The following is a 57671-nucleotide window of genomic DNA, read 5'->3' on the forward strand; positions in this document are numbered from 1 at the left end:
CCTGCACTTCCTGCGCGACTGGGGCTATGTGCTCTACGCCGTGGCACTGATCGCAAGCTCGGCCTTCATGCACAAGGCCTACTGCCGCTACGTCTGCCCGCTGGGTGCGAGCCTGGCCATCGCCGGTCGCCTGCGCCTTTACGACTGGCTAAGGCGGCACCATGGCCAGTGCGGCACCCCCTGCCAGATCTGCGCCAACGACTGCGAGCTGGTGGCCATCCATCCCGACGGTCGCATCGAGGCCTCGGAGTGCCACTACTGCCTGGACTGCCAGATCACCTACGACGACGACCGTCGCTGTCCGCCCCGGGTCAAGCGCAGAAAGCGCCTGGAACGGAATGCGGCGAGGACGCACGGCGACGTGGGTGACGCAGAACCCCGCGGATCAAGCCAGGACGGCGACCCGCGGCGTATACCCTGCCTTGAGGAGAACTGAAGTGAGTGACGATTCCCGCAGTATCCAGAATCTGGCCCGACGCCACTTTCTACGCAACAGTGCGGTGACCGGCGTCGCCGGCGCCGGCCTTGCCAGCGGAGTGGTCGGCGGTGTTGGCACCAGCGCCCTGCTCGGCAGCCGCAGTGCCCGCGCCAGTGAAGGCGATGCCATGGTGGCCCCCGGTGAACTCGACGAATACTACGGCTTCTGGAGCGGCGGCCACTCCGGCGAAGTGAGGGTGCTGGGCATCCCCTCCATGCGCGAGTTGATGCGCATTCCGGTGTTCAACACCGAGAGCGCCACCGGCTGGGGCATCACCAACGAGTCCCGGCATATCCTCGGCGAGTCCGCGCGTTTCCACAACGGTGACGCCCACCACCCCCACGCCTCGCTCACCGACGGTCGTTATGACGGCAAGTACCTGTTCATCAACGACAAGGCCAATACCCGGGTGGCGCGGATCCGCCTCGACATCATGAAGACCGACAAGGTCACCACTATTCCCAACGTCCAGGCCATCCACGGCCTGCGTCTGCAGAAGGTGCCCTTCACCAAGTACGTCTTCGCCAACGCCGAGTTCCCGATCCCCCAGGTCAACGACGGTCGCGACCTGGAGCATCCCGAGAACTACTACACCATGTTCAACGCCATCGACGCCGAGACCATGGAAGTGGCCTGGCAGGTGATCGTCGATGGCAACCTGGACAACACCGACGCCGACTACACCGGCCGCTTCGTTGCCTCGACCTGCTACAACTCCGAGAAGGGCATGACCCTGGCCGACAGCATGCGTGCCGAGCGTGACTGGGTGGTGGTGTACGACGTCGAAGCCATCGAGGCCGCCGTCGAGAAAGGCCAGTTCGAGACCCTGGGCGACTCCCCGGTGCCGGTGCTGGACGGACGCAAGGGCTCACCGCTGACGCGCTACATTCCGGTGCCCAAGAATCCCCATGGCCTGAATACCTCACCCGACGGCAAGTACTTCATCGCCAACGGCAAGCTGTCGCCGACGGTGTCGATCATCGCCATCGACAAGCTGCCGGCGCTGTTCGCCGACGAGATCGAGCCCCGCGACAGCGTGGTCGCCGAGCCGGAGCTGGGCCTGGGGCCGCTGCACACCACCTTCGACGGTCGCGGCTTCGCCTACACCACCCTGTTCATCGACAGCCAGGTGGCCAAGTGGAACATCGAGGAGGCGATCCGCGCCTACAACGGCGAGGACGTCAACTACATCCACCAGAAGCTCGACGTGCACTATCAGCCGGGCCACAACCACGCCAGCCTGTGCGAGACCCGCGATGCCGACGGCAAGTGGCTGGTGGTGCTGTGCAAGTTCTCCAAGGACCGCTTCCTGCCGGTGGGACCGCTGCACCCGGAAAACGATCAGCTGATCGACATCTCCGGCGACACCATGAAGCTGGTCCACGACGGCCCGACCTACGCCGAGCCCCATGACGCCATCATGATGCGCGCCGACCAGCTCAACCCGATCCAGGTGTGGGATCGCCAGGATCCGTTCTTCGCACCCACCCGCGCCATGGCCGCGGCCGACGGCATCACCCTGGAGAGCGACAACAAGGTCATCCGCGACGGCAACAAGGTGCGCGTCTACATGACCTCTGTCGCGCCCCAGTACGGCATCACCGAATTCAGGGTGAAGCAGGGTGACGAGGTCACGGTGGTGATCACCAACCTGGATACCGTCGAAGACCTGACCCACGGCTTCTGCATGGTCAACCATGGCGTGTCCATGGAGATCGGTCCGCAACAGACGTCCAGCGTCACCTTCACCGCCGAACGCGCCGGTGTGCACTGGTACTACTGCAACTGGTTCTGCCACGCGATGCACATGGAAATGTTCGGTCGCATGCTGGTGGAGAAGGCCTGAGGAGCGGCCGTGCCGAGCGCCGGTGGCGCTCGGCACGGCCCCAGGCGACATCACCATGTTCCAAGTTCCCTCCTTTCTCGCAGGCCGTTCGGCACCTGGCCGAGTGACACCGATGGCGCTGGCCCTGACCGCAGGGCTGGCGCTACTGGCGATACTGAGTTCCAGCGAGGTGCTGGCCGCTGAGCTGAAGGTGACCGCGGGCACACCGCTCAAGCGCTGGGTCGAGCAGGCCGAGCCCAACGATACCTTGCGGCTCGCACCGGGCCACTACGCGACAGGCCCGGTGATCATCGACAAGCCACTCAGCTTGGTCGCCGACGGTGCCGGTGTGGTGATCGATGGCGGCGGCAGCGGGACCCTGCTGACCTTGCGCTCACCTGGCATTTCCCTGTCCGGGCTGACCCTTCAGCACTGGGGCGGCGACCTGACCGCCATGGATGCGGGGGTTCACGTGGAAAGGACCGCCCATGGCGCCAGCATCGAGCGCTGCCGGCTGTCCGGCCCTGGCTTCGGCATCTGGCTCGATGGCGTCGATGACGCCCGGGTCCTCGACAATCAGATTCGCGGCGATACCCGGGTACGCTCCCAGGATCGCGGCAACGGCGTGCAGCTGTTCAACGCGCGTCGGGCGCTGGTCTCCGGCAACGATATCCGCCAGGTGCGCGACGGCGTCTATATCGACACCAGCAGCGACAGCGTGATCGACAGCAACCTGCTCGAAGACCTTCGCTACGGCGTCCACTACATGTACGCCCACGACAACAGCGTGACCAACAACCTGACCCGCCACACCCGCACCGGCTACGCCCTGATGCAGTCCCGTGGGCTGACGGTGAGGGCCAATCGCTCCATCGAGGATCGCAACTACGGCATCCTGATGAACAACATCACCGATAGCCGGATCATCGACAACGACATCATCGGCGTGCGTCAGGCACGCGACGCCCATGACCGGGGCCTGGTCAGCGGTGGCGATGGCAAGGCCATCTTCGTCTACAACGCCCAGTTCAACGTGATTCGCGGCAACCGCCTCGAGGACAGCGACATCGGGCTTCACCTGACCGCAGGCTCCGAGGACAACCGCATCAGCGGCAACGCCCTCATCCACAATCGCCGCCAGGTGAAGTACGTGGCCACTCGACAGCAGGAATGGTCCGAGCACGGTCGCGGCAACTACTGGAGCGACTACCTGGGCTGGGACCTTGACGAGGACGGCATCGGCGACACCCGCTACCAGCCCAATGACGCCATGGACCAGCTGCTGTGGCGACACCCGGAGGCCAAGGTGCTGATGGCCAGCCCGGCGGTGCTGGCGCTGCGTTGGGTACAGCGCGTCTTCCCGGTATTTCGCCCCGCCGGCGTCAGCGACAGCGCCCCCCTGATGACGCCTTCGAGACCTCGTTCCGCCACACGGACATCCTATCCATGACCCGCGCCACGACCTGCGCCACGACCCGCGCCACGACCTGCGCCATCGTCTTTGACGACGTCAGCCTGGAACACGGCGGCGTGACCCGCCTGTCCCATCTCAGCCTCGAGGTGAACAGGGGCGAGGTGCTCGGCCTGCTCGGCCACAACGGCGCCGGCAAGACCACCAGCATGAAACTGATGCTGGGACTGCTGTCGCCCACCCAGGGAAGTCTCAGCGTGCTTGGGCAACGGCCGGACCGAGCCGGCGACCGTGCCTTTCGCCAGCACCTGGGCTACCTGCCCGAAAATGTCCGCTTCTACCCCAACCTGAGCGGGCGAGAGACCCTCACCTATCTGGCCCGACTCAAGGGTCGGCCCACGACAGAGGTGGACGAGCTGCTGGTGCAGGTGGGGCTGGGTGAGGCCGCCGACCGACGCCTGGCGACCTGGTCCAAGGGCATGCGCCAGCGCCTGGGGCTGGCCCAGGCGCTGCTTGGCGAGCCTCGGCTGCTGCTGCTCGACGAGCCCACCAGCGGGCTCGACCCCGCCGCCACCGAGGCGGTCTACGCCACCATCGGAATGCTGAAGGCGCGTGGCGTGACGGTGGTGCTGTCTTCCCACCTGTTGCCGGGGGTCGAGCCGGTGATCGATCGTGCGCTGATCCTCGGCGAGGGCAAGTGCCTGGCGCTGGGCGACCTGGCGAGCCTGCGCGAACGCTTTGCGCTGCCCTACGTGATCGAGATGCGTGGTGCTCCCCAGGATCTGGCACTAAGGCTGATTCGCGAGGGCATCCCCGCCCGCTCTTCGTTGGCGGACGGTGGTCGACTGCGATTGGAAGTGGCCCCGGAGCACCGCATGAACGCCTTGAGGCTGTGCACTGCCTTTCAGGGGCTCAAGGACCTGGAAATTCGCCCCCCCAGCCTCGAGGCACTGTACCGACGTGTCCAGGACCCCAGCGGCCGCGATCCAGGCAATGGCAGTGACGGGAGCAGCGAGAGCGACGCCAGCGACCGCTACCAGGTGATCGACGAGTCCGACCACACCACCGTCTCACCATCCGCCGAGGACACGCCCTGATGCGCCTTCTACTGACCATCGCCCACAAGGAATTCCGTGACGGCCTGCGCCACCGCTGGGTGCTCGGGATCGCCGTGCTGCTGGGGGTACTGGCGCTGGGTATCGCCGCCTTCGGTGCTGCCGCCAGTGGTGGTACCGGCTTTACCGGCCTGTCCACCACCCTGATCAGCCTGTCGACGCTGTCCATGCTGCTGATTCCGCTGATCGCATTGATGCTGGCCTACGACGCCATCGTCGGCGAGGACGAGGGCGGCACCCTGCTGCTGCTCGCCACCTACCCCATGTCACGCCGGACCTGGCTGCTCGGCAAGTTCATGGGCCACGCCTGGGTGCTGGGCCTGGCCACCCTGTGCGGCTTTGCAGTCGCTGGCGTGGTCATCGCTTTCGCCACACCGGAAACCGCGCTGGCCGAGGTAGCCGCAGGGCTCACTACTCTGATCGTCTCCAGCGTGCTGCTGGGCTGGTCGTTTCTGGCCCTGGCGTACTGGATCAGCGCCCGTGCCGGCAGCAAGCAGGCTGCTGCCAGCCAGGCTCTGATCACCTGGTTCGTGTTCGTGCTGGTACTGGACCTGGCGCTGCTCGCCCTGCTGGTAGGCGTGCACCAGGGAGGGGCCTGGCTGCCCTGGCTGATGCTGGCCAACCCGGCCGAGTGCTTCCGACTGCTGGTGCTCTCGGCGGTCGAGCCTCATCAGGCCTCCGCGATCACCGCCCTGGCCAGCGCCACCCCCAGGTCGCCCTTGCTGCTGGCGCTGCTGCAGGTCGTCTGGGTGCTGCTACCCCTGGGTCTGGCGATCAGGCGATTCGAGCATCGAGCGCTGTAACCCGCACGCCCAGTTCAGCCGAATGCCGACGCTGCCTGCCGGCTATTGCTGCTGGCTTTTGCTGCCAGCTATCCCCCCACTCCGTCCGCCAGGACGCTCGCCTGGAGAACTCCCATGTTCCTTCCTTCTATGCTGCAACGCTTTGCCATCGGTGGCCTGATGCTGTTGTTGATCGGCTGCAACGACGGCACCTCTGACACGACTATCGGCCCCGCCCCCATCGGTGATGACGACATCTGCCATGTATGCGGGATGTTGATCGAGGCCATGCCAGGCCCCAAGGGAGAACTCGCACTCGATGGTGACAGCGAGGTCACCAAGTTCTGCTCGGCGGCGGAAATGCTGGTATTTCTTCTTCAACCCGAAAACGTCGAACGCCTTGCCCATGCCTGGGTTCATGACATGGCTCGCACCGACTGGGATCACCCCGGAAATGGTGCCTTTATCAGTGCACAGGAGGCCTGGTACGTGTCTGGCCATTCGCGGCCCGGCGGCATGGGACATCCGCTGGCGACCTTTTCCACAAGAAACGATGCGGAGGCTTTTCAGAGCGACCACGGCGGCATCATCGAGCGCTTTGATGAGCTTGAAATCGACCAGTTAACCCATATGAGCCGAGCAAACCACCCTTGAATAGGTATAGAAAATCCCGCAAATATGCAGCGACAAAAGCCGACCAAAAAAATTGCTAAATTTATGGATTTACCATGCTACATTCAAGAGACAATAAGATGGATGGAACATCCATGACAAGGAGCTAAACCGCGCATGTTATCTCATTGATATAGGTCATCTGGCGTAGGAATAATCGCACATCGCTACGCTTTAATGCGCCAAGCCTGCGTGAGATTTCTCGTCCCTTGCTAGAGTCGAAAGCATGAGCGAAAGCCTCCCTTCTCTTTACCAAGTCGCCCAAGGGGCGCCGGGGCACGACCAATGCATCTGACAAGATTTACCGACTACTCATTGCGCGTTCTGATGTACCTTGCCGAATCCGGCAGCGAACGCACCACGATCGCCGAGATCGCCTCACGCTTCGAGGTCTCACGCAACCATCTGATGAAGGTGGTTCAGGAGCTCAGTCGCCTTGGCTATGTCTCCGCCGTCCGTGGCAAGCACGGGGGACTGTCGCTCAAGCAGGCGCCGGGCAGTATCCACCTCGGCGCCCTGGTCAGGGATACCGAACATAGCCTCGCCCTGGTGGAGTGCGAAGGGGACGACAGCGCCTGCTACATCGCGCCCATCTGCCGCTTCAAGCAGATCGCCAACGAAGGGTTGACCGCATTTCTGGAGGTCCTGGATCGCTACACCCTGGATGACCTGATGACCCCTCAGTGCCGCCAGCGCCTGCACACCCTCAAGCTGATCGAGCTCGAGCCGGAGCCTGAAGCCGAGCCCGCCTGACGCGCCGAGGCAAGACAGGGTAACGCCACGACAGCGTACTCCGAGAATGCTAGCCTCCTGACCTCTGAGTTCTCTCGGTCGTCAGGAGCCAGCATGCCGATTCCGCCATTGTTTTCACCTCGCCGCGCCCGCCTTCTTCGCCTGAGTGTCGCCGCCGCACTGGTCTCCGTACTCGGGCTGACAGGCGTCAGCAGCCAAGCCATGGCGGTGGATTTCGACACCTCGGCCCACCAGACCCACCAGGACTGGCAGACCTTGATCGCGACCCTCGGCGACGAGTCCCATGTGCGAGCGGTCCAAAGGACCAGCTACAGCGACGCCATGCTCAGCGTCAACGCCACGCCAGGGCATTGCCGCACGCCCTGGATCGAGGTCAGAAGCGACCTTGGCCAGCGCCAGGCCGTGAGCGAAGTGGTCAATCGCGTTCCCATCGACCTGCTGGTAGACGAGCAACGTGCCCAGACCGGCACGGCGGTGCTGTCCACCCAACGCGGTGACGACGGCCTCTACGTGCGCGTGAATGGCATCGACATGGACCTGCTGGCCTCGCGTCTCGCCACCGGTGAGCAGCTGCATCTGCGCCTGCGCATGACGCCCGATACCAGCGACTACTGGTTCATGAGCTTTTCACTGAATGGCGCCTTTACGGCATGGCAACGGATGCAGACCCTGTGCAGGGCTTCCTGATCCGGCAGCAAGTCCAGAGGCAATATAAAGGTGCGGGCGTCATGATGCCTGAGAGGGCTAGCGGCGCGCCTGCTTCGGGGACCTTCTTCGGGGACCTTCCCCGAATGCCTGAACCGGGTCCCCTGAAGCCGCTCAGGCGGGCCGCTCCATCGCCTGCAAGGTATCTCCCAGACCATCTTGCCGCTGCCCATCGCGACTCAACCAGCGCCGCGCGAAGTCATCACCGCTCAAGGGCCGTGACAGCAGATACCCCTGGCCAAGATCGCAACCTAGGGCACGCAGTGCCTCGAACTGCGCCGGCGTCTCGATGCCCTCCGCCACTACCGTCAGTCCCAGACGATCGGCCATGGCGATGATGGTGGCGACGATGGCGTGATCGTTGCTGTCGGTGAGCATGTCGCTGACGAAGGACATATCGATCTTGACCGCCTGTACGGAAAAGCGCTTGAGGTAGGCCAGCGAGGAATAGCCGGTCCCGAAATCGTCGATGGCCAGGGCGAATCCCTGCTGGCGCAGGGTGTCGGTGATGCGTATCGCCTGTTCTGGGTCTTTCATGAAGCCGCTTTCGGTGATTTCCAGCCCCAGCAGCGAGGGGGAAACGCCAGCCCGGGCGGCGATCTCGCAAAGCTTGATTGCCAGCTCGGGATCCTCGAACTGGGCCGCCGCCAGATTGACGTAGAGTCGCTCGGGAAGCCGGTCCAGCGATGCCTGCTGCCACTGCTTCAGCTGTCGGCAGGTCTGCTCCATGACCCAGCTGCCGAGGGCCTCGATCATCCCTTGTTCCTCGGCCACGGCGACAAATTCCATCGGGCTTATCCATCCCAGTTCGGCGTCGTGCCAGCGACACAGTACCTCGGCGCCGATCAGGTCCCCGCTCTTGAGGTCGACACAAGGTTGAAAGCGGAGCTCGAGACGTTTCGTGTCCAGCGCCTCACCCAGTCGAGAAGCAAGCACCAGTCGGCGCCGCAGATCACGACCCATCTCTGGTGCGTAGAAGCGGTAGCCGCTGCGGCTTTCCTTGGCATGGTACATGGCGATGTCGGTGTGCTTGAGCAGCTCCCTGGAGCTATCTCCGTCGTCGGGGAAGAAGGCGACGCCGATGCTGACGTCGACGTTGAATCGATGCCCCTCATGCACCACCGGGTCATTCAAGGCGCTGAGCAGACGCCCCACGACCTGGGCGGCTCCGATCTCGTCGGTCTGCTCCACCATGACGACGAACTCATCGCCCCCCATCCGCGCCAGGCTTTCCAGCCTGCCAAGGCAACCGCTGAAGCGAGCGGCCACCTCCCTGAGCACTTGATCACCGACGTCGTGGCCCTGACCGTCGTTGATCTCCTTGAAGCGGTTGAGGTCGAGGAACATCAGTGCCACCCGATATTGCTCGGTGCGAGCCCGGACAATGGCCGCCTGCAGACGCTCCATGAAGTGGACCCGGTTGGGTAGACCGGTCCCGGGATCGAAGAAGGCCAGATGCCGTATATGGGCGTCGCTGCGGCGCCGTTCGAGCTCCGCCGAGGCGCCTGCGGCAAAGATCCGCAACAGATGACAGATGGGTTCAGGATCATGCAGCGGCTGGCGATACAGCGCAAACAGGATACCGACGGCGTCGCCGTTGGCGTCTTCCAGGCGTCGGCCGACGTAGGCTTCCACAGCGAAGCCGACCATCTCCTCGGCGCGGGGATAGCGTTGGCTCATGCCTCGAGCAATCACATGCTCGCTGTCGCGAAAGGACCTCTCGCAGGGCAGCCCTTCGAAACTGTAGTGAAAGGGCTCCACCGGCTGGCCCGATACCAGGCCGGCGATCAGCGTCGCCTGCAACGGGACGCTTTCCTCGACGCGTGACACGAACACGGCGTCCGCGCCGAGGGCGTCGGTCAGACGTCGCACCAGCAGGGTAAAGAAGGCGTCGTCGCTGCGTGCCGTCACCAGTTCGGCCATGTCCAGCACCGCCTGCTGGGTGTTCTGCTGATGCTGGTGGGCACGCATGGCCTGCAAGCCAAACGACAGGTTGTCCGCAAGCTCCCTCAGCAGCGCCAGTTCGTCGGCGCCAGCGTGGTAGGGCTGATCCATCAACAGCACCAGCACGCCCCGTCGCTCGCTTCCCAGACTCAGCGGTAAGGCTACCTCCGCCACGACCCCGAATCGCTCGGCCCAGGACGGAGGCGCTACCGTACCTGTCGTATAGTCGGCTACCCGTTGCTCCTTGCCTTCATGCACCGCTTGCCCGCTGGGACCCAGGCCCTCAGGCGTGGTCACATCCCAGCTGAAACGCGCGTGACGCAACAAATCATCGGCGCCACCGGCGCTGACCAGCGGCAGGATGCTGCGCTCGGGGTCGTCCTGGGCCAGCCCCGCCCAGGCGTAGCGGTAGCCGCCCTGCTCCACCGCCAGCCGACAGGCCTCCTGGAAGATTGCCATCTCGTCGGAGAGCCGAATCACCGCACGGTTGACCAGTCGCAGCAGGGTCAAGGCGCGGTGGGCGCGCTTGAGCTGTCGGTTGGTCGTGTCCAGTTGGGTGGCGGTCTTTTCCAGCGCCTGCTCGGTGCGCCGATTGGACAGTTCGGCCCCGCAGCGCGCCGCGGCAATTCTCAGCACCTCCTCGACCAGGCGACGCTGGTGCAGTCGATGGCGGTGCAAGGCAACCAGAACACCATGCAACTCACCTTCGGGCCCTCGCATCGCCACTCCGGCATAGGCTTCTGCACCAAAATCTCGCAGCAGGACGTCGTCCGGAAAGGCACTGCAGACGTTCTCCGGATAGATGCAGGCTCCGCCGTCCAGGGCATCGCGACAGGGGGTGCCGGCAGTCTCGTACTCGACGTCTGGCTGATGCTTGCCGTCTGCCATCAGCACCATGGACCGCAGGCGTGAGCCGTCCGCGACAGGGGTCGCTATCATCATGGCGTCAGCGTTGAGGATTACCGCCAGCCGATCGACCAGATGCATGAAGAAGTCATCACCGATATCCCGAGACAGGCTGTCGGCTAGGCTTTGAAAGGCTCTGCGGGCATCCATCTTCATAGGCCGGGCGACGATCCACTGAATAAGGTAATCAATGGTATCGAGGATAGCTTAACTTCGGGGCACCCCGCCGCCTCGCCCTGGCATTCTGTGCCGTTTCCCCCAGGACCAGACATCATCCGGCACCAGAAAACGGCGACATCTCCAAGACAACTGTCCCAGAAAACAGAACGTTAGTACTAAGTCGCAAGCATCAACGGTTCATGCCGGTAATCGCACAGATTCGTACATCCTTCCGTCGTACGAGCCTAGGCGCTGTCCGAAAAGTCGACGAGCGAAGGTTAGACAAGGCAAAAATCGGTGAGAAAGCGCAGTTTACGGGGTGTAAATGAGCATTTTGACCGGGCTGGCGCACCAGCCGATTTTTAACGCCGTATTACCGAGCGCAGGCACTTTTCAGACAAGCCCTAAAGCACCCGGCTTCTCAACCATCCGGTCAACACCTCTCCCAGCAACACCAGAATGACGATGCCACAGAGAATGGTGGCCACCGTCGGCCAGGCAAAGGTGTCGATGGCCCCCTGGAGGATAACGCCGATACCGCCGGCCCCGACCAGCCCCAGCACGGTGGACTCGCGAATATTGATGTCCCAGCGCAGGATGATCACGGCAAAGAAGGCCGGAACGACCTGAGGCACCACCGCGTAGAGGATGACCTTGGGCCGACTGGCGCCCACCGCTTCCATCGCTTCGACCGGCCGTCGGTCGATTTCCTCGATGGCCTCGCCCATCAGCTTGCCGACGAAACCGATGGAGCGACACATGATCGCGAGGATGCCCGCCAGCACGCCGGGGCCGAAGATCGCCACGAACAGCAGCGCCCAGATGATGGTATTGACCGAACGACTGGCCACCAGCACGAAACGGGCAAACCACAGGCAGGCACGATTGGGCGTGGTGTTCTGGGCCGCCAGGTAGGCGACGGGCAGGGCCACAAAGATCGTCGAGAACGTGGCCAGGGTGGCGATATGGACGGTCTCGACCAATGCCTCGACAATCTCGCCGAGGCGCCGCGGGTCGGGTGGCCACATGCGGTCGGCCAGGCTGTAGATCTGGGCAGGCGCATCCCACACCCAGGGCCAGAAGATATCGACATCCCTGGCCGCCCAGCTCAACACCGCCACGACCAGCAACAGCAGCACGAAGCGCGTCCAGCGCTCCCGTCGGCTGTAGCGCTGCCATACCCGTTGTTCTGTCGGCGTCGCTACCATAGTCGTCTCCTGACCCAGCCACTGATGCCCTCACTGACCAGAATCACCGCGATGATCACCAGCAGGATGGCGAAGGCAAAGTCATAGTCGTAGCGCCCGAAGGCGTTCATCAGGGTGCCACCGATACCACCGGCGCCGACGATACCGACCACCGCCGAGGCGCGCAGATTGCTGTCCAGCTGATACATGGAAAGCCCCAGCTGGCGTGGCAGGATCTGGGGGAAGACGGCGTACAGCAACGTGGACATGAACCCTGCACCGACCGACCGCATGGCCTCCACCTGCCCCCAGTCGATCTCCTCGATCTCTTCGGCCAGCAGTTTTCCGACAAAGCCGATGGAATAAAGCGTCAGGGTCAGGATCCCGGCCAGGGGTCCGAACCCCACCGCCTTGACGAACAGAATCGCCACGATGACCGGGTGAAAACTGCGCGACACGATGATCACCGCTCGCCCCACCAGATAGACCGGACGCGGGGCGATATTGCGCGCCGCCATCACCGCAAAGGGGATCGACAGTGCCACCCCCAGCAGAGTCGCCAGCAGGGCAATCTGGAAGCTTTCCTTGAAGCCGGTCAGCAGCAGTTCGAAGCGCTCGAAACTGGGCGGAAAGCCGCCGCCGAAGATGCGCGCGGCCCGCGGCAGCCCATCGCTGATCCGCTCCCAGTCGAACGGCAGGGTGGCCAGCGCCCAGCCCAGGTAACCCAACACGCCCAGCGCCAGCAGCAGGCGCACCACAGGACTGGCGATAAAGGGCGGCTTGCGCCAGGTCCGAGCCTTGTCGTTGACCATCAGCGTTCCCCTTCCGCGACGGTCGATGCGGAGGTCTCGTCCGGGGCCTCGATGCCACCGTAGATCTCCTCCAGCGCTGCGGCATCAAAGCGCTCCGGCGTGCCATCGAAGATCATGCGACCGTGGCGCAAGCCGACGATACGCTCGGTGTAGGCCCTGGCCTGGGCCACATTGTGAATGTTGATCAGCACCGGCAATGACAGCTCGCTGGCCAGGGCTCTCATCAGCTTCATGATCTGCTCGCTGGTGACGGGGTCCAGCGAGGCGGTCGGCTCGTCGGCCAGCAGAATGTCCGGCTCCTGCATCAAGGCTCGGACGACCCCGACGCGCTGGCGTTCGCCGCCGGACAGTTCGTCCGCGCGCTTGTTGGCGTACTGGGCGATGCCCACTCGCTCCATCAGGTGGAAGGCGCGTTCGATATCCTCCGGCGGGAAGCGCCGCCGCCATGCCTGAAAGAAGCCGACGTAGCCAAGCCGACCGGCCAGCACATTCTCCATCACCGTCAAGCGGTCGATCAGGTTGAAGCCCTGGAAGACCATGCCGATGCGCCGCCTGGCCTGGCGCAGTGGTGCGCCCTTGAGGCTGGACAGCTCCTGGCCGTTGAGCCTGATCGACCCCGAGGTGGGTTCGATCAGCCGATTGATGCAGCGGAGCAAGGTGCTCTTGCCCGCCCCGGACGCCCCCACGATGGACACCACGGAGTTGCCTTCCACGCGCAGATCCAGCCCCTTGAGCACGGGGTCATCGTGGCCATAGCGCTTGACCAGCTGGCTAATCTCGAGCATTGCACGTCCTCGTTCCCCGGGAAGGCCGAGCGCCATGCGCCGGCCCTCCTGTCCCTGGGATACCCTGTCGTCACTCCAGATTGTCGGCGGTGTAGCTGACGCCGTTCGAGGCCTGGATGGTGCGAATGACCTCCCACTGGTCCTGGTAGGTGATCGGGATGAACTTCTCGACGCCTTCGAATTCCTCACCCAGCGCGGTACCGGCGAAATCGAAGCTGAAGAAGGCTTCCTCGATGCGCTCGACCAGATCCGGCGCCAGGTCATGGGCGTAGGTATAGGAGGTGGTGGGGAAGGGCTGGGACTCGAAGATCATGCGCACGCTGTCTTCGTCATACAGCCCCCGTGCGGCCATGCGCTCCACCACCTCGGACGCCACCGGTGCAGCGTCGTAGTCACCCGCTACCACGCCCAGCATCGACTGGTCGTGACTGCCGGAATACACCACCTCGTAGTCCTCGTCCGGCACCACGCCTTCCTCGGGGAACAGCGCACGCGGCGCCTGATTGCCCGAGTTCGAGGTGGGTGAGGTGTGGGCGACCCGCTTGCCGGCCAGGTCGGACAGCGACTGGATATCCGAATCGGCCTGGGTGTAGACCTGCAGGGTATAGCCGAAGCGTCCGTCGTCGGAGCCCATCAAGGCAAAGGGAACGGCGCCGGCCAGGTTGACGGCGAAGGGCGTGGGGCCGGTGGAAAAACCTGCAATATGCAAACGCCCGCTGCGCATGGCCTCGACCTGGGCCGAGTTCGACTGGACCGCGAAGAAACGAACGTCCTTGCCCGTCACCTCCCGGAGGTGATCGATGAAGGGCTCCCAGATATCGGCATAGATGGCGGGGTCTTCCACCGGGGTGTAGGCGAAGATGAGGGTGTCGGGGTCGACCAGTTCGTCCTGATTGGCGGGCGGGTCGGCCACCAGATCGCCATTGCGGTCGCAGTACAGCGCATCCAGATCACCTCGGGGGCAATCCTCGGCGACAGCGACGGATGCAACAGCGCCGAAAGTGAGCAGGAGACCTGCGTTGAGGACCTGGCGTCCCCGGCTTGAGCGTTGTGTCATGGCGTGGCTCACCTATGCTGAGTCTTGTTATAGGGTGGGAATCGACCCCGGCCTGTCGAGCCGACATCGCGGGTCCCGGCGGCAGCGGACAGCCTGGCGGTCGACGACTGGCGACTTGGGGAAGGCTCTGTCAGATGGGCTGAAGGCTTCACTCGTTACGCTGAAGGCTCTACCACATGGGCTGAAGGCTCTGCCACATGGGCTGAAGGCTTCCCGCGTTACGCTGAAGGCTCTACCACATGGGCTGAAGGCTTCCCGCGTTACGCTGAAGGCTCTGCCAAGTGCGAAGACGAGCGCCAGCGACGCAGCGATGTTCGAAAACAAACATCGTTGAGTTCAATCTAGGAGGTGACACTTTTATGTCAAACGTTGAGGCCAACGACTTTCCACGCTGCCGCAATCACTACCTGCTGATGCGCCACGGCCATAGCCAGGCCAACGCCATGGGCCTGATCGTTTCCTCCCCCGAGCAGGGGCTCGAAGGCTACGGTCTTTCGCCCAAGGGGCAGGAACAGCTGCACGAACGGCTGACCGGCTGGCACCTGGCCGCGCCTGACCAGGTCTTCCATTCGGACTTTCTGCGCACCACCGAAACCGCAGCGCTGGTCGGGCAACACTTCAACGTCACCCCACACCCTGAACCGCGCCTGCGAGAGCGCTTCTTCGGTGACTACGACCAGGGGCCGGACCCGGCCTACGCGGACGTCTGGGCAATGGATAGCGAGAATGCCGAACACCGCACCCACGGCGTCGAAAGCGTCAGCGACGTCGCCCGCCGACTCATCGACCTGATCATCTCGCTGGAACAGCGCTTCGACGATGCCACCATCCTGCTGGTCGGCCATGGTGACCCCCTGCAGATCCTGCTGACGGCAGCCTGCGGTGAACCCTTGAGCGAGCATCGAAGCCAACCACCGCTGGCACCGGCAGATGTCCGGCCGCTGATCTTCGCTCGCTGATTACCGCTCGCAGCCCCTTTCTTGCAGCCGCCCCTGTCAGGGCTGTGAACAACTCGGTGGAAAAGTTCTCCACCCGCTATGGATAGGCTATTGACAAGCCGCCGCTCCCCCCATGAACCGTGGCGCTGTGCCGCTACATGCCACCGGTAATGACTGTGGGCAAGTTTTCCATTTTCCCGGCTCGACGCTGCGAAGTTCGTCAGCCGGACTCGGCGGGGCACGTGCTATGTTCCTCGTAACCCCTGAAAGACCCATTCAACTAATGCTTGGCAAATGATCTTGAGCGGTGCTTGAGAACGATCATTCCCCATGCTCCTCATTGCCACAGGAGCCCACCCGTCCGCATGATGGCATCTTCATTTCTTTTCCTGAGTCGACGCCCGGCGTCTCTTGTGCATGAGCGCGAGGTCTGAACATGGGCCCGTTCAAGGCGCGTCAGTTTCTGCTGCTTCAGGGGCCATGCTCTCCCTTCTTCACGCAACTGGCTCGCACCCTTGCTGACCAGGGACACGGTGTTCATGTGCTCGACCTGTGTGGTGGAGACCTGCTCTATCGTTGGCGCCTCGGGGGCCAACGCTACCGTGGCGACGCCGCAGGCTTTGGCGAACTGATCGATGACTTTCTCGGTCAACGGGGAATCTCCGACCTGGTGGTCTTCGGCGACCAGCGCCCTCTGCATCGGCTCGCTGTTCAGGCCGCAGAGCGTCAATGGCTGCGGGTCCATGTATTCGAGGAAGGCTACCTGCGTCCCCACTGGATCACCCTGGAGCCCCAGGGTGTCAACGGATGTTCCCGTTTTCCCAGGGACCCGGCCTGGGTCTTCGAGGCCGCCCATTGTCTCGGGCCGGCAGAGCCTCCCGTTCCTTGCATCAGTCCCTTCTTGACCCGTGCCACCCACGACGTGATCTACCATCTGGCAGGCGTCCTTAACCCTCTGCTGTTCCCGGGCTATCGCGGCCACGCCCCGGTCAGCGCTCCCCGAGAGTACGCCGCCTATACGCAGCAACTGACGCGCAAACGCCTGCTGGCTGGCTTTGAAGCTAACCGCATCAAGGCATTTCTTTCGGCGCCAGCGCCCTACTTCGTGTTGTTGCTGCAACTGGACAGCGACGCCCAGATCCGCTGCCACTCGCCCTTTCCCGACATGGCCCGGGTACTCGAAGAAACCATGACGTCCTTTGCTCGTGACGCGCCGGCCCGGACACGTCTGTTGATCAAGAACCACCCTCTCGACCCCGGCCTCAGCGCACACCATCGTCGCGCTCGCCGACTGGCTCGGGAGTTGGGTATCGACCGGCGGGTACTGTTCATCGAGGGCGGTGACCTCAATCACCTCCTGCCGAGCGCCACTGGCGCCATCACCGTCAACAGTACTTCCGGTTTCGTGGCCCTGGAGCACGGCTGTCCGTTGCTGACCCTGGGCGAAGCCATTTACACCATGCCCGGACTGGCGACAGGCCGGCAACGGGTCCCCGCGGGCTTCTGGCACGATCCACCGGCACCGAACGCCGCCCTGTATCAGGCGCTCAGGACCACCCTGCTGCGAACCGTTCAGCTCAACGGCAGCTTCTACTGCCGCCTCGGTATTCGCCTCGGTGTGCACCACAGCGCCAGGCGGCTCGTCGCCGAACGCTCTCCCCTGGAGGAGTTACTGTCATGCCTGCCCGCCGCCGCCTGACCCTTGTTTTTCCCGTGCCAGATACGGCTTTGGCGGCTTCAGGGGCCGACTCGCGGCACGTCGTAGCTGCTCGGCTCGCTGGCCCGCTTCTTTCTGACCGCCGATGCTGACGTGGATCGCGTCCCGAGACCTGGCGTTCATCCTGTGCGTACTGGGACTCCCCCTCGGCACGGGACTCAGCTTCGCCATAGACGCCATAGGCTGTCGAGGCCTGGGCAACTGGCGCGACCGCCCCCTGGCCCCCTGGCTGGTCCATGCGGGCACCTGGGGGCTGTGCTACGTACTAGCCGTAGCGGTGCTGCAACGAGGTGCGCTGGCCCTGGCCACGGTGCTTACCCTGCAATGGGTGGTGCAGCGCAGCCATCAGGCGAAGTGGCAGAGCCTGAAGGAGCCCTTCCTGGTGCAGGACTTCGAGTACTTTCTCGATGCCATCCGACATCCAAGGCTCTACCTGCCGTTCTTCGGTATCGGCCTGGCCCTGGGTGCCAGCCTCGCCGCCCTGATGGCGGTGTCGGTCTTCGTCTTCCTCGAACCCTGGCTGCTGGATCAGCTCTCCCTATCCTCCATGGCGCTGCTGCTGGGCGGCCTGGCACTGGGTCCAGCCATTACTCTGGGGCTTGGCTTGCGGCGCCTCCCGGCTGCCACCCTGGTTCCGTGCCGAGATCACCAGCACCTGGGACTGTGGAGCTGCTTCTGGGCCTACGCTCGCTTCCCCGGTACCCCCATCGACACCACCCAGGCTCCAGCGCTCCTGCGCCAACCGCCATCACCAGTCGCCCAGGAGTCACTGCCACACCTGGTGATTGTCCAGGGCGAGTCGTTCTTCGATCCACGCCCCTGGTACGACCAGATACCCCGGGATGTGCTCGCCCACTGGGATCGCCTGAACGAGCAGTCCATCACCCACGGCTACCTCAAGGTGCCAGCCTGGGGCGCCAACACCATACGCAGCGAAACGGCCTTTCTGTGCGGGCTGGACGAGGATGCTCTGGGCATGCATCGCTTCAATCCCTATCGTCAGCTGTCCCGCCAGCCGGTTCCCAGTCTGGCCAGTGCCTGCGCCCACCTGGGTTACCGCACACTGGTGCTGCACCCCTACCCCGGTGACTTCTACCAGCGCGACCAGGTCATGCCTCGGCTGGGATTTCAGGCATTCGAAGACATCGAAAGCTTCAGGCATTGCCGTCGAGATGGCCCCTTCATCGCCGACGTCGAGCTCGCCAGGCGCGTCACACAAGCCCTGGATGATCCAGACCCGCGCCCACTGATGGTGTTCGTGATCACCATGGAAAGCCATGGCCCCTTTCTGCTGGAGCCAGCGCCCGATCCACTGCGCTGGCTCGCTGCCGACGCCTCGCGCCCCATGGCCGTGACCCACGAACTCGATATCTATCTCCATCACCTGGCCAATACCGACGCCATGCTCGGCGCCCTGGCGGCGACCCTCACCAGGCAATCGCGCCCGGGCCTGTTGTGCGCCTATGGCGACCACGTCCCTATCCTGTCTCCCAGCTATCGCTGGCACGGAGAGCCCAATGGAACAACGCCGTTCATGATCTGGAGCAACCGCCCCCAGACCACACGACGGCCGGAGCCACCGTCCGACCTGTCGCAACTGGCCGAAGCACTGCTCCACTCCATCGGGTGCCAGACCACGACCGTCGCCACAGGCTCCCTCGGGCGCTCCCTCCACCGCCATTGCAAGGAACCGCTATGACCAGGCGCGTCGCCATCATCGGAAACGCTACCCGCTTTCCTGGAGTCCCCGGAGAAACCCTGTGGCAGAGCCTGCTGGCGGGGCGGGATCTGGTCACAGAGGTGCATGCATCGCGCTGGGACTGGCGCCGGTTCTATCATCCCGACCGTCGTTCGCCCGGTACCAGCGTGACCTTCGCCGCCGGATCACTCGGCGACATCGGCGGCTTCGACGCCGACTTGTTCGGAATTTCTCCCAGGGAAGCGGCGACCATGGATCCCCAGCAGCGCCTGCTGCTGGAGCTGACCTGGGAAGCGCTCGAGCACGCGGGCGTCCCCCCCTCGCGCCTGCGCGGCAGCCGCTGCGGGGTCTATATCGGCATCTCCAGTCCTGACTTCGCCTATCGGCATACCGCCGACCTGGCCTCTCTGGGCAATCTGTTCGCCACCGGCAACACCTTCAGCATCGCCGCCAATCGGTTGTCTTACGTGTTCGATCTCAAGGGACCCAGCATGGCCATCGACACGGCCTGCTCGTCTTCCCTGGTAGCCTTTCATCAGGCCTGTCAGGCCATTCGCGCCGGTGAATGCGACACCGCCCTGACCGGCGGCGTCAGCCTGCACCTGCATCCCTTCGGCTTCGTCGCCTTCTCCAAGGCCGGCATGCTGTCGCCGCGAGGCCGTTGTCGCGTGTTCAGCGAAGACGCGGACGGCTACGTGCGCTCGGAAGGGGCCGGCATCTTCGTGCTCAAGGCGCTCGATCAGGCGCTCGCGGACGGCGACCCCATCCTCGCCGAAGTCGCCGCCAGCGGCACCAATACCGACGGACACAAGTCAGGACTCACGGTACCCAGCGCTCAGGCTCAGGCCCAACTGTTGACCGAGGTCTACGCCCGGGCGGGGATCGATCCCGACGGACTGGACTACCTGGAAGCCCATGGGACCGGCACCGCCGTCGGAGATCCCATCGAAGTCACCGCCATCGGCCAGGCCCTTGGGCGACATCGTCACCACCCATTGCCGATCGGCTCGGTCAAGAGCAACATCGGCCACCTGGAGACAGCGGCCGGCATCGCCGGACTCTACAAGGCGCTGGGTTGCCTGACCCAGCGCTTCGTCCCCGCCACCATCGGTGTCGATCGCCTCAATCCTGAGCTGCACCTCGACGAGGCCAATGTGGACGTGGTGCTGACACCGCGGACGCTCCCCGAAAGCGGCCCCTTGACCGTCGGTATCAACAGCTTCGGTTTCGGGGGGGCCAACGCCCACGTAGTGCTGACCACGCCGCCGCCACCGTCACTGGTGCGATCGCGACCGACGCCACGAGTCTCTTTCGAGCAGCCGCTACCGCTGCTTGTCTCGGCCCACGACGAGGAAGCGCTGGCTGCACTGGCAAGTCGGCTAAGCGACCACCTCGAGACGCACCAGCCAGCCCTCGATGCCCTGACCTGGACCCTGGTTCACCACCGCGAGCGCCTTGACGAACAGGCGCTGACCCTGGTGCGGGACCATGACGAGGCCAAGGCGGCCCTGGACTCGCTGAAGGACACGACGACCGCTCCCCACAGCAGCGCCCCCAGGGTGTGGCGCCAGCGACGCCTGGATGCGCCCCAGGGGCCGGTATTCGTCTACACCGGCAATGGGTGCCAATGGTTTGGCATGGGGCGTGACCTGCTCTCGACCAGTCCCACCTTCGCCGATACCGTCGCGCGGGTGGATGAGCACTTCCTGCCCATCGCCGGCTTCTCGTTGCTCGAGGTACTGGCCAGCAGCGATGATCCGGCCCTGCTCGAAGACACCGTGGTGGCCCAACCGGCGCTATTTGCGATTCAGGTCGGGATCACCGCCTGGCTTGACGAGGCGGGGATCACGCCCACCGCGGTGGTCGGTCACAGCGTCGGTGAGGTCGCGGCGGGCTGGGCCTGCGGCGCACTATCACTGGCTGAAGCGGTGACCGTGATTGCCCACCGCAGCCGCCTGCAGGGCAAGATCCGTCATCAGGGAGGCATGACCGCGGTGTCCTGCTCCGCTGACACCATCGCCACCTGGCTCGCACAGCCACGCTTCGCCGAGATTTCCCTGGCCGGGGACAACAGCGAAGGGAATGTCACGCTGGCGGGACCGTTGCCGGCGCTGGCCGAACTGGAAGACGCCTTGCGGGCCGCGGGCCATCGATACCTTCGCCTGGCGTTGGACTACCCATTCCACAGCCCACTGCTGGATGGCTTGAAGACCCCGCTGCTCGAGGCGCTTGCCGATCTGGACGGATCAATTCCACGCTTGCCGATGATCTCCACCGTCGAGGGTGGCGAGACCCACCGCCCCCTCGGCGCTGACTACTGGTGGCAAAACCTGCGGGCGCCTGTGCGCTTTCGCCAGGCCATCGAGTCGCTGATCGATCGCGGTGACTTGGTGCTGGTGGAAATCGGCGCCCATCCATTGTTGAAGCGATACATCGAGGAGCAGTGTCGCCTGCGGGGGCATCAGGTCCTGCATATCGCTACCCTGACACGCCAGGGCCGGGCCCTGGACGAACTCACCGAAGCACGGGCGCGTCTGTGGCTCAGTGGAGCCCTGGATGGCTTTTCCCCCTGGTTCGAACGGCCCCTTGCCCCCATCGAACTCCCCGCCTACCCCTGGCAACGTCGCCACCACTGGACCCGCCCGAGTGGCCTGGGTCACAACCCGCTGGAGCAGCGTGACGAACATCCCCTGCTGGGGGCTCGCCAGGCCCCGGACGAGTCGACGTGGATCCAGCGTCTGAGTGTTGCCACGCAGCCCGCTCTCGCGGACCACCGGGTCGGGGAGACACCGGTGCTGGCCGCAGCGGCGCACGTCGAGATGGTACTGGCTGCCGCCATCACTTCGTCGCCAGACACCACCTTCGAAATCAACGATCTGGAGATCCTGGCGCCACTGGTACTGGACGCCTCTGTGGGCAAGCTGGCGCGGCTCACCCTGGCCGATCAGGGGCGTGTTCAGTTGACGGTACGCGACCTCGACCCGGCAGCCGCCTGGCAGTTACACCTCAGCGCCCGCCTGGCCCCTGCCTGCCAGGGCAGTCTGCTGCGTTCGGCCCCTCCGCTTGTGCCGGCCAGTGAGGAGCACCTGGATGGCGAGACCTGGCTGGATAAAAAGGCCTGCATAAACAGCGACGCCCACCTGGCGCTCGCCAGGTCGATGGGGCTCGACTACCGCGGCGAGTACCGTAGCCTGGGCCGGATCTGGTGCCAGGACGATGAAGCCATCGGCGAGTTCACCGTCAGTGAAGACACTCCTTGCTGGTGGTTGCCACCCGGTCTGCTGGATGGCGCCCTGCAACTGTGCCTGCCACTGATGAACAACGCTCAGACGCCGCCGACGCAGGGCTACCTGCCCGTGCGCCTGTCGCGCATGCAGTTCGACAAGGACGCCGGTCGACCGACCCACGCCCGCGCCGTCATTACGCGACGCTCACCACACTCCTTCACCGCCGACCTTTGGCTGTACCGCAAGCATCGTTGCGTTGCTGCCCTCGAGGAGGTCCGCTTCGCGACAACGCCACTGGCCCTGCCAACCTCCTCGTCCACCGAGTGGCTGACCACCCGCCTGACCCCGGCGCCACTGGTACCTACCCCCTTGGGCGAAGAAGGCAGGCGACTGGCCAATGCCCTTGCCGGCATCATGTCAGGCCCAGTGGGGCGTGACCTCGAGGAGCTCAGCCTGCTGTTCGAGCGTCTCAACGTTGCCTGGCTCGAGGAGGCCTTCGTCGCCGCTCGGCCCGATATCGAAGGCGACGGCCTGGGCAATAGTGAACTCTACCGTCGACTTCTGGCTCAGTACCCGACAGGCGCGACAGTGACCTCCTCGGAGGTGCAAGCGTCTTCTGCGGCGGTCGATATCTGGCGGCTGCTGCTGGCGGAGTACCCTCGGCAGTTCCCTCTGCTTGGCTCACTCGGGCGTTTTGGCCTGCATCTTCCCGGCCTGCTGGAGGGCTCGATCGAGCACATCGAAGGGATGCCCCTCGACGCCGCTTCGCTGATCCCGGAAGCGTTGTGGCAGGCCCTGCACGACGAGGTTCTCGCCAGCGTTTCCCGGATCCTGTCGACGCTACCCTCGGCACAACGGCTGCATCTGGTCGAGGCAGGATGCGCGGCGCCTCGGTTGGGCGAGGCGTTGAGCCAGAAACTGGACCCCGATCGTCTCATGGTGGACGTCCTGCCCCCAGATGATGGCTGCCGCCAACGCACCCAACCGCTGATCGAAGCGTCCAACGGTGCCGCATCGCTGCCCCCCTTCCTTACCGCCCCCGGCGCCCAGCTGGCCTGGGTGGTGAGCACACCGACGGATCTCGAAGTCAGCATCGAGGCAATCGACAAGGCCACGACGCGCCTGGCTCCGCACGGGCAACTGCTGATACTGGTCCTGCCCCCTACAGGTTGGTGGCGAGCGCTGGGCTCCCTGCGTCCTGACGCCAGACCGGCCACTGTCGAGGCGATCTGCCGCCACCTGAGCGAGGCCGGGTTCAGCGTCGAGGCGCGCACCCCGACAGAGGCCTCCCATCTTCCGACTCTGCTGAGTGCCGTGCCCTCGGCAAGCGCTCGCCCCACCACCGAGACCGGTTCGGCCGAGCCTCTTGCACAGCGCGACGCAGCCACCTTGCTGGTGGTGGATGCTGCCAGTCGTGCTCTGGGTGAGCGGCTTGTGCAACACATGCCCTCGGGTGCTGCCCACTGCGTAACATACGATGATCTCGAGTTGACGCTTGCCGCCCCGTCCTCGTTTGCGGAGGTCACCTCAGCGCGCGCCTCGAACGCGCAGCAAGCGCCGAGTGCCCGGAAAGTCATCGCCCCGCAAGTTGTCGACCTGAGAGCCGCCGTACCCTCTCGGCAGACAGGCGGTGACCTCGAGACCCACCAGGCGGGCCTGGACGCCCTTGAGCGACTGGGTGACTGGGCAAGGACATTGGCGGATCGCCACGGGACGCTGGTCGTGGTGACTCGCGATGTCGCCGCGCTGTTCGGCGCTGATACCCCCGATATCGACCTGTACCAGGCTGGCTTGTGGGGGGGCTGTCGCGCCCTCGACAACGAACTTCCGAATACCCGTGTGCGGCTGGTCGACCTGGCCTCGGGAGAAGCGGCGTTGGTGGCCTTGGCGCAGGATCTGCATCACGACGATGGCGAGGATGAGGTGGTCATCGACCACCACGGACATCGCCGGGCACTGCGCGTGCGTCCTGTCGCCGACACACCGCCAGCGCTCACACCACCCCCCACGCCAGACCGAATAGCGTCCAGGGTGACCCTGGAAATCGCTCATCCCGGTCAGCTCTCGCGCCTGCAGTGGCGAGCCCACCCGGCACGGTCGACGCTCGCCAAGGACCAGATCCGAGTAAGGGTCCTGGCCACGGGTCTGAACTTTCGTGACGTCATGTATGCTCTCGGCGTGCTCACCGATGAGGCGCTCGAGCAGGGCTTTTCCGGCGCCACCCTGGGGCTCGAGTTCTCCGGTATCGTCGAGGCGCTGGGCGAAGGGGTCACCCAGTTCGATATTGGTGACCCGGTGGTCGGGCTGGGGTCGGCCTGTTTCTCTAACCACCTGGTGGTCGACGCAGACTCGCTGGCCAGGGTGCCGTCAGGTCTCGACCCTGTGGCCGCTGCCGGGTTGCCCACGGCGTTTCTCACCGCCTGGTACAGCCTCGAGCATCTGGCTCGGCTATCGCCCGGGGAACGGGTGCTGATACACGGCGCTGCCGGCGGTGTCGGTCTGGCTGCCGTACAGTTGGCCCGGTGGCGAGGGGCTGAAGTGCTGGCGACCGCCGGCAGCCCGCACAAGCGTGATCTGCTGACCCTGCTGGGTGCCGAGCGCTGCTACGACTCACGCAGCCTGGCCTTCGCCGAACAGATCCTCGCAGACACCGATGGCCAGGGTGTCGATGTGGTGCTCAACTCCCTGTCCGGCGACGCCATCCACCAGAACCTGCGTGTGCTGGCGCCTTTCGGGCGCTTTCTCGAGCTTGGCAAGCGAGACTTCTACCAGGATACCCCGATGGGGCTGCGCCCCTTCCGTCACAACCTGAGCTACTTCGGCATCGACTCCGATCAACTGCTGTCACATCGTCCCGCGCTCGCCCGACAACTGTTCCGACAGGTCATGGACCGCTTTGCCGAGGGCGCCTTCAGCGCCCTGCCCTATACCACCTTCACGACCACCAGAGTGGTCGAGGCCTTCCGCCATATGCAGCAGGCGCGGCATATCGGCAAGATCATCGTGACGCACCCTTCAGCCGCTGCCAGTCCTTCTCCTGGCACACTCCGCACAGGCTCGGCCTCCAGGTCCACCATGCACCCGCATGGCGGTCCGAGAAACACCACCAATAGCTCTACCAATCCGGCTTGTCTGGCGCTGGATACCGAAGGCTGTTACCTGGTGAGCGGTGGGTTGTCCGGCCTGGGCCTGGCCAGCGCAGAGCGACTGGTGAGGCGCGGCGCTCGCCATCTGCTGCTGCTGAGTCGCTCGGGCGTCAGCAGCCCGGAGGCCAGTGCCGCTATCGCCGCCATGCAAAGACAGGGCGCGACGGTAGAAGCGCCAGCGCTGGACGTCACCGATGAGCAGGCGCTGGCTGGACTGATCGAGGAGTGCGGTTCCCGGCGCCCACCGCTGCGTGGCGTCATTCACGCCGCCGCCGTCATCGAAGACGGCCTCGCGCGACAGCTGACTCGCGAGCAGCTAGACGCGGTACTGGGCCCCAAGCTGTTGGGCGCCATCCTGCTGGACCGCCTGACCCGCCATCACGACCTGCAGCACTTTGTGCTCTACTCCTCGGCCACCACCCTGTTCGGAAGCCCCGGGCAGTCCGCCTATGTGGCGGCCAACCTGGGCCTGGAAGCGCTGGCCGTGCGGCGCCGTCAGGCGGGGAAACCCGCCACCTGCCTGAGCCTTGGCATCATCGAGGACACCGGCTTTCTGGCTCGTCACCAGACCAAGCGTCAGGCCCTGTCCCAGCGTATGGGAGGTGGGCAGCTGAGCGCAGGGCAGGCGCTGGACGCGCTGGAGCAGGCACTCGCGACAGGCGTCAGCAACGCCACCGTCATCGGTGCCATCGACCATGACTTCATCCAGCGGCGCTTTATCGAGTTGCGCCAGAACTCCGGTGAAGCGGACCGCCAGGCAAGTAGCAACGACGACCTCGATCTATCGGCGCTCGATGAATCGTCCCGCCGCAAGGCCGTCGAAGCCATCCTGCGTCGACAGTTGGCGAGCATCCTGATGCTGGACCCGGAACGCATCGACAGTGGGCGCCGGCTCTCCGAGTTCGGCTTCGATTCGCTGATGGCCGTCGAGCTGGTATCGGCCATCGAGACCCGGCTTGGCGTGAAGGTGTCCGCATTGGCCCTCGCCGACGCCGCGACCCTGCATCGCACCACCCTGTTGATCTGCGACCTGCTGGAAAGCCCCGAGCTCGATGCAACCGACGAACACGCTGCGCTGGCCTACCGCCACGCAGTCTCCCCTCCTGCTCCTGCACGGGAGGTGACATGAATCCTGATGACCGGAAGGCATTGAAAGACCGCCTGCTCAACCAGGCCAGGGCGATCGACAGCGCTCGTCATGCCCAGGCAACGCCCATCGACCGCGCTGTTTCAACCTCAGAGCACTACCCGCTGACCGAAACACTCGTCGCAACCACCGACTTCCGCAGCCTCGAAGGCTATCGCCGCATCGCCATGATGAGGACGCTAGGGGACTCCCTCGGTATCACCAGCCCCTTCTTTCGCTGTCATCAGCGTAGGGCGGGGGCTACCAGCCGACTCGGCGATCAGGACGTCATCAACTTTGCAAACTACGACTATCTCGGCCTGGCCGGCGATCGACGTGTCCTGGACGCCACCCATCAGGCGATCGAGTACTACGGCACCTCGGTATCGGCCAGTCGCATTGTCGCCGGCGAACGCCCCTTCCACGGGGCCCTGGAGCGTGAGCTGGCGCACTGCTACCAAAGTGATGATGCGCTCGCCTTCGTCAGCGGCCACGCTACCAATGTCTCCACCATCGCCATGCTGGTGGGCACCAGGGACCTGATCATCCACGACAGCCTGATCCACAACAGTGTGGTGGTGGGCGCCAGCGTATCCGGCGCCACTCGCATGAGTTTCCCCCACAACGATGCCCAAGCCCTGGATCGTCTGCTGTTCGACCATCGCGATCGCTTCGAGCGCGTACTGGTGGTAATCGAAGGCCACTACAGCATGGACGGTGACACCCCGGACCTGGCACGTTTCGTCGAGGTGAAGCGCAGGCACCACTGCTGGCTGATGGTGGATGAAGCCCACTCGCTTGGCGTGCTGGGGACAACCGGGTTAGGTCTTCACCAGCATTGCCGAGTGGCTCCGGGAGATGTGGACATCTGGATGGGCACCCTGAGCAAATCCCTTGCCTCCTGCGGAGGCTATATCGCCGGGTGCCAAGCACTGGTGGATACGCTGCGCTACCTTGCGCCAGGGTTTCTCTACAGCGTCGGGCTGGCACCGCAACTGGCCGCACCAGCACGCCGCGCTCTGCAAGTGCTGCAGGAAGAACCCTGGCGAACCGCCAGGCTGACGCAGAACGCTCGACGTCTGCTGGACGGTATCCAGTCCCTGGGGCTGAATACCGGCAGCAGCGAGGGACATGCCATCGTGCCACTTATTCTCGGCAGCTCCGCCAGGGCAGCCAAGCTGTCCCATGCGTTGCTGGCGGCGGGTATCAATGTGCAACCCATCCTGCACCCTGCAGTGCCAGAACGTAGCGCTCGGCTGCGCTTCTTTGTCAGCTGCGAGCACCAGCCGGACCAGATCGATCAGACCCTGTCGGCCCTGGAAAGGCTGATCAACTCAGATTAACGCTACGGCTCGTCTGAAAAGTGCCTGCGCTCGGTAATACAGCGTTAAAAATCGGATCAAAATGCTCATTTACACCCCGTAAACTGTGCTTTCTCACCGATTTTTGCCTTGTCTAACCTTCGCTCGTCGACTTTTCGGACAGAGCCTAGACTCCCTTGCAGGCAGTCCAACCTCCAAGGCGGATAGCGAGCGGCGGCCAAGGATGGGGAGAGGGAATAGGGATAGGGATAGGTACCAAACTTCAATGAAAGAACAGGAAGCAGGGCTAGATAAGGAAGAGAGAGAAAGAGAGAGTAAGAAAGGAAGGAAGTTAGGAAGGAAGGAGGTTAGAAAGGAAGGGGGGAGGAAGGAGAGAAGGAAGCACCAATCACTGTTGTCTATACAGCATCTGCTCCCTTGGAAACTGTTGTCTGTTTCAGCACTGACGCTCACCCCAGAAGGCATGGTGGTGGGCCGCACTGCCGATATCCCGGGCCTTTTCCAACGCCCGTTGGGCCATGCGATGGGTTTCCCGCGGAGACTCCAGCAACCGGACGAGGCAGCGCTGCCAATCCGCGGGATCATCATCGACCAGCAGTCCATCTTCTCCGTCGCTCACGATATTGCTGTAGGGGGCACGTCTGCTGAAGAGACCCACACCACCCATGGCGGCAATCTCCAGAAACTTGATATGGGACTTGGCAGTGTTGAACGTTGTCGGCCACAAGGGAGCCAGCCCCAGATGCAACCGCGAACCTTTCAAGTGCCTCAGATAGGTATGCCAGGCCATGGGGGCGAGCGCGCCCACACGATCATGCTGACGCAAGGATTGCGGAGTGTAGCGCCCCATTGCCACTTCCAGCATCAAACCGGAGTGGGCCTCGAGAACGCTGACCAGTGCCGAGCTGATTTGCTCCAGATCCCGCCGGTGGGCCCGCGTACCGTGGTAACCCAATCGCCATCCCGTCGATGTTGCCTCGGGGGTGGCCATCTCCGGGGAAAAAAGCAGCGCAGGTGCCAGCGTCACCACCCGGGAGTGGCGCGGCCTGATTCGTGCCGCCAGCTCCTCGTTTGGTACGACGACTTCGTCGGCCAGGGCCAGCAGCCTGGGCATAATCCGGCGCGACACCCACCCCATACGCTCACGATAGCCCGTCGGTAAGCCAGGATCCCTGGCGGCAGCATCAAGATCATCATCCAGCAGGTAATGTACGCTGGCGACCTGGGCTCGGCGCGTCTCCAGCAGATCGATCCAGGCTTCGGACAGGCTTCGACAAACGATGATCTGTGCCCCGGCCAAGGTGCGATCCAGCCAGGGCCAGCACAGCAGAGGAGACGCCCACCGACGGGTATCAAGGCGAGTCACTGTCGCACCTGCATAGCGAAGCCAGGGCGCAGCCGTCGCCATGAAGTAGATGTCCTCGGTGGGCAGAGCCCCATCACTCAGCAACAGCCAGCGAGAACCACAAATGCCAGAACCCCGGGCCATGGTGAACGCCTCTCAACGCAGAGAAAAATCCTCGTGAACCAGCGTCAGATTGGGGTTGTAGGCCGGATCCCGATCAAGCTGCTCACCCCAGGTGTGGCGCATGTAGAGTACCTCTCCGATGGCCCTGGCACGCTTGCTGGCATTGTCATCGGCACCACGCGACTCGGATTCGTGGTGATAGAGTTCGGCGTCGGGCGTCCATACGTTTCGATAACCCGCCTCCCGAACCTTTAGACACAGGTCCACATCATTGAAAGCGATCGGCAAATCTCGCGCGTTGAGGCCGCCCACCTGCCGATAGAGCGCCTTGCGTATCAACAAGCAGGCACCGGTCACCGCAGAGTAATTCTGCGCTAGCGCCAGGCGAGAAAAATACCCGTTGGCATGGCGGCTGAAATACTTGTGAGCGTGGCCCGCAACGCCCCCGATACCCAACACGACACCGGCGTGCTGGATGGTATCGTTGGGATAATAGAGCTTGGCGCCGACACAACCGATGTCCGGCCGCACGACGTGCCGCACCATTTCCTCGAGCCACTCTTCGTTGATGGGTTCAATATCGTTATTGATAAGTCCGAGCACATCACCACGTGCGTGATAGGCTCCGAAATTGTTGATGCCGGAATAGTTGAAGCGATGGTTCCAGGCCAGAATCCTGACCCGGGGGTCTCCCTTGCCGATCTCGGCCAGATAAGCCAGTGTCTCCTCGCATCGCGTCCCGTTGTCGAGGATCAGCACCTCAAGCCTGGAATAGCGGGTACGAGACAGGATCGCATCGACGCATGGTGCCAACAGATCGACACGATCACGCGTAGGGATCATCAGGCTGACCAGCGGGAGCGGATCCGGCAGAGGCCAGCGGACACGATAGGTATTGGGCAGGCGCCCAAGCTCGACGGTGGCGCCGGGGCTGCTTCGTGCCAGATGGTCGGCGACCGCTCGCAGCCCTGCACGGGACGTATAATCCTTGGCGTTGCTGGTCATCGCCGTGGAGCCGGGACTGGCACGCCAATGATAGAGAATCCTGGGAATATGGACGATGCGATCAGGCTCTGTGTGGGCACAGACTCTCAGGGCCAGATCATGGTCCTGGCTGCCCTCCAGCCCCTTGCGGAAGCCTCCCAGTTGCCGTACCAGCGCGGTGTCGAAGACACTCAAGTGCGCCATGTAGTTCTGGGCCAGCAGCAGATCAGGATTGAAGCAGGGCTTGAAGTGAGGTTCGCAGCGTACACCACGCTGATCCACCTTGTCTTCGTCGCTGTACACCAGCACCGGTCGTGGTGAGCGACTCAGCGCCTCGGCGACATAGCTCAAGGCACACGGAGTCAGCAGGTCATCATGGTCCAGTAGCGCCACGTAGGGTCCAGCGGCCATGCTCAAGGCCGCGTTGGAGGCCTCACAGACATGGCCATTAGTTTTCTGGCGACGCAGAACTATTCGAGAATCGCGAGCCTCAAATTGCTCCAGCAACGCTATGACTTCGCGGTTTCTGGAGGCGTCATCAACGATACAGAGTTGCCAATGATCATAGTCCTGGCGAAGCACAGACTCGAGACAGTCTTTCAGATGTTCCGGCGCAGGATCATGTACCGGCAGCAAGATCGACACAATCGGCCTGAACGTATCCGTCCTGGCTTCAACTGCGGTGTCCACACATGACTGCGCAGCTCGCTCGGCAGCAGCACAACGACGCTCGAGCGCCAGGCTACGGCGGCGTTCATCCTTGCCTCGCCACCCGTCAAGCCCACCACGAATCTCGTCCAGCTCAGCTCTTCTATTCCTGGAACGCCACCCACCTTCGAGCGCCGAGACCATAGAGGTCTTGTCGCAATCATCCGAATTACTATCCGAACTGCTATCCGAACTGCTATCCGAACTGCTATCTGAACTGCTATCCGAATTCTTATCCCATCCGCGCTCACGCAGCCATTGCGTATAGCTTCGTCCCGAGCAGAATCGTTCGAACGTTTCCTCGTAGTCCGACAGGGCAAGGTCACGCCAACAGGTGCCGTCCTGGAGGGCGCGGTGGCGAAGCACTCCCAGCACTTCCTGCTTCGACACATCACGCCAGCGATGGTGCATATTGACCAGACGCTGGCTGAGGCGATCATGCGCGAACCAGGGGGAGAGCCAGACGACGCGAAAGTGGCGAATCGCAAAGTATCCCGGCGACTCCATCGGGTCGAATCTCAACCGGCGCAGTCGCCGCTTCACGTAGATCAACCGCTTGGTAATACGTCCACCCTTGAGCGGAAGGGTCAACGACTCGTCTTCACTGAAGCCTTCCCCCGTATCGAAGTAAAGCCTGACAGCAACGCTATGCTGGTCGTGGTCCAGGTCCAGCTCCACCATATGCCAGCCAGGCAACGGTAGGTGCCGACACAGCAGGAACTGGGGGTCTTCATCCAGCGACTCCCACTCCCAGTCCCCTCCACTCGCCTGCTGTCTCAGGCCATGATGAGGCTGCCAGTGTCGCTGAGGCTGAACGACCAGGTGGCACAGATCGAGAAGACCTTTCAGCCACGACCGTGTTCCGCCACCTCGATTGGCACCTTCCATACCCGCCGCTCAGTTGCTGGCCACAGCGACTCGACGCGGCCCCGGCGGGAACCATTGTCCGGTCTCGGCAACACGACACTGGACCCTGTCACCCGCAGACAGATTCACCTTCAGCTGGAAGCCGACATAGCCGCCACGGGGAAGCTTCAAGCGAGCCATGGACGGACGGAGCTGGGTGGCCGACACAGTGTCGCGATGTTCGTCATTGACCCAGACTTCGACGTCCACCGGGGTATCAGCACCACCTTCCCACCAGGCCCACCCCCCCACCCGCTCGGCATCGAACTGCGTCAGTCGAGCGTGAGCAAAGGGGAGATTGTCGCGATAGAGCTGGATGCGCGATTCGAATAGCTTGCGACAACGCTCGTAGAGCGCCAGATCCAGCGGGTTGAGTTTGCGGAACTCCTGTTCATCCTCCGGCGCGATGTCATGCAATTCGCCCACCTGCGGCTTCCCCCGGTTGTCCTCACGCTGGGCGATATCGATGCCAAAGCGAGCATTGATCAACTCCAGGCTCTCCGAGTAACGTTCGGTCAAGCCGACCATCCCGATCGCTTCGACATCGACCCCCTTGAAGATGCTCGACTGGCGATCAAGCATCAGAGGAATCTTCATGAAGTCGCGGAAGCTGCCCTTGTACTGATGAATCCGCTGAAAGTGCGAATACTCGGAAGCCGCCCGCTGCAACGGTTCGCGAACAAAGGTCACCGCGCGATCGACGCCACACAGCGGGACATACTTGGCCGCGGTGACGTGTCCTGCCAGCATCATCGCCTGGTTGTCCAGGCTCCTGCGATACAGGCGCCAAGGATCGGGGGACTCGCCATACATGCACTCGCGTGTCAGGACGCTGGTCTGAGATGCATCCTGGCCGTAGTCATAGACGATCTTGTCGAAGCCAAAGGCGCGCTCAGCACCGTGACGAAAACTGGTTCCCGCCGTCTTGGGTATATGTACGAAAAACAAGGGTTTCATGGTGGAGTCTCCTGACAAAAGCGCCGCAGGAATCAGTCCTGCGGCGCGGCGTGGCAAAAGGGATAGGGGAAGACGACACGGGATCCGGTGGCGGAGCCACCTCCACACTCCAGACGCGTCACGATGTGCCGACAACAAGATCACTCCCCCCCACCAGCACTGAAGCATTGGCATGGAGAGAAACGGTCACATGATCGCCTTCTTTCAAAGGCGCCGGATGCAGCCAGCGAAACCCGCAATAACCATCCACGGATTTGCCGGAACGTCGTAGATCGGGTCGATAGAACCCCACCCTTGCACGCCCCGCGTGAACACCATTGACGAAGATGTTCACTGCCAGACCACTGGCCTTGCCGTTGCGGTCCGTCACCCAACCACAGACTGCGTTGGCGTCAAAATGATCGATGGCTCCCACCAAAGGGCGATCTAGCACGGTGTGCTCTGCCAGACGCTGTTTCAGCGCCGACATCTCCCGAGCCAGGCGGGCAAGCTTGCCGGCCTGGAACTCATGAGCAACGTCGTTGATGTCGTAACGTCCGAAATATGCCTCGCCCTTGTCGAAGTTGGCGCCTCGCGTAGCACTCCCCCTCAATCGCTTGCGCGAGAACTCCTCACGCGACTTCACCGCGTAATGGTGAACCCGAAGCGGTCCCTGATGGATCGACCGCGTACGCCCACCACGTGGGTCCGACTCACCACTGCCGTCCGGCGAGCCAACGAAGTCCTCGATCACGTCCCCTGTGGCATCGACATATTTCCAGGCCGATACCAGGGTAGAGGAATGACAATAGGGCGCCTTGACATGGTCGACGCGTACCAGGCTCTTGGTGTGACAATCTGCGCTCGCGCCTGGTGCAGTGCCACAACGGGTGAAACGTTGCAGTACCGGTTCAGATCCCGCCTCTTCAAGCCCCGAGGAGCCGAAGCATTTCCAGTTCACACTGACGCTTCCCACATCACCCGACGCCACCAGCCTTTCCAACTCGCGACATTCCTCACCGTGACGCTGGCTTTCGTGCACAAGAAACTCATCGGCATCGAGAAACATGACGTAGTCATGCTTTCCCAGAGCCAGCCCAAGGATGCGACGATAGGCCAACTGCTGCGACCTGCGCTCAAGCACCGGCTGGTACAGCAGGCTGACCTCTCCCAGATCTGCCAGCGCTTCGAGCAAAGAGCGGGTGCCGTCGTCGGAACCGTTGTCGGCCAGAATGACATGCCCAAACCCTGCCAGCCGATGCCAAGCTACCCACTCGACAAGGTAATCCACCTCATTGCGGACGATACCGGCAACACAGAACTTCGCCATCTCTAGCCCACCCTGACCGGAGAGTTGCCAAGATCGACAACGTCGTTCACCACTCTGGCTCTGACACTGGCGTCCTCGCTCAAGCTTTCACCGGCAGGAAGGGTGAAGGTGAAGCCACATGGCTCGTTCGCGGGAGCACCGCCACCGGGGCTCGGTTCGTTCGCCACCACCACACCCACGGACCGATCATCAACAAAAACTTCTACCTCAGCATGCTGTTTCTTGTGTACATAGCGCGCCCAACCGCTGACACGTCGTGAATCACATGAAAGAAGCTTTCCCTGTGACTTGGTGATCCGGGTTGCCTCTATATAGTCTTCTGGTTCAGGATCGATAAAGGCCAGTGCCGTCTGGTGCTCCTCCTGCGAGGGAGAAATTCCGCAAAAGGACTCGAGAGTGGAAAGAAAGGCTTCAGGATAAGCACTGGCCTTTTCGTAGGAGACGAGCATGGCACGCGGAGACTTCTGCCTGACAAAGCGAAGCGTCTTTCTATATTGTGACAGCGCTCTGTCCATGCCCTCGGTAATTTCGGCCAACATGGAAATAGAATTCCGCTGCGCTATTGAAAGAATATCCTTGTAGATAAACACATACCTGGCATTCGGCAATAGAGCGTCGACTTCATCCAGATGGTCGATGATGGAAGGTCGCTTCCAGCCCCAGCGGGTGTAGCTGGTCTGGTACTCCTTCACAATCAAAGCGGTCTGAGCCATGTCCTGCTTTTCGAAAGCCTCGGAAAGTCTGACGTCTTCGTACACAGGGTGTGAGGCACGGTCGCCCATGAAGACGCCAAGCTTGGCCAACACGCCAGCGACCATCGAGGTCCCGCCTCGCGCGGTTCCAATGACGATGATAGGAGATGGTATCTTGTCATCCTGGTCCCCTATGACCACGACTCCCTTGTTGATCAAGGCATCATTCTTGGGCATGTCCCCTCCTGGGATACGTAGTTTCTCCGAATACGACGACCCATCAAGAAAGCCATCAACGACCTCCGATGGAGAAGTCTTCTCGGCTTCTTGTGAGGCAAGGGCTGTAGCTGGGGTCGTGTTCGATTATTTTTCCCCAGGCCTTCTGCATGTAATCTATCTCGGTGTTGAATCTGGCAACTTTTTCTGGGTTATCTTCTGCTCCACGACTGATGGATTCGTGGTGATACAATTCAGCGTATGGGGTCCAGATATTACGATACCCGGCATCGAGCACCTTCAGGCAGAAATCAACGTCATTGAAAGCGACCTTGAGGTCCTGTTCGTTCAGGCCTCCGACTTCCTCATACACCGACTTTCTCACGAGCAGACACGCCGCTGTCACGGCAGATACAGACTGGACCACCTTCAAACGGTTGAAATAACCGCCAGACGCTCGAGGAAAGTGCTTGTGAGAGTGCCCTGCAACTCCGCCAAGCCCCACGATGACGCCTGCGTGCTGAATGGTGTCATTCCCATAGTATAGTTTTGCGCCGACACAGCCGACATCCTCGCGACAGGCATGAGAAACCATCTCCCCGAGCCAGTCTCCATTGATCACTTCAACATCATTATTTACCAAACCAATGATGCTTCCCTTGGCATGCTCTGCACCAAAATTATTGATAGCTGAGTAGTTGAAGGGGTGGTCGTACCTGAGAACGCTTACCCTGGAATCTTGAGCCTGAATTTTCTCAAAAAATTCATGCGTCTCGGGCTCGACACTGCCATTATCAAGGAGAATAATCTCGTAATCTGTATAACTTGACTTCTCCAGGATACTGCGCACTGCCAGCTCTGTGACGTCCTTCTTGTCTCTCGTAGGAATCAACATGCTCACCAACGGTGCCGGCTCAGGAATAGGCCAACGCACACGATAGGTATTTCCCACAATCCCCTGCTCTACGATCGCACGCCCATCTGCTATTCCTTCAATATGGTCTTTCAGCGCCTTTACACCAGCAGAGGTCGTGTAATCCTTGCCCTCTTCAGCCAGTGCTGTCGAACCCTCGATAGCACGCCAGTGATAGAGAACTCTGGGAACGTGGGCGATTGCATCAGCGGTCAGGTGTGGTATGCAACGTAACACCAGATCATAGTCTTGCGATCCCTCTACCCCGACTCGAAACCCCCCAATTTTCTCGATCAACGAGCGTCGATATACGCCCAGATGAGAAACATAGTTTTGCGAATAGAGAAGGTCGATGTTCCAGTCTGGCTTGAAGTGAGGCTCGCAGCGCATGCCCTGAATATCGATCTTGTCTTCATCACTGTAGATCAACTGGGCATCGGGATTCTTTTCCAGCTCTTTTGCAATAAAGTACAACGCATCTTTGGCCAATTCATCATCGTGATCGAGCAATGCCAGATAGTCACCAGTGGCCATCGACAGGGCATCATTAGTTGTCTTGGAAATATGCCCATTATCCGGACGAAAATGTATTTTTACGCGTTTATCCTTGCTGGCATAGTGCCTGAGGACTTTTTCGACATGTGGTGATGGAGAGGCATCATCCACAAGGCAAAGCTCCCAGTGGGGATAAGACTGTGCGATGACCGAGTCGATGCAAGCTTTCAGAAGCGTTTCATCGGTATTGTAAACCGGCACCAGCACCGAAATTAACGCAGGACTCTCAAGGCCCTCAAGATAGCTGCGGATGGTTTCAGAGCTCGGCAGGCCATTGACTTCTACCTCATCTATCCATTTCTGGTAGGAGAGTTCGGCCTCGTTGACGATAAAGGTTTCCGCGTACTCTTCGAGAAGACGGGTCTCGCGTGCGGCGTCGTCCTCGGCATCCGCAAACTCGGCTTTCTTTGCCGTCCCGTCGCCTTCATTCGTTTCCGAAACAGACCTACCCACTCCCGCAAGAACCTCGGCCTTTTTCAAGTCCATGTACTCAGGAGCAGTCTCGACAAGACGCCCGGCAATCGCATCCCAGGCCTCTTCGGCATCGACATTGTCGATGCATAGTCGCTCCAGCCGGAAGCTTCCTTCCCGCTCCCATGGGTCAAAGCGTATGTTGACAATACTTCGCTCAAGCTGAATCACCCTTGTCGCCAGTTTCCCTGACTGGAAGGGTATGGGATAGGCGTGGGTTTCACTGAAGCCCTCTCCATGATCGATATATAGCTTGGCGACCTGGTGCTGATATTCGCCACTGAGAACGAATTCGATACGACACCAACCAGGCTCGATGACTCGACCTCGGCGATGACGAACGACGAAGGCCGGATCGGTACCGTGGGAACGCCAATGGAACTCCCCTTCCAGGCGGCGCTCGAGCTGCTGGGCAGCGGCAAGCGTAAATTCACAGCCTTCGCAGCACTTCAGATATCCATCCAGCCCCGACCAGGGGTGCGGGATCTGTGGCGTCTCGATCTTTTTCAGCACCGGATCCTCCAACCGGAACTCTCCAGGTCGAGTCATCGGGTCCAGCCGCAATGCCTGGGTTCCCATCGGCAAGTAAATGACCAGGCTCTGGTGGCCGCTCTTTTCCACATGACGGGCCCACACGATATCTGCCTGGAAACCATCGCCATAATCAATATAGAGACACTGATCCACTGCCTGAGTCGCCGAAAAGTCGTATTCGAGACTGAACCATCCACCTTGGCGAAGCACAGCGGGATTGATCGGGGTGAGCAGGAACTGTGGATCTCCACCGCGAGATACCCAGACCACCTTGTTATTGCGGGTCATCAGCTCCAGTTCATGGATCGGCAGCAAGTCCATGCGGGAGCATTTTTTGATGTACTTGTGATACAACCCACCGAGATCTCGCAGCGGTTTGGTCGCTCGCCAACTGAAGGAAGTCTGCATTCGCCTCAGGCGTGCCGACAACGCCAGTGTAGCCAAGTGTGGTGATTGCGAAGAGGGAGGGCCACTTCTTGGTTCATGTTCTACCACGTCTACTTCCTCAGGCAATTACTAGTAGCCAGGAGCCTCGACAAAAGACATCCCTCGAGCATCCTTATCGGAAACTCGTGGCTCAATGTTATCCAATGGCCAGTCGATTGACAGGATAGTATCTGCCCAGTGCACCGACATTTCGTCTGAAGGCGCGTAATAGTCAGTACACTTGTATACAAACTCGGCATCATCACTGGTAACGTAGAAACCATGTGCAAAACCAGGTGGTACCCAGAGCATCTGCCGGTTGTCTTCGTTCAAGAAAACGCCTACCCACTTACCATAGGTGGCACTGGACGTTCGCATATCAACGGCTACGTCGAATACCTCTCCCCTGACTACTCTCACCAGCTTTCCCTGGGGATGCTTCAGCTGATAATGCAGTCCCCTGAGTATCGATCGACTCGACCTACTATGGTTGTCCTGAACAAACTTGCGTTCACCACAGACTTCATCAAATGTTTCCTGGCGAAAGGTTTCCATAAAGAAACCTCTTTCGTCACCGAACACTTTTGGCGTAAATAGCACGACATCAGGAATAGCCAGCCTTTCAACTTTCATGCACGTCACCTCCACCATCAGGTAGCCTTGTCACTGACCAACAGCCTTCGCGGCCAGAAGCTGTAGCAGGTATTCCCCGTACCCTGTTTTGGAAAGGCTGTTTGCCTGTGAAAGCAGGAACTCGTCACTGATCCAGCCTTGAGTCCAGGCAATCTCTTCCAGACAGGCTATCTTCAGCCCCTGTCGATGTTCGACTGTCTGCACGTACTGCGCTGCCTCAAGTAAACTGTCATGAGTACCTGTATCCAACCAGGCAAAGCCTCTCCCCAAACGCTCTACGTGAAGTTCACCACGGTGTAGATATTCATTGTTGATCGAGGTTATCTCCAACTCTCCCCGATCCGATGGCTTGACGCTCCGCGCGATGTCCACCACGGAGTTGTCATAAAAGTACAAGCCCGTCACCGCATAGGATGACTTTGGTTTTTTGGGCTTTTCCTCAATAGAGACCGCACGCCCTTTCTCATCAAACTCGACAACACCAAAGCGTTCCGGATCTTTGACAAAATAGCCGAACACTGTGGCACCTCGAGCCTGGTCGGAGGCTCTCAGAAGTTGCTCGGAAAAGTGTTGTCCGTGGAAGATATTATCGCCAAGGACGAGACAGACAGGAGAATCACCAATAAACTTCTCGCCGATAATAAAAGCCTGGGCCAGTCCCTCTGGCTTTGGCTGCTCTGCGTAGGACAAGGAAACACCAAATTGGTCACCGGTACCGAGCAACTGACGGTAGACTGGTAGATCATCCGGTGTAGATATCACCAGTATTTCTCTTATTCCTGCCAACATTAGCACCGAGAGAGGATAGTAGATCATCGGCTTGTCGTAGACAGGAAGAAGCTGTTTTGAGACCCCATGGGTAATGGGGTGAAGTCTCGTACCGGAGCCTCCGGCAAGGATGATTCCCTTCCGATTCATGGCGGTAACCTCTAGTTTTCGGACAACGCCTTGCGGCGGCAGGCCTACCTTAGGTAGTCCTTCATGGTGAGAGACAACTGTCCCCTCCAGTCAGGGAGCGAGATGTCGAAGGCGTTCTCAAGACGAGAGACCGACAGCCGGGAGTTGGGTGGACGCTTTGCTGGTGTGGGATAGTCCTTCGTCGCCAGACGAGACAGCTGGTCGTCGCAGAGCATGAGAGGAAGGCCGTGCAGACGGGCGAGACGAAAAATCTCTCGGGCAAAGTCATACCAGGACACGAAGCCCCGTGGTGCCAGATGGTAGAGCCCGGTCAGTTCGGGACGAGAGCGGTAGACTTGCCACGCATGCAAGGTCACGTCAGCAATCAGGCGTGCGGGCGTAGGGGCCCCCACCTGATCGTCGACAATTGCCAGGGACGCCCGCTCCCGCCCCAGACGCAGCATGGTCTTCATGAAGTTGTTGCCCCTGGCGCTATAGACCCAACTTGTCCGGAAGATTTGTGCCGCGCATCTGCTCTCAAGCACCGCCTCGTCGCCTGCAAGCTTGGACTGGCCGTAGCAAGATAAGGGGTCGGTTGGACTATCTTCCGTCCAGGGCCGAATGCCATCGCCTGGATAGACGTAGTCGCTGGAATAGTGCGTCAACAGTGCCCCGTGATCGGCACAATAGCGTGCGAGACAGCCAGGCAGCTCTGCATTGAGTCGAAAGGCAGTCGCTGTATCGGTCTCTGCCTGGTCCACCGCGGTGTAGGCAGCAGCATTGATCACCCACTGGGGGCGATAGTGGTCCAGACAGCGTTTCACCGCATCAAGGTCGGTCAGATCCAGGGTCCTGCGGTCAGGCGCATGAAGATCCAGATGAATGGCTAGCGCCTTGTGAAGCTCATGACCCACCTGGCCCGAGGCACCAAGCAAGAGCCCACTCATGACAACACCCCCAGGCGCTCGGCCCGGTAGCTACCATCCTGCACCGCCTTCCACCACGACTCGTTGGCCAGATACCAGGACACTGTCTTGCGAAGGCCAGACTCGAAAGTCTCTCGTGGCTCCCAGGCCAATGTGTGCTGAATGTAGGATGCATCGATGGCATAGCGCCGGTCGTGACCAGGCCTGTCGGTGACGTAGGTGATCAGATCACGATATTCGCCCTTGTCCGGAGCCATTTCCGTCAACAGGTCACAGATGGTGTGTACCACTTCGAGGTTTGTTTTCTCGTTATGGCCACCAATGTTGTAGGTCTCTCCAACCTTTCCCTCGCTGGCAACCAGCACAAGGGCGCGCGCATGGTCCTCGACATAGAGCCAGTCTCGTACCTGTCCACCATCACCGTAGACAGGAAGAGCCTCTCCATGCAGCGCATTGAGGATCATCAGAGGAATCAGTTTTTCAGGAAAGTGAAACGGACCATAGTTGTTTGAACAATTGGTCACCAGGCAAGGCAAGCCATAGGTGCGCGTCCACGCCCGCACCAGGTGATCCGATCCCGCCTTGCTGGCCGAGTAGGGCGAACTAGGCGCGTAGGGAGTCTGTTCGGTGAACAGGCTGCCATCATTCTCGAGGTCTCCGTAGACTTCGTCGGTGGAGATGTGGTGAAACCGAAAGCCATCGGCCTTGTCGCTGTCCTGTTGCCTGATTCCTTCCCAGTACCCGCGTACCGCCTCGAGCAATACCAGAGTGCCCACCACATTGGTCTGAATAAAGGCGCGAGGCCCGTCGATGGAGCGATCAACGTGGCTTTCTGCGGCCAGATGCATCACCACATCGGGGCGGTACTTGTCCAGAATTCTGCTCATTGCCGCGCCATCACAGATGTCCGCTCTCTCGAAGATATAGCGAGGATCGGAGGCGACAGACGCTACGGATGCCAGATTGCCGGCATAGGTCAGCTTGTCCACATTGACGACACGATGAGGGGTGTGGGTAATCAACTCCCTCACCACGGCCGAGCCGATAAAACCGGCACCACCGGTCACGAGAAACGTCTTGATCATGAAAGAACCCCGAGAGGACTGGAAATTCTGCCCGCCCCGCCAGGGAGGACGCTAGAAATGGCATACGGGCGGGAAGGAAGAGAGGATGACAGGAAGCGTGAGCCCTGAGCTCTTCAACATGAAGGGCTTCATTGTGGCAGCCGTCCGACGACAGCTATCGGTAGTTGCATCAGGAAGAGCGTCAGTCTCTGTGATCCTGAACGATCAGCCACAGCATGCTGGCGATGAAGGCAAGGAACAGAGTGACGATCACAAAGATGGTCAGGTTGTAGAGGCGCTCTGGACGCGTGGCGTACTCGGGCAGTAGAGGGCTCTGCAAAATACTGATCTGCTTAAGCTTGCGAGCAGCCTCGATGCGCGTGCCCTCCAATGCACCGAGAGCGCTGGCATAGGTCTCCTGGGCAAAGCGAGCCCGCAGTTCAAGGCGCTGATACTCGGAGGACAGACGGTTGAGGGAGTCTCCTGTGGCCTTTGCCAGTCGCTCACGCTCCTGATCGATCTGACGACGCAACGCAGTGATTTCGCTCTCGACTCTCACCATGTCCGATGAACGCTGGCTGGAAAAGCTGGCCAAGGCGCTACGCCGGGCTTCCAGTCTTGCCAGCTCACCTTCCAGACTGGCCACCACCTGGTTGAGGCTGTCCACGGTCGAGGTAGGAGACACCAGACCATGCTCGTTCTGATAGTCCAGGAGATCCGTGCGTGTCTGATCCAACCGATCGGACAGGCGCTCTACCTGAAGCTCGAGGAACCGTACCTGATCCTGAGCCAGGCGCTGCCCCATGGCATTCATGTGCGCTTCACCTTCCGCCAGCAAAAGCGAGGTCAGTTGCTGGGCAAACTCGGGAGAGAAGCCCTGGACCTCCAGCTTCAGGACCCCTGCGTAGTCATCGAGCGTTACCTCTACGCGACTCAGGTAATACTCGTGAAGGTCTTCGATGGGAGCCTCGGCGTCCCACAGACGAGCAGGAAAGTCACCGTTCTCACTGTAATGAGACCTCAGGTCGAGCCGTTCATCAGCCTTCTTGAGCATATCCACAGAAAGCAGGTACTCCCGCAAAAGCAACATATCGCTATCGACGCTGGCACCGGAAAGCAGGCTCGAGAAGTCGAAGGTTGGGGCAGCGATCTGTGGGCTTTCCAGTACCACGACGGCCTCGGATACGTACCGATCCTCGGCCCAGACTAGCCAGTAGAAGGACATGGCCAATATCGACAGGCAGGCAAATGCCCAATGGGGCTGCCGAGCAATCCATCGCAACATTATCTTGGCTTCCTTGCTGGAGCGACGTCGCGGGGCATCCGGACGCCTCTGAATGCGAGCACCACCGTCGGGATCTAGTCCTCAGTGAGCGACGCCTTGCCATCGCCTGGTGGCTACCGTTCTTTCTTCTCGGACCCCTTCCCCGAATCCTTCCCCGAACCCTTCCCCGAATCGTCCTTGCTGCTCGCGGGTGCGGCCCGCTTTTTCGTCTGTACCGCGCGACGAACCTCATGCAAGCGCTGCTTCGCCAGATGAAGGCGAGCGATGAGCTCCTGACGGACCCTGGGGTCGACCAGTTCGTCTGCGTTCTCACGCCCCATCTCCAGAGCATCGAGGCGCTTCTGGATACGCTCCAGCTGCTGTCTGCGCTTGCCCAGCAATGCCTTGAGCGTATCCAGGGACATTGTGTCGATGCCCGGTGTCGGCGCAGGTGACGGATACCGGGGTGCTTGCGGCTCGCCATCGTGGCGCGGCCCATTGCCGGGGCCGCCGGTGGCCTTGGCCTTGCTGTCACTGTCCTGGTGATAGCTGCGAATGGCGTCTCTGATATCGTCAAACCAGAACGCCTCGCCATGCTTCAGATAGATGCCTGCCTGGCACAGTTCGCGCAGTATGCCTTCGCTGTGGGAGACCATGACCAGGCTTGCGCGATTGACCCTGTCCTTGAAGGCACGGGTCGCCTTGGCCTTGAATACCCGATCGCCCACCGAGGTCGCCTCGTCAGACAGATAGACATCGAAATCAAACGCCAGCGACAGACCAAAATTGAGTCGCGCACGCATCCCGGAGGAGTAAGTACGAATCGGGTCATCGAAGGCCGGCCCGAGCTCTGCAAATTCCTGCACCTTGTCGATGATGGCTCCGACGTCACGACCACCACCATGGACACGGGCAACAAACTTGACGTTCTGACGGCCACTCAAGGCCCCCTGAAAACCTCCGGCCAGTCCCATCGGCCAGGAGACCCGAGCATCGCGCCGGATAGAGCCCCTTTCAGCCGTATCCATGCCGGCAATCAATCGCAGCAGGGTCGACTTTCCCGCGCCATTTCTCCCCAACACTCCAACGCTTACGCCGTGGGGGATGGTCAGGTTGATATCCTTCAACACCCAGTCCCTGACCTTGTGATGGTGATAGCGCTTGTAGAGGTGTTCTATCTGGATCATTGCGCCATCAGCCGATGTCGAAACCGAAGGTGTAGCATCAATCCTAGTGACAGCAGTGCCAGCGTCACCATCCAGTAATAGGGGGCACTGGTACCAGGGACCTGCCAATACCCTTCAAAAAAACCGCCACGTAGTCGCTCCAGACCATGAACAATCGGGTTGAGCAACAGGTACTCACGCATCCAGTGGGGCATGTGATGGATCGGGAAAATGACACCGGATAGGATCAACAATGGCATGATCATCATCCGTAGCACGATCGCCACCTCGGCGATGAGGGTGGCAAGCACGGAGACAATTAGCCCAAGCGCCAGGCCCAGCAGCCAGAGCGAGAGCCACCACGCCAGTGCCAACAGGGCGTCGTCAGGTGCCAGCGCCTCGACCTTGAGCAACATGCCGCCGAAGATGAACAAGAGAAATATCAGTGATCGCAGAAGCCCCTCCAGGGCGTTGCGCACCAACACCGGGTCCACGGGCCTGACCTGCCGATAGGCGAACAGCGCCTGGTTGGCCTTGATGGCTCCCAGCCCTCTAATCATCCCTTCGCGAACCAGAAAAAATCCCATGAGTCCGACCACCATCCACGGGATGAAAGGGGCTCCCACGATAAGGGCGTCTCCGCGGATGAGACTGCGGATGGCCACCATGATCAGTGTGAAGAACACAGGTTCCGCGACCATCCAGAACCAGCCCAGGCGATCCGACATGGTGCGCGCAATGGCCTCTCGCAGGAACATGGCGTACCAGACGCTACGCGTCACCACCCAGGGGTGGCGTTGCACGGAGTTGCCAATCATCGACATGCTGCCCCCCTCTAGAGATCGATCGCCACCTTGGTGGCCACGGCAATCTGATAAAGGATCTGGGTCAGGCTGGTTGCCAACTGAAGATTCTTGGTGGGGACAGCCGGCATCACCAGAATCTCGTCTCCTGCACGCAGGGTGATATCGTCGGCACTCCGCACCGCGCCGTTCTGGCGAACCACCAATATGTTGTCCTCATCGCCACGCTGGGTAAGACCACCTGCGGCATCAAGATAGTGGTCGAGACCAGAACCCGGCTGATAGACCACCGCCTGTGGCACGACCACCTCTCCGCTGATGAGCACCGAATCCATCGCCTCCGGCAACGTAATGACGTCACCGTCCTGCAACCGAATGTCGGCAACCCCTTGATCACTGGCGACCACCAGTCGACCGCTGGGTTCTAGCTGTCGCGCCCGCGCCACAAACATCTGAATCAGCTCGGCCTCGCGAATCCTGATTCTGGCCTCCTCATCGGTGGATGACGATGTTCCCAGATAGGTCGTCTCCAGGCGGCGGAGACTATCCTCGAGCGCCTCTTTCTGCTGCCGTGCTACGCTTTCTCGGCGAATCGACACATTGTGGCTGGCCGACATGTCGGACAGGATGGCGACGGCGTCCAGCAACTCTCCGAGCCGGGCATCTCGCGGCAGGGCAAACCTCGACGGGCCCAGAAAACTCCCCTCGAGAGCAACCACGATGGTGCCTTCCTGATGATCTGCATTGAAGATCACCTCATCACCAGGCTGGACCTGGCGCGCGAGAAATTCGTCGAGCGTCAGGTAGGTGGCAACCGGGCCTGTTGCACGCTCTCCGCGCAGCAATACGTGAGACACACCACTCTTCAGGCGGGCCAGGCTTACCAGATCGCTGCCACTCAACTGGCCAGACTGTAGTTCGTATCGGTAGGCGCGTTCCACATCACCGGTCACCGCGATGGAGGGGCCTCGTTCACCCACCACGATAGTATCGCCGTCGCGCAACTGAGGCCGAGCGATCCTGCCATCCAGCAAAAAGTCGTAGAGATCGAAGCTGGCCAGGCGTTGCCCCTGACGCGTCAGGCTGATGCTGCGATAGCTGCCAAGGGCGTTGTCGATCCCCCCGGCCTGATCGAGAAAGTACAGAATCGAATCCGAGGGGGTGCCCGCGTAACGTCCAGGGCTGTGCACATAGCCGGTGACATAGACACCGACGGGCTGAACGCCTTGCAGGTTGGTGTACACCTGCACGTTCTCGGGATAGATGCTCTGGATCGCTTCTCGAACCCGAGCATCCAACTGGCCATGACTCATTCCCTGCACGGCGAGGGGGCCGATCGACGGGAGAAAGATATTGCCCTGGGCATCCACGGGCACCACTCGATCGAATTCCACCGCCCCCCATGCTCTCAGGGTGACCTGATCGCCAGGTTTGATGCGATAGTCACGGTTGAGCCCATCTGCCATGGTGCCTCGAAACCCACCGGTAAAGAGGTTGGCGCCAAAGGGAGGAAGCAGTTCCACATCGATCGGTGACGGTATCGAGGGCGGACCATAGCGATCGTTGTTCCAGTTGGCGCGAGGCGAGTCATTGATCGTCCCCTCATCCGTCTGCTCCCGAGCCTTAGGCAAGATATCGTCCGGCAGGGCAATACCCTGCGCAGCGACCGAGTTCGCCATCGACCCGCTCAGCATCAGCAACAACACCGGCAACGACAGCCTTCTTGCCAGACGCAGCACCGCCCTGCCGAGCCGTTCGTCCATGATTGTCATCACCAGGTCTCCGCTCCGTTGTACAGCGCCGTTACCAGGCGACTGGTAAACCAGGCGCCTTCTCCCGACTTGCAGGCGACGGCCGCCAGTCGATCCCCGTTGCTCCGGCGAGTCACTGTCAAGTGACGACATATGCGCCTGCTGGCGGAGAAGTAGGGGGAGTCAGCCACCACCTCCACATTCGCTCCCCAGGGGCTACTCGATAGTGTGGTGGCACTCCCGGCGGGGGTTTGGGCAAGAAACTGCGACAAGTCACCGGAGGCAGGGATGCCGGAAGGCTCGCTCATGATCCCCTGGGCACTGTTCGGCTGGGTAAGCGGCCGCTGAACACAGCCAGTGATCAGCACCGTAGCAAGAAGAAGCGTGACCGTGGCACCCCGGCGAAAGACGCTTTTCCTCGAAAGACCCGAGGCCCTTTCAGGCGCCCTTCCATCGGCTGAAATCGACCTTAAAAACGTGCAATATCGAAGCATAATCATAGCGAAATTCCCGACGCCGCCATACGATAAACGACGAATAACTGTTACAGATGTTTTAGCAATTTCGCAATAATATCTTGCTCGCTCATTATCTCGGTATTGACGGAAACCTCTGGCTTAACAGGCGCCTCATAAGGACTATTGATGCCAGTGAAATCCAGAATTTTGCCTTCCCTCGCCTTCTGATACAGTCCCTTAGGGTCTCTCTCTTCACAGACATCCAGAGGCGTATCGACAAACACCTCGACAAAGTCATCGCTAAGAAACAGCGCCCTGGCCGCCTCTCTATCTGCTCGAAACGGCGAAATAAATGCGGTAATAACGATCACCCCAGCCTCTGCGAAAAGCCGAGCAACCTCACCGACTCGCCGAATATTCTCCGCCCTGTCCTGCTCCCCCATGCCAAGGTCCTTGCATAGCCCATGCCGGACATTGTCGCCATCCAGCAGCATGGTGTGATACCCGCGTCGATTGAGCTCCACCTCCAGAGCATTGGCGAGGGTCGACTTGCCGGAGCCCGATAAGCCGGTAAACCAGACGCAGCAGCCACGGTGGCCATTGATCCTCTCTCGCATGGTCTGGGTTACTGTGGTGCGGTTCCACACCACGCTGGCCTTGCTGTCGTGTTTGCGGAATTCGTAGGGCAGCTCCGCATCCGACGGACTGTGGATCATCCCGGCACCGACGGTAAGATTGGTCAATCGATCGATCAGGATGAAGCAGCCCGTGCCAGGGTGCGTACGATAGTCGTCGACAGGTATCGCAGTGGTGAGCTCGACACGGCAACGCGCGATAGCATTGAGATCCAGCTGCTCCCCGTGCCGTTGCTCCAGGGTGTTGACGTCCACCAGGTAGTCGATGGCGACAACCTTTCCCGCAAGGTCCCGAGTGGCCAGCTTGATGTCATACAATTTTCCGGGTTCCAACGGGGACTCGTGCATCCACACAATATCGGCCTCGAATTCCGACCGAAGCGGCACCTGATCATCGACCCCGACGATCCAGTCTCCGCGCGATGCATCGATCTCGTCGCACAAGGTGATGGTCACCGCTTGTCCGGGAAACGCCGCATCGAGATCACCATCCATGGTAACGATGCGCTTCACCTGACTGGTAGTACCGCTCGGCAACACCTTGACCGCCAGTCCGGGAGTCAAGACACCGGAGCTGAGGGTGCCCGCGTATCCCCGGAAATCCAGATTGGGCCGGTTGACGAACTGAACCGGCAAGCGCACATCTCGCAGATTCTGGTCGTGCCTGATCTCGACCTCTTCCAGCAGCGTGAGCAGGCTGGGACCGTCGTACCAAGGCATCTCGCTGCTGGGCTCGACCACGTTATCGCCTTTCAGCGCAGACAGCGGGACAAAATGTATATCCCGGGCCTCGAGTCGATCCATGACGTGCCGATACTCGTCGACGATCTGCAGATAACGATCTTCGTCATACGCCACGAGATCCATCTTGTTGACCGCTACCACAAGGTGCTCTATGCCCAGCAGGTCGCAGATGAAGCTATGACGACGCGTCTGGGTCTGCACACCGTGTCGAGCATCAATCAGGATGATCGCAAGACTGGCCGTGGAAGCGCCGGTCGCCATGTTGCGGGTGTACTGCTCATGCCCCGGCGTGTCGGCAATGATGAACTTGCGTCTCTCGGTGGAGAAGAATCGATAGGCCACATCGATGGTGATTCCCTGCTCACGCTCTGATTGCAGGCCATCCACCAGCAGCGCGAGATCCACCTCGTCACCGGTGGTGCCGCTGGTGCGAGACGCCTGGGTGATGGCGGCCAGCTGATCCTCGTAGATCATCTTGGAATCATGCAGCAGGCGCCCGATCAGAGTGGACTTGCCATCATCGACACTGCCACAGGTAATAAAGCGCAGCAGGTCCTTGTTCTCGTGTTCCTTCAGGTAGCGTTCGATGTCGCTGGCGATCAGCTCGGATTGATGGGACATGACGAATTCCTGGTAGAGGCGCAAGCCACAGCACCCGGACAAGGATGCCGAGGAGACTAGGGCTGAACCGGAGTGCAATCTGGAGATTGGAAGAGCGGAGCGTGGAGGAATGCGGCGAGCCACGTAGTCGCGGTCTTTGCCGTCTGGTGGAACGATGGGTGTCGCCACCTTCAGGGGAACACCCCCCTCCGGCAATTCGCGAGTTCAGTACAAGACGGCAGGAGAACAGCTGTTCCGGCTAGTCTAGAAATAACCCTCGCGCTTCTTCTTTTCCATCGACCCCGCCTGATCATGATCGATGGCTCGACCGCTGCGCTCGCTGGTCCGCGTCAGCAGCATTTCCTGGATGATTTCGGGGAGAGTCGCGGCTCGAGATTCCACCGCACCGGTCAGGGGATAACAGCCGAGGGTACGGAATCTTACCCAGCGCTCCTGGGGCGTCTCGCCCTTCCGCAGCGGTAGTCGGTCGTCGTCGACCATGATCGTCATGCCATCCCGCTCCACCACTGGCCGCGGTGCGGCGTAGTACAACGGCACAATGGGGATTCCCTCGAGATAGATGTATTGCCAGATATCCAGTTCCGTCCAGTTGGAGAGAGGAAAGACGCGAATCGACTCCCCCTTGTTCACCTTGGCGTTATACAGGCTCCACAACTCGGGACGCTGGCTCTTCGGCTCCCACCGATGATGCCTGTCACGGAAGGAGAAGATGCGCTCCTTGGCACGACTCGCCTCCTCATCCCTGCGGGCACCCCCAAAGGCTGCATCGAATCCGTGGTGGTCAAGTGCCTGCTTGAGAGCGGCGGTCTTCATCACGTCGGTATACTTGGCGCTACCGTGATCAAAGGGATTGATATCGGCCGCGACACCCTCCTGATTGATATGCTCGATCAGCTCCATGCCGGACTGCTTCGCCATGAGATCGCGAAAGGCGATCATCTCGCGGAACTTCCAGGTGGTGTTCACGTGCATCAACGGAAAGGGGGGCGTGCCGGGAAAGAATGCCTTGCGCGCCAGATGCAGCATTACCGATGAATCTTTGCCGATCGAGTACATCATGACCGGAGAACGGAACTCGGCTGCGACTTCTCTGATGATATGGATCGATTCGGCCTCCAGCTGTCGGAGGTGTGTCTGGCGATCGGGTAGTAGTTCCATGACGGATCGAAGTCCTCGGAAAGGGAAACACTCGCCGGCTGAATGCGTGGACTCGGCCGACTCGACCCGCGTGGCGTAGCCGCAGCCGTTGGCCCGATTCGCCCACAGTAGCACCAAGGCTCCAGGCACCGGAGAGTGGGCGCGGCATGTGATCCGCGAGTTGGTGCAGGAGAGGGGCACTGGACCTGATGGCGATGAAGCACGCTACCGCCCCGGGATGTCACGGACGCCTTCCCATGCCCTGCTTCAACGAATTTTGCCCTCGACCGTGGTAGCAAACAGACGAGTAACATTGATAACGGTTCATTAACACTTGATCACAATCATCGATACTAATGTTTTTGTACTTCTCCATCCAGACACGGGCGAGGTTATTGGCGGGCAATAAACGGTTACTGCATAGAGAGTAATCCGCCTCCCTTTAACTATGCTGCAATACAAAAAAACATCTAAAAGGCCATAATCCACACACGCCAAAAAAATCAGCAAAAAACCAAAAAAATCAAAGGCATAATAAAAAAAACAAGGACCAGAAAAAGCATGCTCATTGCAATAATGTCGTTACGGCACACTTAAAAGCTTCGTACCTAGTTCTTCGGTACAATAATTAAAGCAAGTATTGGATAATTTAGGTTAGGCGTGAGTCACGACCGGCATAGAACTTTAATAATTAACTGCGACGGTATTGTTTTTCATTAAAACTTCACCATCTTGGCGAAGAACATTTCTTGATCGTCAGAAGTGCCAGCATCCAACAAATGTAATCTTCTAACGCCCCGCCTCGGCGCCAAGGCCATGAGGGGGCACCCGGAGGGCCGCTTTTATGAGGGAGTCGCCATTGAGCAGGGCAACTAACTGTGCCGAACTTTAGCTCCCAGGCCGCTCCAGGCGCGCGCTTCCTCCAGTCTGATCCTTCTCAAGGAGGCCCTCCTGGCCCCCAATCGACGTTCCGCCGTCACCGGGCACGTGGTGACGGGCGCCCTGCAGGGCGCGGAGGAACACAAGAATCAGGAGGCAGAGAGGGACAGAGGGAGGGACAGAGGGACAGAGGGACAGAGGGACAGAGGGACAGAGAAAGGTAGAGGCAGAGAAAGGTAGAAAGTAGATAGCGTGGGGCCGGTCATGGGAGAGACCACCACGGGACACCGCGCCCCCGGCATCTCTCGTCGAGAGGAGGCCGGGACGCAGAGTGCCTGCTGGCCTGGGGTAACAAGCATGGCGGGGCAACCACTCAGGCTCTGCGCCGCCAGGGGGCAGAGCCTGGGCTTGAACGGGAAGGTTGAAGTGGAGGGTTGAAGCGGGGGCCTGAAAGACCCGGCCCCCGGCCCACTAACAGGGCATCAAGCGGGGGTTGGCGCGGCAACCCGCTCGGGGTGACTGGCCGGCGCTGAGGCAGAGCTGGCAGCCTCACTCAGGGTAAATCCTGCCACCATCCGCCCCAGTCGGTCGGCCTGTTCCAGCAGGTGCTCGGTGGCAGCAGAAGACTCTTCGACCAGACTCGCGTTCTGCTGCGACATGCGGTCCAGCTCCGCCACCGCGATATTGACCTGTGCGATACCTTCGCTCTGCTCTTCCGCCGCCACGCTGATCTCGTCCAGGCTCAACGTGACGCGCCCGACCTGTTGAACGATCTCGCCCATGGTCTCGCCCGCCCGGCGCACCAGCTCGGTACCGCTGGCCACGCGCTCGCCGGAGGTCTCGATCAAGCTACGAATTTCACGGGAAGCCTCGGCGGATCGGGTGGCCAGTTGGCGTACCTCACTAGCCACCACGGCGAAGCCACGGCCATGCTCCCCGGCCCGGGCCGCCTCCACCGAAGCATTGAGCGCCAGCAGGTTGGTCTGGAAGGCGATACCATCCATCACCTTGACGATGGCGCCGATCTGCACAGAGGACTCGGTGATCGACTCCATGGTGTCCACCACCTGGTCCACCACCTCACCGCCTCGCTCGGCGACGTCGGTGGCCTCCCCCGACTGCCGCCTGGCATCGCGCGAGGCCGCCGCCGTATGCGCCACGGTGCTGGTGATCTCCTCGATCGATGCCGAGGTCTGCTGCAGGCTCGATGCGGTCGTTTCGCTGCGCCGCGACAGGTCCTGCCCTCCCAGTGCGATCTCGCCGGCGGCAACCCGCACCGACTCGCTGCTGTCCCGGATGGTGATCATCACCGCCTCCATGCGCGACACGAAGCGATTGAACGCACTCGCGATCTGGGCCACCTCATCCTTGCCGTCCTCCGGCAGGCGGCGGGTCAGGTCTCCGTTGCCACTGGCGACGTCGGCCATGGCATCCCGCGCAATCGACAGTCGCTTGAGCGCGAGGGTCAACAGCACGCTCAGCAGCAGCAGTGCCACCAGGCCGACGATCACCAGAGTCCAGAGCGCTGCCTGTGTCACCTGCTGAAGGCTGGCACCGGCCTCCCGGCTGTCCAGGGCAATCACCAGTCGCCAGTCGGTACCGCTGATGGGCGTGGCGAGAAGCTCGCGCTGCCGTCCGCCGATGTCTACGGTGACAGGGCGTGCCTGGTCACCCAGCTGCGTCAGGAAATCCGGCGTCAGGCGCGCAGACAGCTCGGTCGCCGGCGCCAGGCTCAGCGTGGCATCAGGATGCGCCACCAGGGCTCCCTCACCATCGACGAGGAAGGCAAAACTGCTCGGCGTCGGCGCGATGTCGGCCACCACATCGATCACACCGTCGATGGTGATATCGCCACCCGCCACCGCCTCGAGCCTGCCCTCATTAAAGAAGGGCGTGGCGAAGGTCACCACCAGCCCCCCCGTGTTGGCATCCTTGTAGGGAGGGGTCACCACGGTCGCTTCAGCCTCAACGGCCTGCTGATACCAGGGGCGCTGACGCGGATCATAGTCTGCGGGGGCATCCCAGCCGTCGGAGAAGATCGCATCTCCGCTCGCGGCCTCGGCCAGATAGGTGGTGAGAAAGCCGCCACCGGCCTGCAACTGCAGCAGCGCCGCCAGGGGATCGGCATCGGACACTGCCGGCGCCAGTGCCTCGAGCTGGCGTGCGTGGCTCGACACCCACTCATCGATGGCCACCCGATTGCCTTCGGCGACCGAGGCCAGCTGCTGCGCATCCTGGCGCTCCTGATGGTGATGCAGAATGCTGAGGTTGACCGCTCCATTGATGGCCAGGGCCACCACTATGACGGCCACGGTGGTCAGCAGGAGCCGAAATCTCAAGGAATGAATCATGTCGCTCTCTGTCAAGGGTTACGCCTTGCGGCTGCAAGGTCGACACAAGCGACTATCGGCCATCGAGAATGCCTCTTTAGCCCAAGTTTGACGATTACCCACTTTCGCCTCCCGAATGGCTCCCGAATGGCTCCCGAATGGCTCCCGAATGGCTCCCGAATGGCTCCCGAACGGCTCCCGAGCGACTCATCGACGATAGGGAAACGGGCCGCGCCCGTCAGGCGCTGACACCCTGCGTCAATCGTCTGGCCTGCCGACGCTCGCGCCAGGCCTGCAGCCCCCGCCACCACGAGCGTTGCGTTCTTACCGTCATCTCGCCGATGCTGGTGTCGTCGTCTTCGTCGGACAGCTGCATGTGCGCGCTGGATTGCCCCAGCGCCAGGGCGGTGCCGGTCAGACGTTCGGCTTCCTCCCGTGAGCGCTCGACCATCTGGGCGTTGCGCTGGGTAACAGCATCGATCTCGGCCATCGCCCGATGAATCTGATCGAGGCCCTGATGCTGTTCTCCGGCGGCCTGCTCCAGTTCTGCGATTCGGCCCCCCAACTGCCCGACTGCCGCCGCTATCCCCTGGATCGACAGATCGGCGGCGCGGGACTGCCTCGCGCCATCGGCCACGCTCTTGCTGGAAGCACCGGTCAGGCTGCGAATCTCGCCGGCCGCTTCGGCGCTGCGCGCCGCCAGGCCGCGCACCTCCGCCGCCACCACCGCGAAGCCTCTGCCGTGCTCGCCAGCACGGGCAGCCTCCACCGAGGCATTGAGGGCCAGCAGGTTGGTCTGAAAGGCAATATCATCGATCAACTTGACCATCGCCTGCACCTGGTCGGCATGGCGCTGGATCTCGTCCATGGCCGCCGCCACCGCGGCAACGCCCTCACTGCCCTTGCTGGCACGCTTGCCCACATCGCCCGCCAGGCGGTTGGCGTCCCCCAGATGCTGCACCGTCTGGGCCACCGTCGCCGTCAATTGCTCGAGGCTGGCGACCGTCTGCTCCAGGGCCGACGCCTGGCGCTGGGTGCGGGTGGCCAGTTCGCGACCATCATCGAGCATGCGTTCGGCATTGTGACGCAGGTCATCGCTGGTCTCGCGAATCCCGCGAATGTTCTTCACCAACGCCCGTCGCAGTGACTCCACGCCCCGATACAGCTGGCCCACTTCGCTGCTGCCCATATCGGGCAGGCGACGCTCGAGTCGGCCCTGGGCCATCGCCTCGAAGTGTTCCAGCAGCTGCTTCAACGGGAGCAGCAGGTAGCGTCGAACCGTCAGAGCCATTGCCATGGCCAGCACCAGAGCCAGGGTGAGCGCCGCCGCCAGGGCGAGGTTCATGCTGTCTGCCAGATGCCTGAAGCCGGCAGCCAGTCCCTCTTCCTGCTCCAGCGCCAGGGTGGAAAAGGCCTCCACGCTATCGACAAAGGCCTGGCTCATGCTGGTCAGTCGAGCCTGGCCCGAATCATAGGCGCCAAGATCTCCCTCCTTGAGCAACATCAGCTGCAGTTCCAGGCCGGTGGATACCAGCGAGCGGAAGTGGCGCTCGAGCGTCGCCTTGTTGTCTGCCTGGACCTCGCCGACATCGATCGCCATGAAGGCCTCGAAGGCCTCCCTGGCCTCGCTCAGCAGCGTCTCGGCAGAAGCGATCACCGGACCCGGTCGATCGAAAGACGGCACCCGCGTCAGCCTGGCCGCCCGATCCATCTCGACGCGTGAACGAAAGACCCTGGTCTGGGCAAGATTAAGCAGACGGAACTGACCGACGTGCTCGTCGCGCATTACATCGAAAGCCTCTCGTCCTTGCTGGTTGGCGTAAAGGCCCAGCCCACCCAGTCCGACCATCAATATCAGAAAGAGAGACAACGCCAGCAGCCCGCTGGCACGTATGGAGAGCGTTCGAAAAGACGTCATGGAGCGAATATCCCTGGTTGCCCCGCTTCTCGGGCGAGCGGGTGCCGAAGGAATATCAGCAAAACATTACATAAAGATGTCGGCAGCCGATGGGGGGATCTCCGAGGCGGTAGCCGAGGGGGTAGCCGAGCGCGGCACCTACACCTGCATGTTCATCACATCCCTGTAGGCCGATACCAGGCGATTGCGCACCTGCTGGCCCATCTGAAAGGCCACGCTGGCCTTCTGCATGTCGACCATGACGTCGTTGAGTTCGACCCCCGGCACCCCGGCCTGGAAGGCCTTGGCCTGCGAATCGGCGGTGGCCTTGAGCTCGTTGATGCGCTGGATCGACGACTTCAAGGCGTCGGCGAAGCCGGCGTCGGCCTGGGCCGCCTCGGTGTTGCCCCCCAGTGTCGGGGACGACACCTGGCTGGCCTCGCGGGCCATGGTGGTCATCTGGGCAAGGGCCGATTGCATCGCGGGAGTCGACATGACGGGTCCTGTGTCTCGTTGGCCGGTGACGGAGGCGCATCGCCTCCACGACAGCAAGCCTAACAAGAGCGAGCGCACCGTCATCGAAGCAAATGGCCGTCAAAACATGGGCTATTTCGATCATTGGCTGGCCACAGCCCCGGGATAATGGGCATCAACACAGAACCGGGCACCGCCCGCGGCCACCCGACCCACGGACCACCGGTCATGCCAATGAACAGCCCCCATTTGCCGTCCCCCGACGGGAGTCGTCCATGAGCTCAGCGGCCTCCGCCTCAAGCTCCGGCCCCCTGTCCGGGCTAACGTCCCGCTTACGCGGCAAACCCCTGATTCCCTTGATGATCGGGGGCGCCGCCGCGATTGCTCTGATCATCGCCCTGGTGATGTGGGCCTCGCGCCCACAGTACCGAGTCCTGTTCAGCAATCTCAGCGAAGCCGACGGCGGCGCCATCATCACCGAACTCGATAGCCGCGGGGTGCCTTATCGCTTTTCCGCCGGCGGCCACGCCTTGATGGTGCCGGACGACCAGCTGCACACCCTCCGCCTGCAGCTTGCCGAACAGGGCCTGCCCCACGGCGGCAACGTCGGCCTCGAACTGATGCAGGATCAGGCCTTCGGTATCAGTCAGTTCGCCGAGCAGATCAACTACCAGCGCGGCCTGGAAGGCGAGCTGGCCAGATCCATCGCCTCGTTGGGCCCGGTGGCCAACGCCCGTGTCCATCTGGCCCTGGCCAAGGACTCGGTGTTCGTACGCGAGCGTCAGCCGGCCAAGGCTTCGGTGGTGCTGACACTCGAGCCTGGCCGACGTGTCGGCGAGGGTCAGGTGGCCGCCATGGTCCACCTGGTCTCTTCCAGCGTGCCCGACCTGGCCGGTGAAGACGTCACCGTGATCGACCAGAACGGGCGCCTGCTGTCATCGGCCGACGCGGGTGGGCTGGGGCTGGACGGCTCGCAGCTGGATTACGTCGCCGAAATCGAGCGTTCCTACCAGCGGCGTATCGAGGACATCCTGGCGCCGCTGGTCGGCCATGCCAACGTGCGTGCCCAGGTCACCGCCCAGATCGACTTCTCCCAGCGTGAAGAAACCCAGGAGCGCTACACCCCGAACCAGCCGCCCGCACAGGCCGCAGTCCGCAGCCGCCAGACCAGCCTGGACATCAATGGCCAGGGTGACCTGGCCAGCGGCATTCCCGGTGCCCTGAGCAACACCGCGCCAGGTACCGCCGCGTCACCCATCGACAACGGTGATGCCGCGCAGCAGGACAACGACGAGGCCGCCGCCGATACCGCCGAACAGGAAGAGGCGTCACCGCAACGCCTGCGGCGCGATGACGTCACCAACTACGAGCTGGATCGACAGGTATCACATGTGCAGTACCAGAAGGGAGGCATCGAACGCCTGTCCGCCGCGGTGGTGGTGAACTACCAGGACGGCGTCGATGAGCAAGGCGAAGCCACTCTCACCCCCCTGTCAGCGGAACAACTCGCCGAGATCGAGGCACTGGTGCGCCAGGCCATGGGCTTCTCGGAAAGCCGCGGCGACGCCCTGTCGGTGGTCAACAGCGCTTTCGCCCAGGCACCCGAGGTCGCAGCCCCCACCTGGTGGCAGGACCCGATGGTCCATCAACTGGCCAAGGAACTCGGTCGCTATCTGCTGATCATCCTGGCCGTCGCTCTGCTCTATCTGCTCGTGCTGCGTCCGCTGATCCGTCGTTATACCGAGGCTCCGGTGGCCCCGGCCCCCATGCCCAGCGCCTTCTCGGCACGGGTCGGCGACGACGAGAGCGACGACGAAGAGGCGTCCGAGGGTGACAGCGAGACGACCGACGGTGAGGACGCCACCTACGGCCGCGACAACCGCCGCCGGCGCAAGGCCAGCGCCTACGAACAGAACCTCAACGACCTGCGCGAGCTGGCCCAGGAAGATCCCCGCATGGTCGCCATGATCGTACGCAGCTGGATGAACGCCAATGACTAACATCGAAGCCTCGAGCGGCATCCGCCGCAGCGCCGTACTGCTGCTGGCCCTGGACGAGGACAGCGCGGCGGAAGTGTTCAAGTTTCT

The 57671-nt window shown here is 61.6% G+C and carries 40 protein-coding genes (2 of these 40 cut by a window edge); 15 read left to right on the forward strand and 25 right to left on the reverse strand.

Annotated features, from left to right (window positions below; translation table 11 throughout):
• The 8 genes from NH448_RS05575 to NH448_RS05610 form a co-directional block, all read left to right on the forward strand.
• Nucleotides 1-436, forward strand: the final stretch of a protein-coding gene (locus tag NH448_RS05575) for a NosR/NirI family protein (protein WP_052704409.1). The gene continues 1760 nt to the left of window position 1, outside the view; the window shows 436 of its 2196 coding nt (coding positions 1761-2196); its start codon lies off the left edge, out of view; the stop codon is at nucleotides 434-436.
• 1 nt (nucleotide 437) lies between these two features.
• Nucleotides 438-2324: a TAT-dependent nitrous-oxide reductase gene (nosZ, locus tag NH448_RS05580; protein WP_239452571.1), complete on the forward strand. Its 1887-nt coding sequence runs from the start codon at nucleotides 438-440 to the stop codon at nucleotides 2322-2324.
• A 55-nt stretch (nucleotides 2325-2379) separates the two neighbouring features.
• A complete protein-coding gene (locus NH448_RS05585) occupies nucleotides 2380-3753 on the forward strand; it encodes a nitrous oxide reductase family maturation protein NosD (RefSeq protein WP_239452572.1) in 1374 nt (457 codons plus the stop codon).
• Entirely contained in the window at nucleotides 3750-4811 is a 1062-nt protein-coding gene (locus NH448_RS05590) for an ABC transporter ATP-binding protein (protein ID WP_071211130.1), read from the forward strand. The genes NH448_RS05585 and NH448_RS05590 overlap by 4 nt, the downstream gene beginning before the upstream one ends.
• Nucleotides 4811-5632: an ABC transporter permease subunit gene (locus tag NH448_RS05595; protein ID WP_045993541.1), complete on the forward strand. Its 822-nt coding sequence runs from the start codon at nucleotides 4811-4813 to the stop codon at nucleotides 5630-5632. Before NH448_RS05590 ends, NH448_RS05595 begins: the two co-directional genes overlap by 1 nt.
• A 129-nt stretch (nucleotides 5633-5761) precedes the next feature.
• Complete coding sequence (locus tag NH448_RS05600) at nucleotides 5762-6265, forward strand: nitrous oxide reductase accessory protein NosL (protein WP_253028492.1); 504 nt, start codon at nucleotides 5762-5764, stop codon at nucleotides 6263-6265.
• 303 nt (nucleotides 6266-6568) lie between these two features.
• Nucleotides 6569-7036 (forward strand): Rrf2 family transcriptional regulator, encoded by a 468-nt coding sequence (locus NH448_RS05605; RefSeq protein ID WP_045993543.1) that lies wholly within the window; start codon nucleotides 6569-6571, stop codon nucleotides 7034-7036.
• Nucleotides 7037-7129: 93 nt separating this feature from the next.
• Nucleotides 7130-7723 carry a hypothetical protein gene (locus NH448_RS05610; protein ID WP_045993544.1) on the forward strand — a complete coding sequence of 198 codons (594 nt, stop codon included), beginning with the start codon at nucleotides 7130-7132 and terminating at the stop codon, nucleotides 7721-7723.
• Nucleotides 7724-7855: 132 nt separating this feature from the next.
• On the opposite strand, the gene NH448_RS05615 is transcribed toward NH448_RS05610, so the two are convergent.
• From NH448_RS05615 to phnD, 5 genes are all read right to left on the reverse strand, one after another.
• Nucleotides 7856-10741, reverse strand: a complete 2886-nt coding sequence (locus NH448_RS05615) for an EAL domain-containing protein (protein ID WP_162197835.1) — start codon at nucleotides 10739-10741, stop codon at nucleotides 7856-7858.
• 413 nt (nucleotides 10742-11154) lie between these two features.
• A complete protein-coding gene (phnE, locus tag NH448_RS05620) occupies nucleotides 11155-11958 on the reverse strand; it encodes a phosphonate ABC transporter, permease protein PhnE (RefSeq protein ID WP_045994838.1) in 804 nt (267 codons plus the stop codon).
• Nucleotides 11952-12749 carry a phosphonate ABC transporter, permease protein PhnE gene (gene phnE / locus NH448_RS05625; protein WP_045994839.1) on the reverse strand — a complete coding sequence of 266 codons (798 nt, stop codon included), beginning with the start codon at nucleotides 12747-12749 and terminating at the stop codon, nucleotides 11952-11954. Before phnE (NH448_RS05625) ends, phnE (NH448_RS05620) begins: the two co-directional genes overlap by 7 nt.
• Nucleotides 12749-13534, reverse strand: a complete 786-nt coding sequence (gene phnC, locus NH448_RS05630) for a phosphonate ABC transporter ATP-binding protein (protein ID WP_045994840.1) — start codon at nucleotides 13532-13534, stop codon at nucleotides 12749-12751. The genes phnE (NH448_RS05625) and phnC overlap by 1 nt, the downstream gene beginning before the upstream one ends.
• 70 nt (nucleotides 13535-13604) lie before the next feature.
• Nucleotides 13605-14591: a phosphate/phosphite/phosphonate ABC transporter substrate-binding protein gene (gene phnD / locus NH448_RS05635; protein WP_083970649.1), complete on the reverse strand. Its 987-nt coding sequence runs from the start codon at nucleotides 14589-14591 to the stop codon at nucleotides 13605-13607.
• Between the two features lie 359 nt (nucleotides 14592-14950).
• Between phnD and NH448_RS05640 the strand changes: the two genes are divergently transcribed.
• From NH448_RS05640 to NH448_RS05660, 5 genes are all read left to right on the forward strand, one after another.
• Nucleotides 14951-15550, forward strand: coding sequence for a histidine phosphatase family protein (locus NH448_RS05640; protein ID WP_045994841.1), 600 nt, complete (start codon nucleotides 14951-14953; stop codon nucleotides 15548-15550).
• 415 nt (nucleotides 15551-15965) lie between these two features.
• Nucleotides 15966-17228: a capsular biosynthesis protein gene (locus tag NH448_RS05645; RefSeq protein ID WP_045994842.1), complete on the forward strand. Its 1263-nt coding sequence runs from the start codon at nucleotides 15966-15968 to the stop codon at nucleotides 17226-17228.
• Nucleotides 17229-17331: 103 nt separating this feature from the next.
• Nucleotides 17332-18945, forward strand: a complete 1614-nt coding sequence (locus tag NH448_RS05650; RefSeq protein WP_052704529.1) for an LTA synthase family protein — start codon at nucleotides 17332-17334, stop codon at nucleotides 18943-18945.
• Complete coding sequence (locus NH448_RS05655; RefSeq protein WP_253028493.1) at nucleotides 18942-26447, forward strand: type I polyketide synthase; 7506 nt, start codon at nucleotides 18942-18944, stop codon at nucleotides 26445-26447. Before NH448_RS05650 ends, NH448_RS05655 begins: the two co-directional genes overlap by 4 nt.
• Nucleotides 26444-27787, forward strand: a complete 1344-nt coding sequence (locus tag NH448_RS05660) for an aminotransferase class I/II-fold pyridoxal phosphate-dependent enzyme (RefSeq protein ID WP_045994844.1) — start codon at nucleotides 26444-26446, stop codon at nucleotides 27785-27787. The genes NH448_RS05655 and NH448_RS05660 overlap by 4 nt, the downstream gene beginning before the upstream one ends.
• Nucleotides 27788-28202: 415 nt before the next feature.
• On the opposite strand, the gene NH448_RS05665 is transcribed toward NH448_RS05660, so the two are convergent.
• From NH448_RS05665 to fliE, 20 genes are all read right to left on the reverse strand, one after another.
• The gene (locus tag NH448_RS05665) at nucleotides 28203-29255 is read right to left on the reverse strand and encodes a glycosyltransferase (protein WP_045992416.1); all 1053 of its coding nucleotides are present in this window, start codon (nucleotides 29253-29255) and stop codon (nucleotides 28203-28205) included.
• Between the two features lie 12 nt (nucleotides 29256-29267).
• Nucleotides 29268-31814 (reverse strand): glycosyltransferase family 2 protein, encoded by a 2547-nt coding sequence (locus NH448_RS05670; protein WP_253028494.1) that lies wholly within the window; start codon nucleotides 31812-31814, stop codon nucleotides 29268-29270.
• Between the two features lie 9 nt (nucleotides 31815-31823).
• The gene (locus NH448_RS05675; protein WP_045992418.1) at nucleotides 31824-32789 is read right to left on the reverse strand and encodes a sulfotransferase family 2 domain-containing protein; all 966 of its coding nucleotides are present in this window, start codon (nucleotides 32787-32789) and stop codon (nucleotides 31824-31826) included.
• A gap of 118 nt (nucleotides 32790-32907) precedes the next feature.
• Nucleotides 32908-34098: a glycosyltransferase family 2 protein gene (locus NH448_RS05680; RefSeq protein WP_045992419.1), complete on the reverse strand. Its 1191-nt coding sequence runs from the start codon at nucleotides 34096-34098 to the stop codon at nucleotides 32908-32910.
• 2 nt (nucleotides 34099-34100) lie between these two features.
• A complete protein-coding gene (locus NH448_RS05685; RefSeq protein ID WP_045992420.1) occupies nucleotides 34101-35027 on the reverse strand; it encodes a sulfotransferase in 927 nt (308 codons plus the stop codon).
• A gap of 55 nt (nucleotides 35028-35082) precedes the next feature.
• Nucleotides 35083-37887: a glycosyltransferase family 2 protein gene (locus NH448_RS05690; protein WP_253028495.1), complete on the reverse strand. Its 2805-nt coding sequence runs from the start codon at nucleotides 37885-37887 to the stop codon at nucleotides 35083-35085.
• Between the two features lie 108 nt (nucleotides 37888-37995).
• On the reverse strand, nucleotides 37996-38538 hold the full coding sequence (gene rfbC, locus NH448_RS05695; RefSeq protein ID WP_045992448.1) for a dTDP-4-dehydrorhamnose 3,5-epimerase: 543 nt from the start codon (nucleotides 38536-38538) through the stop codon (nucleotides 37996-37998).
• A gap of 30 nt (nucleotides 38539-38568) precedes the next feature.
• Nucleotides 38569-39456: a glucose-1-phosphate thymidylyltransferase RfbA gene (rfbA, locus tag NH448_RS05700; protein ID WP_045992422.1), complete on the reverse strand. Its 888-nt coding sequence runs from the start codon at nucleotides 39454-39456 to the stop codon at nucleotides 38569-38571.
• A gap of 44 nt (nucleotides 39457-39500) precedes the next feature.
• Nucleotides 39501-40382 (reverse strand): dTDP-4-dehydrorhamnose reductase, encoded by an 882-nt coding sequence (rfbD, locus tag NH448_RS05705; protein ID WP_045992423.1) that lies wholly within the window; start codon nucleotides 40380-40382, stop codon nucleotides 39501-39503.
• A complete protein-coding gene (rfbB, locus tag NH448_RS05710) occupies nucleotides 40379-41446 on the reverse strand; it encodes a dTDP-glucose 4,6-dehydratase (RefSeq protein ID WP_045992424.1) in 1068 nt (355 codons plus the stop codon). The genes rfbD and rfbB overlap by 4 nt, the downstream gene beginning before the upstream one ends.
• 181 nt (nucleotides 41447-41627) lie before the next feature.
• A complete protein-coding gene (locus tag NH448_RS05715) occupies nucleotides 41628-42650 on the reverse strand; it encodes a chain-length determining protein (RefSeq protein WP_231498577.1) in 1023 nt (340 codons plus the stop codon).
• Between the two features lie 173 nt (nucleotides 42651-42823).
• Entirely contained in the window at nucleotides 42824-43876 is a 1053-nt protein-coding gene (locus tag NH448_RS05720; protein WP_083970363.1) for an ABC transporter ATP-binding protein, read from the reverse strand.
• Entirely contained in the window at nucleotides 43873-44679 is an 807-nt protein-coding gene (locus NH448_RS05725; RefSeq protein ID WP_045992426.1) for an ABC transporter permease, read from the reverse strand. The genes NH448_RS05720 and NH448_RS05725 overlap by 4 nt, the downstream gene beginning before the upstream one ends.
• A gap of 11 nt (nucleotides 44680-44690) precedes the next feature.
• Nucleotides 44691-46430, reverse strand: a complete 1740-nt coding sequence (locus tag NH448_RS05730) for a polysaccharide biosynthesis/export family protein (protein ID WP_045992427.1) — start codon at nucleotides 46428-46430, stop codon at nucleotides 44691-44693.
• Entirely contained in the window at nucleotides 46430-46909 is a 480-nt protein-coding gene (locus NH448_RS23620; RefSeq protein WP_052704327.1) for a DVU3141 family protein, read from the reverse strand. Before NH448_RS23620 ends, NH448_RS05730 begins: the two co-directional genes overlap by 1 nt.
• Nucleotides 46910-46953: 44 nt before the next feature.
• Entirely contained in the window at nucleotides 46954-48867 is a 1914-nt protein-coding gene (gene cysN, locus NH448_RS05735) for a sulfate adenylyltransferase subunit CysN (RefSeq protein ID WP_045992428.1), read from the reverse strand.
• A gap of 243 nt (nucleotides 48868-49110) precedes the next feature.
• Nucleotides 49111-50025: a sulfate adenylyltransferase subunit CysD gene (gene cysD, locus NH448_RS05740; protein ID WP_045992429.1), complete on the reverse strand. Its 915-nt coding sequence runs from the start codon at nucleotides 50023-50025 to the stop codon at nucleotides 49111-49113.
• Nucleotides 50026-51365: 1340 nt separating this feature from the next.
• Nucleotides 51366-53234: a methyl-accepting chemotaxis protein gene (locus tag NH448_RS05745; protein ID WP_045992430.1), complete on the reverse strand. Its 1869-nt coding sequence runs from the start codon at nucleotides 53232-53234 to the stop codon at nucleotides 51366-51368.
• Between the two features lie 217 nt (nucleotides 53235-53451).
• Nucleotides 53452-55131: a methyl-accepting chemotaxis protein gene (locus NH448_RS05750; protein WP_045992431.1), complete on the reverse strand. Its 1680-nt coding sequence runs from the start codon at nucleotides 55129-55131 to the stop codon at nucleotides 53452-53454.
• A gap of 138 nt (nucleotides 55132-55269) precedes the next feature.
• Entirely contained in the window at nucleotides 55270-55605 is a 336-nt protein-coding gene (fliE, locus tag NH448_RS05755; RefSeq protein WP_045992432.1) for a flagellar hook-basal body complex protein FliE, read from the reverse strand.
• 254 nt (nucleotides 55606-55859) lie between these two features.
• Here fliE and fliF point away from each other — a divergent pair, with 254 nt between their 5' ends.
• Nucleotides 55860-57584 carry a flagellar basal-body MS-ring/collar protein FliF gene (gene fliF / locus NH448_RS05760; protein WP_045992433.1) on the forward strand — a complete coding sequence of 575 codons (1725 nt, stop codon included), beginning with the start codon at nucleotides 55860-55862 and terminating at the stop codon, nucleotides 57582-57584.
• Nucleotides 57577-57671, forward strand: partial view of a flagellar motor switch protein FliG gene (fliG, locus tag NH448_RS05765; RefSeq protein ID WP_045992434.1) — the 5' end (the start) only. 910 nt of this gene lie beyond the right edge of the window; only the first 95 of its 1005 coding nucleotides appear in the window; it begins with the start codon at nucleotides 57577-57579; its stop codon lies beyond the right edge, outside the window. The genes fliF and fliG overlap by 8 nt, the downstream gene beginning before the upstream one ends.

It is taken from the genome of Halomonas sp. OfavH-34-E, assembly GCF_024124525.1.
Taxonomy (GTDB): domain Bacteria; phylum Pseudomonadota; class Gammaproteobacteria; order Pseudomonadales; family Halomonadaceae; genus Halomonas; species Halomonas litopenaei.

Coding starts and splice junctions, on each gene's coding strand:
- NH448_RS05585 (WP_239452572.1), top strand. CDS start 2,380: ATGTTCCAAGTTCCCTCCTTTCTCGCAGGCCGTTCGGCACCTGGCCGA.
- NH448_RS05590 (WP_071211130.1), top strand. CDS start 3,750: ATGACCCGCGCCACGACCTGCGCCACGACCCGCGCCACGACCTGCGCC.
- NH448_RS05595 (WP_045993541.1), top strand. CDS start 4,811: ATGCGCCTTCTACTGACCATCGCCCACAAGGAATTCCGTGACGGCCTG.
- NH448_RS05600 (WP_253028492.1), top strand. CDS start 5,762: ATGCTGCAACGCTTTGCCATCGGTGGCCTGATGCTGTTGTTGATCGGC.
- NH448_RS05605 (WP_045993543.1), top strand. CDS start 6,569: ATGCATCTGACAAGATTTACCGACTACTCATTGCGCGTTCTGATGTAC.
- NH448_RS05610 (WP_045993544.1), top strand. CDS start 7,130: ATGCCGATTCCGCCATTGTTTTCACCTCGCCGCGCCCGCCTTCTTCGC.
- NH448_RS05615 (WP_162197835.1), bottom strand. CDS start 10,741: ATGGATGCCCGCAGAGCCTTTCAAAGCCTAGCCGACAGCCTGTCTCGG.
- phnE (WP_045994838.1), bottom strand. CDS start 11,958: ATGGTAGCGACGCCGACAGAACAACGGGTATGGCAGCGCTACAGCCGA.
- phnE (WP_045994839.1), bottom strand. CDS start 12,749: ATGGTCAACGACAAGGCTCGGACCTGGCGCAAGCCGCCCTTTATCGCC.
- phnC (WP_045994840.1), bottom strand. CDS start 13,534: ATGCTCGAGATTAGCCAGCTGGTCAAGCGCTATGGCCACGATGACCCC.
- phnD (WP_083970649.1), bottom strand. CDS start 14,591: ATGACACAACGCTCAAGCCGGGGACGCCAGGTCCTCAACGCAGGTCTC.
- NH448_RS05640 (WP_045994841.1), top strand. CDS start 14,951: ATGTCAAACGTTGAGGCCAACGACTTTCCACGCTGCCGCAATCACTAC.
- NH448_RS05645 (WP_045994842.1), top strand. CDS start 15,966: ATGGGCCCGTTCAAGGCGCGTCAGTTTCTGCTGCTTCAGGGGCCATGC.
- NH448_RS05650 (WP_052704529.1), top strand. CDS start 17,332: ATGCTGACGTGGATCGCGTCCCGAGACCTGGCGTTCATCCTGTGCGTA.
- NH448_RS05655 (WP_253028493.1), top strand. CDS start 18,942: ATGACCAGGCGCGTCGCCATCATCGGAAACGCTACCCGCTTTCCTGGA.
- NH448_RS05660 (WP_045994844.1), top strand. CDS start 26,444: ATGAATCCTGATGACCGGAAGGCATTGAAAGACCGCCTGCTCAACCAG.
- NH448_RS05665 (WP_045992416.1), bottom strand. CDS start 29,255: ATGGCCCGGGGTTCTGGCATTTGTGGTTCTCGCTGGCTGTTGCTGAGT.
- NH448_RS05670 (WP_253028494.1), bottom strand. CDS start 31,814: ATGGAAGGTGCCAATCGAGGTGGCGGAACACGGTCGTGGCTGAAAGGT.
- NH448_RS05675 (WP_045992418.1), bottom strand. CDS start 32,789: ATGAAACCCTTGTTTTTCGTACATATACCCAAGACGGCGGGAACCAGT.
- NH448_RS05680 (WP_045992419.1), bottom strand. CDS start 34,098: ATGGCGAAGTTCTGTGTTGCCGGTATCGTCCGCAATGAGGTGGATTAC.
- NH448_RS05685 (WP_045992420.1), bottom strand. CDS start 35,027: ATGCCCAAGAATGATGCCTTGATCAACAAGGGAGTCGTGGTCATAGGG.
- NH448_RS05690 (WP_253028495.1), bottom strand. CDS start 37,887: ATGCAGACTTCCTTCAGTTGGCGAGCGACCAAACCGCTGCGAGATCTC.
- rfbC (WP_045992448.1), bottom strand. CDS start 38,538: ATGAAAGTTGAAAGGCTGGCTATTCCTGATGTCGTGCTATTTACGCCA.
- rfbA (WP_045992422.1), bottom strand. CDS start 39,456: ATGAATCGGAAGGGAATCATCCTTGCCGGAGGCTCCGGTACGAGACTT.
- rfbD (WP_045992423.1), bottom strand. CDS start 40,382: ATGAGTGGGCTCTTGCTTGGTGCCTCGGGCCAGGTGGGTCATGAGCTT.
- rfbB (WP_045992424.1), bottom strand. CDS start 41,446: ATGATCAAGACGTTTCTCGTGACCGGTGGTGCCGGTTTTATCGGCTCG.
- NH448_RS05715 (WP_231498577.1), bottom strand. CDS start 42,650: ATGTCCTTCTACTGGCTAGTCTGGGCCGAGGATCGGTACGTATCCGAG.
- NH448_RS05720 (WP_083970363.1), bottom strand. CDS start 43,876: ATGATCCAGATAGAACACCTCTACAAGCGCTATCACCATCACAAGGTC.
- NH448_RS05725 (WP_045992426.1), bottom strand. CDS start 44,679: ATGTCGATGATTGGCAACTCCGTGCAACGCCACCCCTGGGTGGTGACG.
- NH448_RS05730 (WP_045992427.1), bottom strand. CDS start 46,430: ATGACAATCATGGACGAACGGCTCGGCAGGGCGGTGCTGCGTCTGGCA.
- NH448_RS23620 (WP_052704327.1), bottom strand. CDS start 46,909: ATGATTATGCTTCGATATTGCACGTTTTTAAGGTCGATTTCAGCCGAT.
- cysN (WP_045992428.1), bottom strand. CDS start 48,867: ATGTCCCATCAATCCGAGCTGATCGCCAGCGACATCGAACGCTACCTG.
- cysD (WP_045992429.1), bottom strand. CDS start 50,025: ATGGAACTACTACCCGATCGCCAGACACACCTCCGACAGCTGGAGGCC.
- NH448_RS05745 (WP_045992430.1), bottom strand. CDS start 53,234: ATGATTCATTCCTTGAGATTTCGGCTCCTGCTGACCACCGTGGCCGTC.
- NH448_RS05750 (WP_045992431.1), bottom strand. CDS start 55,131: ATGACGTCTTTTCGAACGCTCTCCATACGTGCCAGCGGGCTGCTGGCG.
- fliE (WP_045992432.1), bottom strand. CDS start 55,605: ATGTCGACTCCCGCGATGCAATCGGCCCTTGCCCAGATGACCACCATG.
- fliF (WP_045992433.1), top strand. CDS start 55,860: ATGAGCTCAGCGGCCTCCGCCTCAAGCTCCGGCCCCCTGTCCGGGCTA.